The organism is Sorangium sp. So ce321 (assembly GCF_051530195.1).
Taxonomy (GTDB): Bacteria; Myxococcota_A; Polyangia; order Polyangiales; family Polyangiaceae; genus Sorangium.
This window is the reverse complement of the sequence record NZ_CP150329.1, coordinates 11,008,201-11,065,871: the sequence shown is the minus strand read 5'-3', so window position 1 is coordinate 11,065,871 and position 57,671 is coordinate 11,008,201. Positions and strand designations below refer to the sequence as shown.

Below are 57,671 nucleotides of genomic sequence, written 5' to 3'. Positions count from 1 at the left end.
CGCGCAGAGCGGCTTCCAGGCCGTGCTGGAGGAGGTGATCTGCGGCAGCAGGCCGGGCGCGACCACCACGCCCTAGCCGCCCGAGGCGAAGCCCTGAGCGGGCCGCAGGTATGCCTGAAAGGAGAGACAATGGCTACAGTGAGCTTCTCGTCGGACTGGTCTCATCAGCAGAGCGGCGACATTCAATCCGGGGAGCCTTTGCGGCTCGAATACGCCATCGAGAGGTTGCCTGATGGCAGGGCGGAGCGCTACGGGAAGCGGGCGTGGAGCATCCTCGCCCACCTCCGATTTCATCCGAGCGGGAAGGAGGGAGTCGGCGATGTCTCCTCGGGAGCGTGCGAGCTGGACGTGCCCGCGAACACCGGCCGGATCGAGCTGTGGTTCAACAATACCGATCACACGGGCTTCTCGAGCTGGGATAGCCGCTACGGCCAGAACTACTGGCTCGACGTGAAGGCTGCTGGATAAGGCGCGTCATGGGACCTTGGTCCCATGACGGCTCGCGCCGCCCGCGTGTCAGGATCAGAGCCCCTGGAGCCGGTCCAGGGGCCGCGCGAGCTCCACGACCGACGCGACGCCGAGCTTCTCCGTCACCTGGCCCCGATGCCCCCTGATCGTCCTCTCCTCCGCGCCGATCTCCTCGGCCACCTTCTCGCCGAGCTCGCGCACCTGAACCAGGTTTCGGCGCTGAGCGAGCTCGCTTCCTCGATCGGGCACGAGCTGAACCAGCCGCTGGCCGCCATCCTGAGCAACGCCCAGGCGGCGCTGCGCCTCCTCACGCACATCCCGCCGGACATCGCCGAAGCGCGCGCCGCGCTCGAGGACATCGTGGCGGACGACCGCCGCGCGGGGAAGGTCATCCAGCGGATGCGCGCGGCGCTTCGCGAGGGCGCGGTCAGCGTGGCTGCGCAGGACGTCGACGAGCTCGTCCGCGAGGTGGTCCGGCTCGTGTCGGGCGCAGCGCGGCTCGCGGGCGCGACCGTGCGGGCGGAGCTCGCGCCGGGCCTGCCGCGCGTTCGGGGCGACGGCATCCGGCTCCAGCAGGTGATCCTCAACCTGCTCGTCAACGCGCTCGATGCCGTCTCCCGCTGTCCCCCGGACGCCCGCCTCGTGGTGGTGCGGACCCGCCTGGCCGACGGAGGCCGCGTCGAGCTATCCGTGGCGGACTCCGGCGAGGGCTTCCCGCCGGAGGACTTCGAGCGGATCTTCGAGCCCTTCTTCACGACAAAGGCCCAGGCGCTCGGCGTGGGCCTGGCGATCAGCCGCGCGATCGTCGAGGCGCACGGAGGCCGGCTGTGGGCGGAGTGCAGCCCGGGCGAGGGGGCGACGCTCCGCTGCGCGCTGCCGGTCTGGGACGAGGGCGCGCGCCCCGCGGAGTGACGCTGGCGTGCCGCGCCCGTGCGAGGCGCGGAGCACGTCGATCCAACCCGGGGCCGCCGTACTGGATGGCCGGGGGTCAGCGGCGCCGCCCCCGAGCGGGCGCGGCGCCGCGAGCCTCGGATCCTCAGTCGGCCGGCAGGTAGCCGAAGGTGCAGTCGTAGCTGCGGCTCGTCACATCCTCGGCGGGCGTGCCGGCCGACACCTTGACGAGCAGCCTGTTCTCCGCCGGGCTCGCCGGGAGGTCGACCCCCGTGATGGCCAGGTCCGTCGTCTCGTTCTCGGTGGCCGTGTAGCCCTCGCCGAGCTCCGTGCCATCGCCGTTCAACAGCGTGACCGTGAGCTCGCGCAGCCCGGAGCCGTGGCGCTGCGCCCCGCAGAAGGCGGACACCTTCCAGGTCTCGTCCGCGTCCTCGGGCACCGGGAGCGCGTAGTAATCGGTATCCGGGGTGACCCCGTCAGCGAGCTGGCCGTCGACGGCGTAGGCGATGCCGCCCCCGCTGATATCGAACGAATACAGGTCGCCCTCCGGCGTCGTGGCCAGGTTGTTGGTCAGATCCTGGGCCTCGAGGCCGTTGATCTCCACCCGGTTGTGGAGGAGGATATAAAAGTCGTTCGCCCCCACGTCGCCCTGCGAGCGATTGACGAAGACCAGGTACTCGGCCGCTTCGCCTACCTTGACCGGAACCTCGATGCTGCCGCCCTTCGACGGGTCGACCTTCGCGTAGGGGGTGGTCAGATCCGCCGCGTCGAAGACGGTGACCTCGCTGACGTCCACCGTCGAGCCGCTGCCCTCGGGGCCGGGCGGGGCCGAGGTGACCAGCGTCGCCTTGAGCCCGCGCTCGGCGGCGGGGGTCTCCGGCAGGGTGAACGAGTAGACGTCGACGTCCGTCGCGCTCGCGAAGCCGCCGATCACGAACGTGGTGTAGTATCCCGGCTCGTCCGCGAGCGCCTCGTAGTGGAGCGGCAGGGCCTGAGCGGCGTCGTCGTTCGGCTCGGTCTCTCCGATCAAGCTGTCGTCGTCGGCAGCGTTCGGATCGAGCAAAGTGATCCCCAGCGCATAGTCGAAGTTGGCGATGTCCTCGGCGGGCGCGCAGCTGTCCTGGCCCAGCGCGGACGTGCACTCCTCGACGAGGAGGTAGTAATCGCCGTCTGCGGGCAGGACGGTGATCAGCCGGCTGTCGTTGCCGCCCTGAGGCGGGTCGTCGTTCCGGGCGATCTGCGTGCCTTGCGCGTCGAGCAGCGAGACGACGAGATCGGGATAGGTCGGATCGGTCTCGTCTTTTTCCGGCTTCGCGTCGGTGAGGATGTACAGGACCTGTCCTTTGGTCCCTGTGAAGCTGTAGAAGTCCTGATCGGCGTCGACTGGCTCGAGCGTCGCCTGCACCGCGTCGCCGTCGATCTCGATCGCCTCCGCCGTCTCGATGCTCTCGTTCGGATCCGTCTCGTCGCCCCCGGAGGAGGTGGACGTGGTGACGCTGCTGCTCGTCGAGCTGGACGTCGAGGAGCTCGTGGCCCCTCCTGCTCCTCCGGCGCCCCCCTGTCCGCCGACGCCCTCGTCATCTCCGCCGCAGCCCGCAGCTGTCGCCGCGACCGTGCCAAGCACGAAGAAACCCAGGAAATGAATCGATCTCATGGCACCTCCAACATCTGCTGCGCCACAGCAGAGTCTGCTGTAGCCGCATGGGAATAGTGCACCTACACTGCTGCTGGTCCTGCGCGCCACCAATGCGCACGTTTTCGTCGGGCCGAATTCTGGAGCATGCACAACAGCGGGGTGCTGATCCACAACGGGGCACCGATGAGCCTGGAGAAGCGTCCCGTAGAGTTCGGTGAGCGCCATCCGGGTGGTCGCGGATTTCACGCCGCGACCAGGGGCGCCGAGCTCACCTGAGCAGGATGGACTCCACCGAGGTGGTGCGAGTGACCGCGTGGCGCGGGCGGCGATGCTCCCCCGAGCGTCGGCGCGGTGTCCAGCGGCGCGATCGCGCCCCCGCGTCGCCGCAGCTCACGCGGTCCTCACGCCTTCCACGCGGACGCCATGCTTTGCCCCCCGGGGAGGTGAGTTGCGCTGTTCACGACGCAGCGTTCCACGTAGGCTGAGGTCTCATGGACCTCGTGCACCCGCGCCGCCTCGCCCCCCGGAGCACGCCCTGAGCGGCTACGAGGACTACGCGCGCCGCCTCACCGGGACCGGCATCCTCACCGACCTCTGGGTGGACGGCGCCCCGCGCTTTCGCCAGGCCCCGGTGCTGCTCTCGGCGGCCCAGCGCGATGCGCTGTACGCTGCGGCGGAGGCCGTCACCGAGGCCCACCACCAGCTCGCCATGCGCTGCGCCGTGGAGCCAGCCCTCCTCGACCGCCTCGCCCTCAGCCCTTTCCAGCGGCTCATGTGGACCAGCGCCGCGCCCCGCTGGCACGGTATCGCCCGCGCCGACGTCTTCCTCACCGCCGAGGGCCCCCGGGTCTGTGAGCTCAACAGCGACACCCCGAGCGGCCAGGCCGAGGCGGTCCTCGGCGGCGCGCTCGCCTGCGCGGACCACCCCGGCCACGGGGACCTCAACGAGGACCTCGGCCCCCGCTTCTGCCAGCTCGTCGCGCGGCTCACGGAGCACGAGACCGGACACGCGCCGCGCCGCGTGGGGATCCTGTACCCGACCGAGATGACCGAGGATCTCTCCCTCGTCTTGCTCTATCAGCGCTGGTTCGCGGCCCAGGGCTGGGAGGTGCGCACCGGCTCGCCCTACAACCTCCAGGCCTTGCCCGGGGGGCGCGCCGGGCTCTTCGGGGAGCCCTGCGATGTCTTTGTCCGTCATTACAAGACCGACTGGTGGGGCGAGCGCCTGCCGGTCTGGAGCTCCGACCCGGGCTACCCCGACGAGGCCCCGCTGGCCCGCGCGCTCGACGTGCTCCTCAGCGCCAGCCTGCGCGGCCGGGCCGCGGTCGTGAACCCCTTCGGTGCCGTGCTCACCCAGAACAAGCGCGCCCTCGCCCTCCTCTGGGAGGAGAGAGACCGACTCCCCGCTCACACCCAGGCCAACCTCGCCCGTTACCTCCCGTACACGGCGCGCCTGGAGGCGGCCCCGCTGGAAGAGCTGCGGCGCGAGAAGGATCGCTGGGTGTTGAAGTCCGACTATGGCTGCGAGGGCGATGAGGTGGTGATCGGCAAGGACACCTCCCCAGGCGACTGGGAGGCGGCGCTGCGCCTGGCCATCCCGACGCGCTGGGTGGCCCAGCGTTACTTCGAGGCCCAGGGCGAGCTCCCCGGCGAGTCCACGAACTACGGCGTCTACCTCATCGCGGGCCAGGCCAGCGGCCTCTTCATCCGGCAGCAGGCGGGCCGCACCGACACCCATGCGCAGAGCGCTCCCGCCCTGCTCCTCCCGAGGGACCATGAGCCAGGATAAGCCCTTCTCGCGCAAGGCCTTCATCGACGAGCCGGGCCTGACCGGGGCTCGCTGGTGGCAGGACGAGCTGCAAGCCGACCCCGACCCCTTCGGCCGGCGCAGCGCCCTCAAGTCCATGCTCTGGATCGGCGGCGGCGTGCTGAGCGCCGGGCTCCTGGCCAGCCTCGTCCTCGACGTCGGCGGCGGCGACGCCCTCGATATGCAGAGCGCCGTCGACGCCCTCGAGCTCCAGCGCGAGGAGGGCTGGGACGTGGGCGCCATGAACAAGGTGCTCGATTTCCCGGGCGCGGTGAGCCAGGACGCGCGCGGCCAGACCCCTGACATGACGACGCTGCAGTCGCTCGCGTCCGGGCTCGCCCCGACCCAGGCCGAGCTGAAGCCATATTACGTGTCGACCTTGTTCCAGGCGATCACCGACCACAACAACGCCGCCCTGCTCACCCAGGTGCGCCCCGTCGACACGCCCGAGATGGAGACGGCCTTTGACAAGGCCCGCGCGCTGCTCTCGCTCTTCCAGGAGGCCTCTTCGCCGCGCGACATCGCCCTGGTGGTCGACCTGCCCGGCCCTCAGGCGGTCGCCTTCGCGGCCGGGCTCGCCGAGCTCTTCGAGCCGGTGTTCCTGTTCGACAACTGGCCCCACCCGGCCGGCGTGGTCCCCTCGCACCTCGTCCTGGGCGCGGCCCTCTTCCATGCCCCGCTGCTGGCGGAGTCGGCCCCCGTGCGCCAGCTCCCCGCGCCCCCGGTCTTCGTCGTGGACAGCCAGCGTCTCAACCCCTACACCGACGATCCGGACACCTTCGACAACCGCTACGTCGCCAGGCTGCCGAGCGCCGAGCGCCTGAAGGCCCTGGGCGTCAAGCATGTCCTCTACATCAACGACCAGGCGGGGCCCGAGCTTCAGGAGGCTGACGACCTCAACGAGGACTTCGTCGCGTACCAGGCGGCGGGCGTGGACACCAAGCTCTTGTCCTTGCGTGACTTCAGCCCTCCCGTCTCCGAGGACATGGCGGCCCTGGCGAGCGGGGTCAGCGCTGCGCCGAGCCAGAGCTCCGCGGTCGCGCCCCCGTTGCGCACGGGCGTGCCGCTGATCTTCTTCTACGGCGGCTCGTACCTCTCGCACCCGGCCTTCTGGGGGAATTACGGCTGGTACAGCACCCCGCGCAGCGCGCACGCGATGCCCCCGGTGCGCCCGGTGTCACGGGGCGCGGACTTCGCCCCCACGCCCCGGCCCACGGTCTTCTCCAGCCGCGCGGTAGGCGGCGCCGTGAGCGGGGTCGGCAAGCAGAAGCCCAGCGGCTTCGGGCGCGTTTCCTTGAGCTCCAGCTACCACCCGAGCGCCGCCTCGTACGCGGGGGGGCGGAGCGGCTCCTTCGGGCGCGGCGTGTCGTTTGGCGGCTAGGGGAGGGCGCGCGCCCCGCGCTCTCGAAGACCCCAGGCCTCACAGGAGTCATCATGGGATACACCTTCTTTGCCGTCCAGGTGGTGCTCAAGACCTATCCGGGGGACAACCTGCGGGCCCGGCTACACCAGATCATCACGGCGTCGCCCTCCGAGGTCTCGCTCGTCGAGAAGCGGGCCTTTTACAAGAACCTGACCAGCGTCTTGAACGAGGGCATGGCCTCCTTCGAGCGGGGCTTCTGGGACCTCATCCGCGGCCGGGACGCCGAGCGCCAGTTCGAGACCTGGTGCAGCGAGATCGAGGGCAGCATGGCCACGGAGCCAGAGGAGATCGACGCCGTGGCGGACGAGCTGCACCGCATCTCCAACGAGAAACAGTTCGTGATCGCCTCGCTGATCTTCCTCCTCCAGGAGGGGAGTACCAGCGACGATATCCTGGCCGAGCGCTGCGACATGCCCGAACGCGCGTACTTCACGCGCCAGACCTTCGGGAACCTGCTCGGCGCCATCCCGGCGCTGAGCTTCGCCAGTGTCAAGGCCGACGCGGTCTACCTCATGCCGGGCACCGACCAGGACGGGCTCTCCTCGCTGGACCTCGCCGACGAGGGCTACGCCTACTTGAAGCTGCTCTAGGTTGCATGTACCGGACGGCCTGTCCCGGGGAGGGAAGCGCCAGGGCACCGCCGGCCTGCCACGCCGCCTCCTTCATGCTTCTGCGGGGATCAGCCTTGATGGCGCCCGCCGGCGCCGTACGTTTCGACGCCATGAGCAAGCCGCCCATCCTGCTGGTGCACGGTATCTGGGATTCTGCGGCGCGCATCGACTGCCTGCGCGCCGGGCTTGCGGCCCGCGGCGTCGACCGCGCCAGCGCCTTCGATCTGGTCCCCAATGACGGCCGTGCGTCCATCGAGCGACTTGCCGCCCAGCTGGACGCCGCCGTGGAGGCCGCGCTCGCCGGGGCGGCGCCCGGCGGCGCGGTGGACGTGGTCGGCTTCAGCATGGGCGCCCTGGTGACGCGCTATTACATCCAGCGCGGCCGCGGCCGCGCGCGCGTCCGGCGCTTCGTCTCCATCTCGGGCCCGCACCGCGGCACGCTCAACGCCATGTGGCTCCCCCACGAGGGCGTGCGGCAGATGCGCCCGGATAGCCCCCTCCTGCGCGACCTCGCCGCGGATCCGGACCCCTGGGGCCCGGTCGAGGTGCACGTGCTCTACACGCCTTTCGACGTGATGATCCTCCCGGCCCGCTCCAGCGAGCTCCCCGGCGCCCGCACCACGCGCGCCGTGCCGGTCGCGCTGCACCGCTGGATGCTCTCGGACCGGCGCGTGCTCGACTCGGTGGCGGAGCTCCTGGAGCGCTGAGCGCCCGCCTCGCCGCGACGTCGCGAGCCGCGTCACGGCGCCCGCCGTGCGGTGGGGTCCAGCGGACGTCGTCTCTTCGGTGCTGGCTCCCCGTGTCTTGCTTACCTGGTGCGCTGCGCCTGCTTTACCATGCAGCGCATGTCGCACACGCTCGCCTCCTCGGTCCGCTCCTCTCTCTGCGCCCGCGTCCTGGGGACGGCTGCTCTACAGATCGGCCTCGTCGCGGTGCTTGCGGGCTGCTCGCCGAGGACGCGCGACTTCCAGGGCGCAGGCACAGGCGGTCCGGGAGGCGGCGCGGGTGGCGACGGCGGGCAGGGGGGCGGCGCTGCTGTCGGAGGCAGCGGCGACCCAGCGCCGGGCGGCGGGGGCGGCGCAGGTGGTCACGCCGCCGGCGGGTGCGCGACGGACGAACGGCGGTGCTCGGACAACAAACCACAGCGTTGTGATGACCGTGGCGAGTGGGAGGACGAGGCGCCATGCCCTGCGAGGGCGCCGGTATGCAGCGGCGGTGCGTGCACGACGCCTCCGAGCTGCGCCGGGCTCGTGCCGACGTGCGGGCCGGCGGGCGACGAGAGCTGCTGCGCGGCGACGGCGTTGCCGGGCGGAAGGTTCAGGCGGAGCAATGACGAGGCGTATCCAGCGATGGTGAGCGCTCTCCTGCTGGATCGGTTCGAGGTGACGGTGGGGCGCTTCCGTGCGTTCGTGGAGGCGTACCCCGGGAGTTTCCCCGAGCGGGGAGCGGGAGCGCACCCGCGCATCGATGCAAGCGGCTGGGATCCGAGCTGGAACATGGAGATGCCCCCGAGCGCGGCAGCGCTGAAGGAAGCTGTGCGGTGCGATGCGACGTACCAGACATGGACGGAAGAGGCTGGCGAGCGCGAGCATCTGCCGATGAACTGCCTGAGCTGGTACGTCGCGTTCGCGTTTTGCGCCTGGGATGGTGGGCGGTTGCCCACGGAGGCGGAGTGGAACTATGCGGCAGCGGGTGGAGATGAGCAGCGGGCGTACCCGTGGTCGAACCCTGCCGTGGATACGACGATCGACGGGAGCTACGCGGCGTACGACTGTGCCGGGGACGGGACTGCGAGCGAGCTGTGTGCGTTCGATGATGTACAGCACGTCGGATCCAGGTCCATGAAGGGAGATGGAAGGTGGAGGCAGGCGGACCTCGCCGGGGGCCTGTGGGAGTGGGCCCTGGACAGGTACGCCGACTATACTGCGGCTCTGTCATGCGACGATTGCGCCAACCTGACCGCTGGCTCGAGCCGGGTGTTCCGGGGTGGGGGCTTCGGCAGCAGCGCGTCGTACCTGCTCTCCGCGTTCCGCAGTGACCACGACCCGTCGGACCGCAGCGGTTACGTCGGGGTCCGGTGCGCGAGGAACCCGTAGGCCACGAGGTTACTCCCGGCGATCACGATGCGCTGATCCGGGCGAACACGCAGCGGTGATCTCGGTGTTCACGATGGCCTGAGAGCCGCAAAGCTCCGCCGATCGTCCGCCTGGATCCCGGGCGCCGCCAGGCTGCGCACCTTGCGATCGTGGAGCGGGGCGCCGCTGGATCACCCGGGGAGGGCGGCGGTCAGGTCCAGCTCGACCAGCTGACCGGCGAAGCCGAGCGAAGCGACCCCGAGCAGGGTGCTGGCCGAGCCGAAGGCAGGGCCGAGCGCCGAGTCGTTCAGCCGTCGCCACACCGCGTCCAGCACCTGGTTGTCGTCGCTGACCACGTAGATCACCGAGCGCACCACATCGGCGGGCTGCGCCCCGGCCGCGGCCAGGACGATCAGGGCGTTCGCTGTCACCTGGTCGGCCTGCGCGAGGTGGTCGCCCGCGCCGACCAGGTTGCCGTCGAGGTCGAGTGGGCACTGGCCGGCGAGGAAGGCGAGCCGGCCGGCCTCGACGATCGTGACGTGGTGATAGCCGGGAGTCTTGTGGACGTCGGACGGATTGAACTTCCCAACGCGCATCGAGGGGTAAGGGAAAACCAAAACGAGCCGAGGATGTCAAGGGGCGGCTCGCCACGCTCACCTCAGGGGCCGCAGGTTCCTTGCGCGCTCCGCCTCCCTCCTGGAGAAGTGACGAGAAGCGCGCGGAAGCGGCCGGGGCCGAGCCGAGGACCCTGCAGGCGATCGAGGTTGGGCGGCAGAGCATGAGCCTCGACACGCTCGTCAGGCTCGCGAACGCGCTGGATGTGAGGGCCCGTCACGTGTTCCTCCGGCGTGGACGCCCGCACGCTCCTGCGTTGGTCTCCTTGACAAGGCGGGGTAGCCGTCAGGTACGCTACCGTTCCACGATGGGTGGGGGCGGCACGACGGGGTGGGCTCCGGAGCTCAAGGCGCTCCACGGTGAGGTGGCGGTCAGCGGTCATGGGGCTGGTGACGCCGGGAGGGCCGCGGTCGATGATGCCGAGACCTGGCAACGGGAATACGTGTTCACGCAGCGGCGGCCTATCTCCGGAGAGGCGCAGATAGGCCGTGAAAGGTCGCGGCCTGTCCACGGGATCACGGCGATATGCCATGGCGAGCCGCGGCTTGTCCTCGGGAATGTGGAGGTGATATACCATGGTTCGCGGCCCGCACGCGAAGCTGCTTAGGCAGGTCGTGTGTCGCAGTTCATCGCGACGTTGGGCCGTCAGGTCGGCACCTCCGGGCTTGAGCCATCTTGTGAGGCAGGGGATTGATGACAACGATCAACTACGTGGTTGGCGACGCTACCAGGCCAGCCGGCGAGGGCTCACGAATCATCGCCCACGTGTGCAATGACATCGGTGGCTGGGGCCGGGGCTTCGTGACCGCGTTGTCGGCTCGCTGGGCTACGCCAGAGGTAGAATACCGACGCTGGCACCGGGGCGAACTCCCTGGTCCCCCGTTCGGACTGGGCCAGGTGCAGTTCGTGGAGGTTGAAGCTAGGTTGTGGGTCGCGAACATGATCGGCCAGCACGGCGTGAGAGCGCGCGGCGGGGTCCCACCGGTGCGCTACGAGGCGATCGATGCTGCGCTCTTGGCGGTCGCTGCTTTTGCGCGTCAGCACGACGCGTCCGTGCACATGCCGCGCATCGGCGCAGGGCTGGCCGGAGGCAGCTGGAGCGAGATAGTGCCCCTCATCGAGCAGAACCTGTGCTCGGCGGGACTTCGCGTCAATGTCTATGATCTCCCGGGTCAGCGGTGAGCTGCAGCCCCGCCCAGCCAGCCGCTGGTGCCGACGCCGCGAAGCGGCGCGGCCCACCGGCAAATCGTTGGACAGACGATACGCTTCCCATGCTCATCGTAGCGTCTGGCTGTCCCGACACCTCGAGTCCCTCACCCACCCGACAGGCTCTGTGCGTGGCGTCGAATGAACGGCCCTCGGTGGACACCGACGCGACTTGCAGCGCAGTCCAGCCCACGGCATCCGGCTGCTGTGATTGCGCACCTGCAAGACACCAGGATTGACCAATGACGACACCCCACGGCCCGTCGCGATCAGCAGGCGGAATGAGCAAGACCACCGTCGCTTTCCTGTTCCTGTTCATCGGGCTCGTGGTGGGGTTCTTCGCCGGAATCGGAGCGACGAAGGCCGGCTCTGCGTTCCTCGAAGAGCTCGCGTCCAGCGAGGCGCCTGCCGACCTGGTGCACGCCCAGAGCTATGTGCGGCCCGGCTTCTCCTTCAAGTACCCAGGAAACTGGAGGGTCGAGGCGGACGCCCCGGAGAATGATCCCGATCACCACTTGAGCGTCGAGAGCCCCGGCTCGTGCATGACGATGCTCTTCGTCTTCGACGCGCCGACCGAACCCGCAGACAACGTCCAAGCGCACATTGACGCGTTCGTTCCCAGGTTGATCTCGGCACCGGCGCGCGCGCCGTTCACCACATGGGGTAAATACGCCGGACGGGGCGTGCTCCTGAAAGGCAAGCTGCTGGGCGTGAACGAGGGCTCGGTCCGGGTGTTCTCTCACGCGAATGACAAGCGCTCGTTCGTCGCGGTGGAGCAATGCTACGACGATGACATGAAGCACGTGAAGCCTGGCCTCGAGCTGGTGGAGTCTTCCTTCGAACTCTCACCTTGATGCCGTGCCATGCTCCACGTGTGGAGGGCCGCCTCGCGGCCGATCTCGACTGGCCGCTCGAGCGCTCCGCCCCCATCCCGCGGCGGCGCCGGGCGCCCGCTCACGACCCGAGCTCGCGAGGCGATCGAGGAGCTCCGCGAGGAGGTGCCGCTCGCCCACGTCCCCATCCCGCCGCGACGTTGTTATCGACGATATCAAATTCTTGTTAGCGACAAAAATACGTGCTAACGTTGATCCGGTATCATCGATAACAGGGCCGCGCTGCGTGCGGTCCGCGACCAAGGAAGAGGTCCCATGATCATCGTCACCGGAGCGACGGGCCAGCTCGGCCATGCCATCGTGGAGCGCCTGCTCGAGCGCGTCGACGCGGGCCAGATCGGGGTCAGCGTGCGCGATCCGAAGAAGGCCGAGGATCTCGCCGCGCGCGGGGTGCGCGTCCGGCGCGGCGACTTCGACGACGCCGCGAGCCTCCGCGACGCCTTCGAGGGGGCGTCGCAGGTGCTGATCGTGTCGTCGAACGCCCGCGCGTCCGGCGGCGACCCGATCGCCCAGCACCGCACCGCTCTCGCGGCCGCGCGCGAGGTCGGCGCCCGGCGGGTCCTCTACACGAGCCACATGGGCGCGAGCGCGACGTCGGCGTTCCCGCCGATGCACGACCACGCGGCGACAGCGCCCCTGCTCGAGGCCGCGGGGATGCCGTTCACGTCGCTTCGCCACGGCTTCTACGCCGCGACCGCGGTCGAGCAGGTGCGCCGCGCGCTCGCGAGCGGAGAGCTCGTCGCGCCGGAGGACGGCAAGGTCTCGTGGACGGCGCGCGAGGACCTCGCCGAGGCCGACGCGATCGTCCTCGCCTCGGAGGCGGCCCGCTTCGAGGGGCCGACCCCGGCCCTCACCGGCTCGGAGGCGCTCGATCTCGCCGATCTGGCCGCGATCGCATCCGACCTCACGGGCCGCACGATCAAGCGCGTCACCGTGCCCGACGACGCGTACCGCGCGAGCCTCGCCGCGAGGGGCGTGCCGGAGCGCATCCAGGACATGACCCTCGGCCTGTTCATCGCCAGCCGCCAGGGGGAATTCGCGCGCGTCGATCCCACGCTGGAGCAGCTCCTCGGGCGTCCTCCGCGCCGGGTGCGCGAGCTCCTGGCCCGCGCGCTTCAGCGCTGACCCGAAGGGGTCGCGTCCGCTCCACGGCCCGCGGGCGCCGGCCGAGGCATGCATCGCCCGCACGACCGCGCGACCGCGCCGTGGTTGCCGCCGAATGCGCTGCTGAAGCGATACGCCAGCGCGAGCTATCGGTCGTATCCGTGCGAGGTGTCGTCAGCGCCTGTCGGGGCGGCTCACGACGAGCGCACCGGTCTGGACGTAGCGCTCGTAGACGACACGCAGCTCCGCGTCGTTGAGCCCCCGCCCGTCGCTGCCGATGATGTAGAGCCCGCGCTCCGGGTCGCGGTAGACGTTCGCCTGGAACTCCTCCCAGCTCAAATCGGTGTCTTCGCTCGGCGCGGATTCGTCAGCCTCGGATGAAGAGGAGGGATCCACGCTGCCGCAACCGGCGAGCACGAGCGCCATCAAGGGCGCACAGAGAAGGACGGACAGGGAGCGCCCGATGCGGCTCCTGGACAGACGCCCCGAAGACGAACCTTGATTCATTGGAACACCTTTCGCAGACAGGTCACACGTCGCTTGCAACCAAGAGAATCTCGCCGGCGGCGATTCGACAGCCAGCCCCGCCAGCATCTCGCATGATGGCACAGGAATCGAGGAACATGGAAGTCCCGTGCGGGAGCTTCAGCGCACCTTGGTCGAGCTATGCTTACAGACGGCGCCTGGATCTCGTCTCCTGCTCGCGGCTTCTTCGCTCTGGTTCCTTCACAGGGCAGCGCGGAGGCAAGAGAGGCGTCGTTGCTCGCCGAGCGCGTCTCTGGTCCTCGGAGGCGGGGTCGCCCCCTCTGACGGAGCCGCCTTCGACCGTCGGCTCGCGGCGCGCTGCCCGGCGAGCTCCCAGGTCCGAGATGAACCTCCCGAGCGCGCGATGAGGGCCTAGCGGGGCGCCCCTCGCGCCTGCGCCGCCCGGCGCCAGCGCTCGGGGAGGCGGACGAGCAGCATCGCGAGCCCGGGGAGCAGCACGACGCCCGCGACCAGCAGCAGCACCGACGTGAGCCGCGCCGCGGAGGCGCCCACGGCCGCGTAGGTCGCCGAGATGCCCAGGTTGGCCAGGGCGGTGACCGTGAAGAACGCGCCGCGGGGCATGCGGCCCGCGCCGGCGAAGATGACCGAGGCCTCCGAGAGCACCGGCACGCCGCGGAAGAGCAGCAAGAACCAGACGCCATGCCGCGCCGCGGCCCCGTTCAGGCGCGCCAGCTCGGCGTCGCCCACCATCCGCTTCAGCGCCGGCGCGCCGGCCCGCGCGCCGAGCCAGTACCCGAGCGCAGCGCCCGCCGTCATGCCCGCCCAGGAGACCGCCGTCCCGCGCCAGAAGCCGAGGAGCCCGCCCGCGGCCGTGCTCACGAAGCTGGACGGCACCGGCAGCACCACGTCGCCCGCGAGCAGCCCTCCCAGCACGAGCGCCGTCGCGGCGCCCGATGGGGGCGACGCGAGCAGCCCCCGGGCCGCCGCCTCGAGGCGGTCGGCGAACAGGAAGAACGGCACGAGGATGGCCGCGAGGAGCAGGCCAGAGAAGACGGCCCACCCCGGCCAGGAGCGCCGCGCGCGCGCCGGCGCGCCGGGGACGGGCGTGTGCCCGGGGGGGCGGGTCGATCCAGGACCAGAAGAAGATACCGGCATCAGCGCTCCGGGGCCGTGGGAGGCCGGCCCGCCGCGGGGTGGAGCCGCCGGCCAGCGCCCGAGTATAGGTCGCCTGGGACGCTCCGCCCCGGCCGTGAGCCCGGGAGGGCGGGGGAGCGCCCCGCGGACCAGGCGCCCCTCGGACCCCCTCGGACCACAGCTCCTCGCGCGGGCGGAGCCGCTTTCCGCCTCGACAGCCCGGCGCGCGCGGCCCCGAGCTCTGGTATGCACGCCCTCAGGCTTTACCCACGCGACCCTGCCGATGAAGCTTGCTCCCCGTCTCACTCGCGCGCGGGCCGCGCTCCCGGCGCGGAGCGCGCCGTCCTGGTGCTCCCGGCGCGCCCCTCTCCTCGTGCTGGCGCTCGCGTCCGCGTGCGGCGGCCCCCCGGGCGCCGCGCCCGGCGCCGGCGGCGGTGGTGACGCCGGCGGCGGTGGTGACGCCGGCGGCGGCGGTGACCCCGGCGGCGGCGGTGACGGCGGTCGCGGCGGGCAGGGCGGCGCCGGCGGGCAGGGCGGAAGCGCGGCGAGCGCCGGGCAGGGCGGCGCGACATGTCACGATTACGCGACGTTCGACAGGGGGCGCCCCGTCGACTTCAGGGCGGAGGTGCTGCCGCTGCTCCAGCGCTCGTGCGCGACCGGACCCGCGTGCCACTCCAGCAAGGTGGGCTCGCCGGTGCAGCCCTACCTGGGACCGACCGCGGAGACGCCGGCGGGGGAGGTCGGCGCCGCGGAGCTCGCCGCGATCCGCGCGCAGATCGTCGACGTCGACTCGGGAGAGGCCGCCGGGATGAAGCGCGTGGCGCCGGGGGACCCGGAGCACAGCTTCCTCATGCACAAGATCGACGGCACGCTGGCGTGCGAGCTCCTCTCGTGCCCCGAGAGCTGCGGTCTCGCCATGCCGCCGACGTTGAGGCCGCTCTCGTCCGTCGAGAAGGACACGGTTCGCCGCTGGATCGCCCACGGGGCCGCAATCGAGTGAGCGGCGCCGCCGGCGCCCGACGTCATCACCGAAAGGAGAACAGGCACGATGTCGCACAGGAGCCGATCCCCGCGCTTCACGTTCGGTATGCTCGCCGCGGCGAGCGCTCTGCTGGCCCTCGGCTGCGGCGACGACGGGGCGCAGCCGGCCGCGCCCGGCACCGGCGGAGGGCCCGGGACGCCGCCTGTCGAGCCGGAGGTCCAGACAGCGCGCGACTACCCCGACCTCGTCGAGGCGGTCAGCTCGTTCGGCGCCGTCCTCCTCGACAACGCGCTGTACACGTACGGCGGGAACCTGGGCGGCGAGTTCGCGGCCGACAACCAGTCGAGCGCCTTCCGGCGCCTCTCGCTCGCGCCGGGCGGCGCGTGGGAAGACCTCGGGGCCGTGGAGCACCTCGAGAGCACGGCGCTCGTGGCGCACGGCGGCCTCGTGGTCCGCGTCGGCGGCCTGCGCGCGGACAACGCCGCCGGCGACCCCGAGGAGCTCGTCTCGGTGAGCACCGTGGAGCGCTACGATCCGAGCACGGGGAAGTGGCAGGCGCTGCCGGACATGCCCGAGGGCCGCTCCGGGCACGGGGCCGTGATCGTGGGCGATCGCCTCTACGCGGTGGCCGGCTGGGAGCTCATCGGAGCAGGGGAGTTCCGGACGGGTGGGTTCATGCTCGATCTGTCGGCGCCCGACGCGGCGTGGGTGCCCCTGCCGGACCCGCCGTTCCAGCTCCGCTCGCTGGGCATCGCGAAGCGCGGTGACGTGATCTACGCGATGGGGGGTGTGGGCGACGCCCAGGAGTTCTCCGGCGAGGTCTACACGTTCGACACGAAGACCGAGACCTGGGCGCCGGGCCCCGAGCTCCCCTCGGAGATCCCGATCAAGGGCTTCGGCGCGACGGCGTGCAGCGATGACGAGGACCTCTACGTCAACTACGCCGACGGCCTCTTCCGGCTCAACGAGGCCGGCGACGGCTGGGAGCCCGCCGGACAGCTCGAGTTCACGCGCTACTTCAGCCCCCTGACCTGCCCGGGCAACGGCGAGGTGATCGTGGTCGGCGGGCGCTCCGCGGCGAGCAACGAGCTGACGGCCTCGGTCGAGTCGGTCGACGTGGCGAAGTGATCGCGCCCGGCTGACGCCCCGCCACGGTGCGAGCGCGAGACGCGCGGTGCGAGCGCGAGACGCGCGGCGCGGGGACCGTGCTGGGCTCACGCGAGCCTCTCTCGGGCGACCCATTCTGGACTGATCATTCCAGAATGATCGGTCCAGAATGGGCCGCAGCGAGAGGGCACTGGGCTCGAGCATGGCGCCAGCCTGCGCGGTGCGAAACCGCGGATTCTGGTGGAGGTTTCCGCTCTGGCCGTCGGTTTCGTCCCGGACGACAGCAACAAGCAGGCGTCCCGACACACAGCCGTCGCAAAGACTCTCCAGGCTATGCAGCGCGTCTTTGTGCCTGCTGCTGTCCATCACCCCCAAGGCTCACCATGTCCGACATGTTCGTCGTCCACTCGGGCGCCCTCCCCTCTTCCACCAAGCTCGTGGCGTTTCATGGCACCGAGGGCATCTCGAAGCTCTATCGCTTCGAGCTCTACCTGATAACGACGCTCGACGTCGGCCATGAGATCGACATGGCCGCGGCCGTGGGCCAGCCGGTCACCGTCTCCCTGGAGCGGAGCGACGGCGGCGAGCGCTTCGTTCGGAGCGGCGTGATCGGCAGCATCGAGCTCATCAACGACTTCGCCGGTCGGTGCGTCTTCCGGGCCACCATGGTCCCGCGCCTCCAGCTGCTCACCCTGTCGGTCCACAGCCGTATCTTCAGCGAGAAGGCCATCCCGGAGATCCTCCAGAGCGTCCTTCAACAGGGCGGCGTGACGGACTGCTCGCTCCAGCTCCGGGGCGCCTACCGCCCCGAAGAGCATGTCTGCCAGTACCGCGAGAGCGACTATGCCTTCATCGCCCGGTGGATGGAGCGCGAAGGCATCTACTATTATTTCGAGCACGGGGAGGGCGGCGAGACGCTGGTGCTGACCGACGATCGGTCGTCCCATCAGCCCGGTGCCAGCAAGCCCGTTCGTTATTACCCGCAGCCCAGCGCCAACACGGCGAGGGACACCATCCGCGCGTTCACCTGCCGGCACGGCACCGTGCCCGGCGCGGTCCGCCTCAAGGACTATGACTACGCCAACCCGGCCGTGCCGGTCTCCGGGCAGGCGTCGGTCTCCGCCAACGGCTTCGGTGAGGTCAGCCTGTACGGCGCGCGGTTCTTCTCGCCGAGCGAGGGGGAGCGGCTGGCGCGGATCAAGGCCGAGAGCCTCTCCGCGGCCGGCGTCGTCTACCAGGCGACGGGCGCGGCGGTGACGATGAACCCCGGGTTTACCTTCGAGATCGAGGAGCATCCGTGGGCCGCGTTCAACACGAAGTACCTGACCACCGAGGTCGAGCACTGGGCCAACCAGGCCCCGGAGGTGCCCGAGCTCGAGGGGCTCACGCCGTGGAAGGATAACTATCGTATCGAGGCCAGGGCCATCGCCGCGACGGCGCAGTTCCGCGCGCCGCAGGTCACCGAGTGGCCGCGCATCTACGGCACCGAGCCCGCGGTCGTCGATGGTGCGGCGGTCAGCGAGTACGCCCAGATCGACAGCCATGGTCGCTACCGGGTCAAGTTTCACTTCGACGAGAGCGACCTGACCGGGGGGAAGGCGTCGACCTGGGTCCGGATGCTCCAGCCTCATGGCGGCGGCATCGAGGGCTTCCACTTCCCGCTCCGAGCGGGCACGGAGGTCATGTGCGCCTTTGCGGGGGGCGACCCCGACAGGCCGGCCATCGTCGGGGTCGCGCCCAACGCGCTGACGCCGAGCCCGGTCACCTCGGGGAACAACACGCGGAACGTGCTCCAGACGGGCGGACGGAACCGGCTCGAGCTGGAGGACCAGGCCGGGCAAGAGCGGATCACCCTGTCGACGCCCTACGATAACACCTACATCCGGATGGGGGCGCCCAACGCCGGCGCGTCGTATGAAGTCAAGTCGCAGGGCCACGCCTACACGTGGATCGGAGGCTCCTCCGAGAACATCGTGACCGGCAACCGGACGGCGATCACCGTGGGTATCTCCGAGAGCATCGTGGGAGGCTTCGCCTTGAGCATCATCGGGGGATACTCCGGGAGCTTCGTCGCTGGATACTCGCAGAACGTGGTCCTGGGCTATCGCGACACACGCATCGTCGGCAACGAGAAAACGAGGGTCTACGGAAAGCGAGATACCTTCATCGCGAAGAGCCGGAACACGAAAATCGTCGGCGACGACACGTCCTTGCTCATGGCCAATCGCAGTGTCACCATCAGAGGCAACAGTGGTCTGGTCGTCTCGGGGAACCGCACCACCCGGATCGTGGGGAACGACAGGGGCACGGTCCAAGGTTCGCGAACGAGCCATGTGATCGGAGATAGCGACTCGAAAGTCTGGCGCAACAGCACGAAAGAGATCCTGGGCACGAAGAAGAACCGAATCGTCGGTCGCGTCACCTCCGACCTGCTCGCAGGGCATAAAACTACCGTTCACGCGGGGGGAACCGAGGCGACGATCAGGGGTGGCACCACCACCGAGATCTTCGGCACGAGGAAAACCACGGTCACTGGGCGGAGCGAAAGCACCATCAATGGCCCCGCCGAAAGCACAGTGACCGGTCTTTACAAGACCAAGATCGGGTCGCGCGTCGAGGTCATCAACGGAACGAAATACGAGAATATCAAGGGGCTGGCATTCAAGAAAGCTCCTAACGAGATCAAGGAATTGAAACTTTCGACCATCAGGGCAAAGGGTTACAACGCCGCACACGAGATCATGAAGATCAAGACCCACCTCGGGCTCACGAACGCGGATTTGCACATCCTGAAGTGATCCACCTGGCGCGTGTGGAACAGGCTCCCGCTCGGCGCTGAGCCATGCGACCCATCGAGCCCTCTACCCTGGATTTCGTCGGATGAAAATCGTCAAGCCCATGCGTCTCGGGGTGGTGCCCAGGGTCTTCATGAACCAGCGCACCCCGCACCTCCTGATCACCGCCTTCGTCGGCTTCTCCTATGAAAAGCCGGCCCGGCTGCTCTACGAGCCGACGGTCTGGACGATGGCCACGGAGGAGCTCGGCAAGGATGGCCTCTTCGACGAGTTCAACCCCAAGACCCGGGGCGAGCTCCTCGTCACGGGCCGCTGCTATCCGCCGGGGCGCGTCGCTCGCCCCGCGAGCTCGGTCCGCGTGAAGCTCGGATCCATCGACAAGAACCTCTACGTCATCGGCGACCGGACGTGGGGGCTGCTCGGCATGTCGGACCCGACGCCTTTCACCGAGATGCCGGTCACCTGGCGCAACGCCTTTGGCGGAGAGGGGTTCGCCAAGAACCCGCTGGGCAAGGGCCACGGCGACAGGAGCGCAGCGCTGCCCAACATCGAGTCGCCCAGGCACCTGATCCGCGCGCGCGGCGACCGCCCGGCGCCCGCCGGTCTCGACGGGTACGACGTCACCTGGCCCCAGAGGTTCTCCAAGATCGGCACCTGCGATACAGCGTGGCGCGAGGAGTGCTTCCCTGGTTTTGCGCGGGATATGGACCCGACGCTGTTCAACATGGCCCCGGACGATCAGCAGATCGACGGGTTCTTCCGGGGCGACGAGAGCTTCGTGGTCGAGAACATGCACCCCGACAAGCCCCGGATCGAGGGCGCCCTCCCCGGGGTCGCGAGCCGGTGCTTCATCTGTCTCAAGACGAGCGACGGGGTGGAGATCCGCGAGCCCGCCATGAAGCTCGACACGGTGCGCCTGTTCCCGCACCGCGAGCGGGGAGTCGTCCTCTTCCGCGGCGGCATCGAGGTCGCCGAGGACGACGCGAAGGACGTGGTGGCCGTGCTGGTCGCCTGCGAGGCCATGGGCGCTCCCAGGCCCGCCGCGTATTACCACGAGTACCTGGCCCCCCGGCTTGGCCTCCGGAGCCCCGATCTCCCGGACGACGAGGATGACGTGCTCATGCCCGAGCCCGAGGATCCGGAGGCGCCGCCGCTGCCCGATGACAGGCTCTCGGGGCTCGCGTCAAGGCTCAGACGGCAGGGGTTTCTGGGAGGTACTCCGGATCGGGCCGTCAGAGGCGCGGCCGCGGCCAGCGCGGCCGCGGCCGGAGTCGCCGCCACCGGTGTCCGCGGAGCCGGAGCAGAGAGGGACCCCGACATCGAAGAGATGGAGGCCGACCTCGCCGGGGTGGGGATCGACCCCGAGCACCTCGGCGCCGCGGCCAACGAGGACCAGCCGGATCCGGCCATGGACCTCCCAGAGGGCAGGGAGGAAGAGGAGAGCCTCGCGTGGTCCGAGCCCGAGTCTGAGGCGCACCACGACGCCGACCCGGAGCCGATCGAGCCTGCGGCCGCGACGACGGCCCCCGATCTGGCAGACGACGCCGATGACGCCGAGATGCTTCGCCAGCAGGATGCGATCCTGGAGCTGGCCAAGAAGCGGATGCGGGACCAGGGCATCGATGCCGAGGCCTATCTCTCCCAGCAAGGCCCCACCGAGGACCCCGAGCCCCTCGATGAATCCGAGGAGGCCGCGGTCAGCCTGGTCGAGAGCCAGATCGCCGGCCGAGCGTTGAAGACTGAAGGAGTGGACGTCGGTGCGCTGCTCGCGGAAGCGCGCCGGCGCGCCGCCGACCAGCCGGGCGAGATCTCGGTGCTGGAGACGCGCGAGCGCTTGCGGCAAGCGATGCAGCGCGAGGGCGTCGCACCGGACAAAACCGAAGAGATCCTGTCGACGGTGGACTGGCAAGGGCTCGAGGACGAGCCCCAGGCCGACCTCGACGACGACATCTCCGACGAGGCGCCCGAGGCCGCCCGCGCCCAGCCCGAGGAGCCAGCCGGAGACACCTTTCCAGAGGACGAGTCCGCTGAGTTTGCCGAGGGCGAGTCCGCTGAGTTTGCCGAGGGCGACGCGCCTGAATCTGCCGAGGACGAGGCCGCTGAGTTTGCCGAGGACGACGCCCCTGAATTTGCGGAGGGACTGGACGAGAAGGCCTCGTTGCGCGCCGAATGGGGCCAAGAGGGGCGGCTGCTCGCGCATCTCTTGCCGGCCTCGGCGCGCCTCGAGAGCGAAGAGGTGCTGCGAGTTCGCCACGAGGTCGAGGCCGGGCACAACGAAGGGCGGAGCTTTGCGGGGTGCGACCTCACGGGCGCCGACCTCTCTCATCTCGACCTGGCGGGAATCGACCTCTCCGGCGCCATCCTCGAGTCGGCCTTTCTCAACGGGAGCAACCTGCGAAAGGCGAACCTCACAGGAGCCATCCTGGCGCACGCGAACCTGGAGGGCGCGGATCTCTCGGAGGCCAAGCTCGATGGGGCCAATCTCGGCTCGGCGTGTCTGCGGGACGTGAAGGCTCGCGGAGGCGTCGATTTCGGCGAGGCCGTGCTCGTCAAGGCCGACCTCTGGGGAGCGGACCTGTCCGGGGCCAAGCTCTCGGGCGCCGACCTCTCCGAGGCCAATCTCCGCGACACCAACCTGGAGGGCGTCGTCGCAGAGAAGGCGACCTTCCAGAGCGTGGACCTCACGGGAGCGCGCCTCGTGGGCGCGCGGCTCTCGGGGGCCACGTTCAACGAGGTGAACGTGACCGAGGTCGACTTCACCGGCGTCGACCTGAGCTCCGCCACCTTCATCGCCGCCGAGGGCGACGGCGCCATCTTCCGGGACGTCGTGGCCAGGGACCTCGCGAGCGTGAAGGGCTCGTCCTTCGCGGGCGCGGACTTCAGCGGTGCGACGCTCACCGGCGCGAACCTGATGGGGACGTGCCTTCGCGGCAGCGACTTCTCCGACGCCGACCTGCGCGGCGCGTTGCTCGACGAGGCGGACCTGACCGAGGCGACCCTGGATCGCGCGAACCTCGTCGAGGCCATGCTGACCCGGACCAACCTGACCGGGGCGTCGCTCTACGCCGCTGACCTGAGGCAGGGCGTCATGAACAGCGCGTGCGTCCGTGGGGCCATCTTCGAGAAGGCCAACCTGTTCGGCGTGTGCGCCGACAGGATGATCGGAGACAACGATACGAGCTTCGAGGGCGCCAACCTCAAGCGACTTCGGGTGATCCCGGCCCAGAGGCAGCATGGATAGAGATGCGCTGCGCAAGCTGATCGAAGAGGGAGAGGTCGTCTCGGAGCTGGACCTGTCGGGCCTCGACCTGTCGGGCCTCGACCTCTCCGGCGGGATCTTCGAGGATGTCCGCTTCGCCGGCGCCAACCTGGCGGGCGTCAAGGTGCGCGAGGCGATCTTCCACCGCTGCGACCTCGCGGGAGCGAACCTGAAGGGGCTGGATTTTCACCTTGGCACCTCCATGGACTGCACGTTCGCGGGGGCTGCGCTCGCCGACGCCTCGCTGGTTGGAGCGAGCTTCTCGCACGTGAACCTCGAAGCGGCCGATCTGACCGGAGCGGACCTCTCGTCGGTCGGCATCGAGCACGCCAGCCTCAAGAACACCCGATGGGTCCGTGCCAACCTGACGGACGCCTCCCTGTTTCAGACCGAGAACGCAGGCGCGGACTTCTCCCACGCCAACCTGACCAAGTCGGTCCTGTTCCGTCAGGACCTGTCCCAGGCCGTTCTCACGGGCGCTGCCCTCGCGGAAGCGATCCTGGTCGAGGTGCGGATGGGGCCCAAGGACTTCCGGCGGATGGACCTCAGCGGGGCGCAATTCACGAACGCCGACCTGCACGGCTGCGACTTCTCCGGGGCCACGCTGACGCAATGCAGCTTCAAGGGCGCCGACCTCACCGGGGCCAGGCTGGATGGGGCCATCGCCCAGCTGGCCGTCTTCGTCGAGGCGATCATGACGAACGCGAGCCTCACCCAGGCCGACCTGACCCAGGCGCTCTTCGTCGACGCGCGTGTGGGCGCCGCGAACTTCTCGGGCGCGCGGCTCGAGACGAGCGTCTGGCACCGAGCGAGCTGCACGGGTGCCCGCTTCTGCCGGGCGGACCTGAGCTATGCAGACCTCTCCCACGCCGACGTGTCCTTCGCCGATTTCTCCGACGCGACGCTGGCGCGCGCGCGGCTGCACCGCGTGACGGACAAGGGCACGATCTGGCCGCTGAGCAAGGCGCTGGCGCACGGCGACGACGAGGAGCTCAAGGAAGCAGAAGACTGGCAGGCCAGCGTCCTCGGGCAGCCGGCCGGCGGCCAACGTACCCCGCACGCATGAGGAAAACGATGCAGAGCGTAGCAAGGACGAGGCGATACGAGCGGGGAGCTTACGGTGACCATGGCGCCGTGCTCCGTGTCGATGGCTCCACGTACATTGTCGAGACCGAGGACGGCGAGGTCCGCGCGAAGCGCGCCACGAGCTGCCTGCTGGAGCCCGCCGCCGGAGACCTGGCGCTCCTCGCCGCGGTGAATGGCACGCAGTACATCCTCGCCGTCCTCGAGCGGGAGGAAGGCGCGCCCTCGCACCTCGTCTCCGAAGGGGATCTCCAGATTCGTTTGCAGCGCGGCTCGCTGGGCCTCTCGGCGCCCGACGGCGTGCACGTGGCGTCCGGCAAGGACCTCTCGATGGCCGCGTCGACCTTCCGTGTCCAGGCCAGGGAGGGGCACGTCGCGCTGGGGGTGCTCTCGTTCGTCAGCGAGGTGGTCCGCGCGGAGGTCGACCGGGCCAAGCTGATCGGCCGGAGCCTCGACGCTCAGCTCGAACGGCTGATGCAGCGGGTGAAGCGCTCCTACCGCATCGTGGAAGAGGCCGACCACGTGCGCGCCGAGCGCATCGACTATGCGGCCAAGGGCGGCCTCGCCATGCACGGCGAGAACGCCAAGATCACCGCGTCGCACGTCGTGAAGATCGACGCCGACCAGATCCAGGTAGGGTGACCGGACATGTGCTTTGCCATCACCTCGGGCGGTGGGATCGACTTCGGCGTCCCGGACGTCTGCTTGCCGGGGCCCATCCCGTACCCGAACACCGCAAACCGATGCATGGGGACGTCCGTCGCCTACAAGGTGATCCTGGGGAGGGGCGCCGCCCATACCATCGCGACCATCATCCCCATCTCCATGGGAGATAACCCTGGGATCCTCGGCGGCGTGGTCTCCCGTCGCAACATGGGCCCCTCGCGGCGCCTCGTCCCCTATCCCAAGCTGCTGCTCCAGAACAAGCCGGCGGTGCGGCTCGGCGCCACGGGCCTCCAGAACCAGATCAACATCAACGGGACGAACATCGTCCCGAGCCAGCCGAAGGTCCTGCTCCTCTGAGGTCCGCGCGCCCGTCCACGAGAGCCGTCCGCGAGCGCCGTCCGCGAGAGCGACCACGACCCCTGTGCTGCTCTGCCCGTCGAGAGACACAAGCATGGCCATCCATGAGCACGCCCGCATCCGCCTGGCGATCATCCAGAGAAAATACGGCCCGCGCCTCGCCCGGGACACGAGCGGCGCTGACGTGCCCGACCGGCGCGAGCGCTTCAACGCCGAGTTCCGGCGGATCCTGGCCGACATCATCGTGCCCACGCTCGCGGCCATCGGCGACGAGCTCGCCGCGTCGGGCCATGGCTACCGGATCGAGCAGGACGTGGGCGAACAGACCCCCAGCCTCGAGTTTCACATCCTGCTCCGGGGCGTGCCGGCGGACGCCAACAACCTGATCCGCCTCTTCTCCAGGGCGGATGCCGAGGGCGATGGAGAGGTGATCGCCGAGGTCAACGTGGCCCAGACGTTGACCGAGCTCACGCGATTCCGGGTGCTGTCCCGGATCACGCAGGATGTCGCGGAGCAGATGTGCGTGGACGCCATCGAGCACGTCTTCGCCTGCAACGCTCGCTGAGCGCCTGGCCGGGCGCTGTGGCGCACCGGGGACCCCGACGCCCGCCTCGATTGAGAGCAGGTCCGTGAAGACCGCGGAGGGGGAGGCGGTGCCGTACGAGATCGGCACTCTCTATGTCCTGGAGAACCGCGCGGCGGCGAAGAGCCGCGTGATCAGCATCGGGTTCGCGCGAATCAAGGCTGCGCGAAAGACCGAGGCCGTGGTGCTCGGGCTGGAAGACCTTCAGGCCGCGTTGATTCAAGAGGAGGCCGAGGTTTGGCCGGCCTTCATCCTGTCGCTCTACCATGGGCACTACGAAGACTGGGCGCGCGCAGAGACGGCGAGTCGAAGGGGGTCTCCGTTCTCCAGCGTCATCACCCCACTTATCGATTCGGGGCTCGGCGTCAGCACGGCGCGCAATCACCTGCTGCAGACCGACCCCGCGACGCACTACCTCGGCACCTGGAGCTTCGCCCCGCACCAGGGCTCTCGGGCCTCGTGGCCGACGCCTGATCTCGGCGACGCGATGCGCGCTCCCTCGACGAGCCAGATACGGGTCTTGTTCTTGAATGGCGACTGGGATGTCTCCACGCCCGTCGAGAATATGCTGCAGATCGCGCCCTACTTCCCCAACAGCCACACGACCATCGTCCACCGCGGCGAGCACGCGATGCCGAGCCGGCTGACCAGGAATCATCCTGCCGTGTTCGACGCGATCCTCGAGTTCTTCCGATCGGGCGGGGCCGCCAAGCTGCCGGCCGAGATCACGCTCCCGGCGCCCACTTTTACGGTCCCGGCCTTTCCACCGCCACCCGGGCGAAGCACCCGGTAAGCGCTCGCCGGGACCCGCCCGTCATTCGGGTGGCATGGCGTGGTCAGTCGGACAGGGACGCCGGGGCGCCGCCCTCGGACGCCGTTCTTGTCGCGGCCCTTGCGCTGAGGGCATCACCCCGCGCATGGCGCCGCATCATCGCCGAGGACACCCCGGCGCGAAGGCGACCTTTTCCCGTTCGCTGCGCGCCCGCGCGCGAGATACTCGGGCTGTAGGGTGCGCTGGCTGGTCGCTAGCCGCATCTGCTAGCATTCGCCCATGACGGAGCTCATCGTGGGGGCCGCGCTTCTCGGCCTGTTTGTTGTTGGTGGATTGGTGGTTTGGCTGCGGTTCACCATCGGGGTCGACATGCGCCGCGCGAAGGTGCTCTCGCAAGGCGAACCGGGGACGGGGCGCATCCTCCGCTGGGATCCCACCGCCGTCAGCCACGGGGGCAACTCCATCCTCCGCTTCACCCTCGACATTCGTCCCCGCGCCGGTGGCCCCGAGTTCCAGGGCACCGCCGACTACTGCGTGCGGCCCATGGAGGCGCCACAGTTCCAGGCCGGAATGGAGCGACCGGTGCGCTTCCTCCGAGAAGGCGAGCGCCTGCTGGTGGAGTTCGAGTAGCGCTGCGGACTCACGACGACGAGGAGCGGCGACCCTGTAGCGACCGAGGATCCGGCGATCGAGCCAGCGTGGTGTAGACAAAGTTACACAGCCGAATGAGCGCGTAGGTAAAAGAAGCCGGATCGCTGCGCGAAGAAGTGTGGCGCGGCGAACCGAAGTGGCGGGACCGCGAGCGTCGCGACGCCTCGCTGGCGGCGGTTCAGAGGTCGCGGTACATGACGTGCAGCCCCACGCGTCCCAGAGCCGGATGCGCGAAGGCGCGGGGTACCGTGCCGATCACGCTGAAGCCATGCCGCTTATAGAGTTCTACAGCTGAGCGATTCGACTCGACCACGGCGTTGAACTGCATTCCGGCGTATCCGCGTCTCCGGGCCCAGTCCAGCGCGAACCGGCACAACGCGGTACCCACACCCCGACCCCGGGCGTCGGCAGCGACCATGAAGCTCGCTGTCGACACATGTGATCCCGGTCCGGGACGATTCGTTCCCATCTTGGCAGTTCCGAGGACGCAGCTGTCCTCGACGGCAACCACCGTCAACCCGGGCGGTACCTCGACCCAGATGTCGTGTGCCTGCTCGACGGTCATCTCCGGGTCGTACGCGAAGGTCTCCTGCGCCTGCACCACCTCCCGCACGATCGTCCACACCTGAGACCAGTCACCCTCGGTGAACTCCCGGATCTGCACGGCGCCCAGAGTAGCGGTTGATCCTCCGAGCGGACCAGCTACTTACGCCACCGGCGAGGCCGCTGGCAGGAGCAGTGGCTGCCCGGCGCGGCCGCGCTATCAGCGCCTGACCACCGTGAAGTGGAGGTCGCGCGCCCCCGGCGGCGCGATAGGTCCTCACCCGCACCCCGTTGGTCACCGGCACGACGGTCCCGCCGACCATCTCCCCGATGTCCTGGTTGATGGCCCCCTTTTACCGCCCAGTCGCCGGTCGCCGGGGCGCCCCGGCTCGGTCGGCGCTGTGCGACCGAGCACGTTTGCCCCGAACCTGTGGCGCGGGCAGCGCCGCGGGCGCACGTCGGCGTGGACGCCGGCGTTGCGGGCGCCAGGGGGCTTGGCCCGCGGCGCTCATGCCGCTTCGCAGCTCGGGCTCCGCGCACGCGGGATGGCAGGCGCCTGGCTCGGGAGCCCGAGATGCTTGAGGATGGCGACGATGACCTCGCGCTCGGAGATGTCGGCCACGAGCCTCCGCCGGCCGCCACACGGGCAGGCCAACACGTCCTCGAGGTACACCCGACGGAGCAGGCTCGCGCGTTGGGCCCACGCCGGCAGACGACTCGGCCAAGCATCAGCCGGAATCCGTTGAAATAATTGAGATTTCTGCCGCCGACGCCTCGGCGCCGGAGAGGTCCTCACGGAACATCTCGACGAGGGCGTTGTGCTCGAGCGTCGGCATGACGCTCGACCTTGAGCACGCTCCATGCCGACACAAAAGGACGGGAGAACGCGAGGAGAGATCCAGCCCCGGGGTGGCGGCTCCATGGCGGAGGGTGACCGCCACCGCTCCCCGCTACATGCCACGCCACGGGCGGAGGGCATGGCCTGTCCGGTCGACCTGCGCCGGTAGGTGGTCTCGACGCCGGCTTCGCTCGCCTCGACGAGGCTGAGGCTGAGCTTCCCGAGGCTCGCGCCCTTGGCCGCGGCGGCGCCGTCCGCGATGCAGGAGAACTGCGCCCAGGCGTGAGCGTTTCAGGGGGCAGAGGCGTCATGCGGGGGTTAGAGCTCGAGACGAGCAGAAGTCGAAGCAGACACAGGGACGAAAGCGCAGCGAGCAAGCATGAACCCCAAAAACGGACAAGAGGTTTCGTCGTTCCCCCCGGAGGCCTTCAAGGTCGATGATGGCCTCGCTACCATGGAATGATGGGCCGGCTATCATCCCATCCTGGAACGGCCATCATCGACAGCTTTACCCAGCGAGGTCCACGTCCTCGACACCCGGGCGCTCCGCGAGGCGCTCGGCGGGACCGCGCTGGTCACGGCCAAGCTGTCGGTGTGACGTTCGCCGCATTGCGTCATTCGCTCTCGAACTCGAGGGAAGCGGAGTTGATGCAAAAGCGCTCGCCCGTCGGCTCCGGCCCGTCGTCGAAGACGTGCCCCAGATGTCCATTGCAGCGGGCGCACACGACCTCCACCCGATCGAGTCCATGCTTCTGGTCGGCCCGGCGCTCGATCCGCTTCTCGTCGAGGACGGCGGTGAAGCTGGGCCAGCCCGTCCCGGAGTCGAATTTCGCCCGCGACGAAAAGAGTCGGGCGCCGCAGCCGGCGCATCGATAGACGCCCGTGCCGTGATGGTTCCAGTATTCTCCCGTGAACGGGCGTTCGGTGTTGCCGTAGCGGAGCATCCGGTAGCGGTGAGGCCCGAGCAGCAAGAGCCACTCGGGCTCGGTCTTGGGGATTTTTTCATCCGCCATCGTTCGGTCCCGTCGTCAATCCCTGACGTCGTGCGCGATCGGCTTGGCGCCGGCGGCCCACATGGCGCTCAGGCTAGCGTTCGCGCATTGCGAGTGCAACGCCATCGCTCCGATCAGGCGCAGCGGAGGCCATCGCGACCGCCATTATCGAGCGGGCGCACACCAGCAGGTCCGCTTGCTCACGTGGATGTCTTCCACTGCTTCGAAAGCGATCTCCGATGTCATCCTGGCGCCAAACAGCTCATGAGAAGGGGACGGCCATCTTGCGAAGGCGACCTAGAGAACGAGAGCACAGGAGGGCCATGGTGCCGAACCCGACGAAACAGACACCAACGTCAGACCAGCTCCTGAGGTCGAATGCAGCGAATCGCACGAGCAAGAGATACGCGATGGCGAGGTTGGCCAGCGCCCAGGCAACGTTCACCGTCGGCGACGACAACCCCTTGAAGGGCGGTGATGCGAATGGGCTCTGCAACGGTAGGCCGGACACGCCCGCGATCAGGTGAGGGAGCGCATTGGCGAAGAACGCCCCACCGAAGAAGTGCGCGGGATGGACATACCACGGCATGATGATCTCCTTGAGCTGTTCGAGCGGGGACTGCTATCGCGCCAGGAAAGTACCTTGTGGCGGCTTTCACATGCAAGGAGGAAGAGAAGGCCACCCCGGACAGCCGCGTGGCGAAGCCGTCCTCGCCAGCGGCTGGTTCGGCGGAGCATCGCGCCCACAGACCAGCGCGCTCCCGGTCAGGACGAGAGCCCCAGCACATGCGCGGCCCGCTCGGGATCCAGCCGGAAAGGGCTCTCTTCGCCTTCGAAGAAGCGATGATCGCGGAACAGGTGCACCAGCAGACCGGAGCCTCGCAGGAGGTGTTCGGATGGCAGCTGGCCCGATGGCCGGATGGCCGGATGAGGTGGTCAGGCGGCCCCCCCAACGCTTGACTCCCGTATCGCCTTCAGGCTTCCTGGCCCCCTTGTTCAATCTGCTGGCGAGGCCAAGGTGGCCTGGCGGACGCAGGTTGTTCGGTGGAGCGGTGAATGACGATCGAACGGCAGCGGCGCAGCGGGAACCTCGGCCTGGTGTCGGCGGCCATCTCGATGCTGGCCTGGGCGCTCTTGACGGGCTGCTCGGACGGGAGCTCCGCCGGCGCGGCGACGAGCACGAGCGGCGCGCACGCCGGCGGGGGCGGCAGCACGGGAAGCGGCTCCGGGGAGGGTGGGGCAGGCGCCGATCACCCGTTCGACGACCCCGGGACCTGCTCCGACGGCGAGCGCAACCAGCGTGAAGACGACGTGGACTGCGGCGGCCCGTGCGAGCCCTGCGTGTTCTGGCAGCGCGTCGCGCCCTCCGGCGCGGTCTCTCTGTTCCTCACCCGGCAGGGGACCCTGCTGGGGAGCAACGAGTATGACTGGCTCACCCGGCTCGAGCGGCTGGACGGCGCGTGGCAGCGGGTGCTGGCGGACGGTGAAAACGCCACAGTGAAGCCGCTGGCCAACGGGAGCAGCGGCGAGATCTATGGCGCGGGCGAGGGCCTCGTGCGCTCCGACGACGACGGGCTGACATGGCAGGTCATCAACCCCGAGTTCAGCCCCGGGTTCTTGAAGGTGATCGATGACGCGCTCTACGCCGGGCTCGGCAACGACCTCTACCGGTCGACGGACGCCGGGTTGAGCTGGGAGCTCGTCGCCGGCGGCTTCGGAGGTGGCGATCTGGTCCGCCTGGAGGTCAACGCCGACGGGATCTGGTTCCTGATGTCCTACAAGCTGGTGATGCGGTCGCTCGATCGCGGCGCCACCTGGTTCGAGGTGGCCTATACGGAGGGCGATACAGCCGCCGGGCTCGTCGAGCTCTCCGATGGGGTCGTGCTCGTCGGGCGAGGTGCGACTCCTCCCCTGTCGTCCGCCGATCGCGGCGACTCCTGGCAGCATGGCGAAGCGGTCGACGTCTCGGCCCGGGTGCTCGCGGCCAACTCGACGGATCTGCTCTTCTCGGGCGGGACCGGCGTGGACATGTCCGAGGACGGCGGGCTCACCTGGACCGAGCGGGGGGACGGCGAGCTGTTCGGCTTCCGGTCGATGGTGATGCTCCCCGACGATCGCCTCGTGGTCCTCGACAACAACGACCAGGTGTTCGTGAGCCGGCCGACCACGTTCTGGGGCAAGCACGAGCGCCGTGGCGAGCCGCTCCCGGCGTCATGCACCGACGGAGCCCAGGGCCCGGGTGAGCAGGGCGCCGACTGCGGCGGAAGCTGCCCGGCGTGTCCGACGTGGCGGCGCCTCGCCGAGGCGAACCTCACGAACGTCCAATGGGTGGCTGCGACGCCGGACGGCACGCTGTTCTTCGACGATCAGGAGAGGAGGTACCGGTCGACGGACGCCGGCGCCTCGTGGGCTCCCCTCGAGCTCGACGGCCAGCCGCTGCCGTTCATCAGTACCGTGATCCAGATGGGAGATGGAACGATGCTCGCCACCTCGGGCGTCGGGCTCTATCGCTCGTCGGACCGCGGCGGCTCGTGGAGCGTGGTCGACGCGACCCTGAATGTGGGCGCGATCGCCCTCCATCCAGACGGCCGCCTCTACAGCTCCAGGCAAGGGTTCTCGAGCGACGGCGGCGTGTCCTGGGAACCGGTATCGGATGAATCGCGAGACATCACGGGGGTCGTCTTCACCGACGACGGCGATCTCTACGCTCATGGCTCGCGGTCTCTGGTTCGCTCGCTCGACGGCGGCAGGACGTTCGAGCCCCTCGACGGCTTGCCCCTCGACAACGACGAGAACTACGTCAAGCTCGCGGCCGCCCCGAACGGCCACCTGTTCCTCGGCTCCTACAAGGGAATCTTCCGCTCGATCGACAGGGGCGTCTCCTTCACCGAGGTCACCGACGCCGCCTGGAATGTGCTGGTCGACTCGAAGGGCAATGTCTTCGCCTTCGGAGAAGGCATCTCCATGTCGCGCGACGACGGCGATACCTGGGAGAGCCGCCTGCTCGGGGTCAACGCGGCGCCTCGGGCCGTGGCCCTGGCCGACGACCGCATCTACCTGAACACCGCGCTCGGCCACTACCTGAGCACGACGACCACGGCGTGGTGAACGCCGCGGAGCGAGCACGCCACGCGCGCCCGACTTCGCCGGGCAGCTTCGAGCACGGTGGCCAGGGCAGGCGAGGCGCTCGAGGGAGCCTGGCGTCATCTGGCCGGGGTTCGGCCGTCTGCGCTGGAGGACACGGGCGCGGCGCGGCTATCATGAGAGCGTGAACCCGACGAAGTCGCCGCGCCCCCTCTGCGCCCCGCTCGCGCTCGCGCTCGCCTGTGCCGCCTGCACCGATGGCAAGGGGGCCTTGAGAGACTTCCACGGCGTCCAGTATCGCGCCGACGGGGCGCACGCGCTCGAGAGCGACGGGGTGCTGCCCGGGCCCGGTGGGCTCGGCGGCCTTCCGAGCGGCGTGCGCCCGAGCGTCGTGTTGACCCGCCCCGACGGCTACTACGTCGAGATCGCCAAGCCCGCGCAGCGTGCCTCGCTCGAAGCCGAGAAGGCGAGCCTCGAGCAGAGCCACGCGGGCTCGAACTTTCGCGAGGTCGTGACGCCCGACGGGTGGGAGCTCACGTACGACATGCCGACATCGCCGGGCGCCGAGCCGGGCCGGTCAGGCGGTAAGGCGCACATCATCTACCGGGAGATCGCCGCCGGCAACTACCGCTGCTCGTGGGCAGACGTCAACGGCAGCGACCCCAAGGCGGCCGAGGCGGTGTGCCGGTCGATTCGCCCGCGTAAGTAGCGCGCCGGAGCACCCGTCCCGGCGGAGCGCCGGGAAGGTGCCACTGGCGTCGGGTCACGGGCCTCGTCACGGCGCCGTCCGGGTGTGACGGTAGATGGCGCCGCCGTCGCCGACGACGAAGGATGTCCTCCCGGCGCCCCACAGCGCGTGAAGATCGCGGTCTGTCGTGGAGTTGAGCTTGAGCCAGGAGATCCCGTCGTAGCGCAGGAGCGTGCCGAACGCACCCACGGCAAAGACATCCTGCGACCCGCTGCCCCACACGCCGGCCAACCATTCCGACGTGGGCAAGGTCATGTCCTGCCACTCCCGGCCGTCGTAGCGCAGGATCGTGCCGTTATCGCCCACGACAAAGACGTCCTGCGGCCCGCTGCCCCACACGCCAGACAAAACTTGCTCTTCCGATGGGTTCGAGCGCATGACCTGCCATTCCTGGCCGTCGTAGTGCAGGATCGTGCCTTTGTCGCCCACGGCAAAGACATCTCGCCCATCGTTCCCCCACACGCCATACAGGAACTCCGCTGTGGGCGAGCGCATGACCTGCCATTCCTGGCCGTCGTAGTGCAGGATCGTGCCTTTATCGCCCACGGCGAAGACGTCCTGTTGTCCGCTCCCCCACACGTCATTCAGCCGTCTCCCTGGTATGGGCGAGAGCATGGTCTGCCACCATTCGCCGTCGTAGTGCAGGATCGTGCCCACATCGCTCACGGCAAACACATCCTGCGGCCCGCTCCCCCACACGCCAGACAACCCTTCCGAGGTGGGCGAGGTCATGTCCTGCCAGTCCTGACCGCCGTGGTGCAGGATCGTGCCGCTACCGCCGACCGCGAAGACGTCCTGCGGCCCGCTCCCCCACACGTCAGACAACCGTATCAAGCTGGGCCAGGTCATGTCCTGCCACATCTGGCCGTCGTAGTGCAGGATCGTGCCCCTGTCGCTCACGGCAAAGACGTCCTGCGGCCCGCTCCCCCACACGCCGAACAAACGCTCCGACGACGTGGGCGTGGGCGCGTTCATCCTCTGCCATTCCTGGCCGTCGTAGTGCAGGATCGCGCCGTTGATATCCACGGCGAAGACGTCATCTCCCCGGCTCCCCCACACGCCAGACAGCACCTCCGAGGTGGGCAAGGTCATGCGCTGCCATTCCTGTCCGTTGTAGTGCAGGAGCCTGTCGTAGCCACCCACCGCGAAGACATCATCTTTCTTGCTGCCCCACACGCTCCTCAACTGCTGCGATGGCGGCGAGCTCATGGCCTGCCAGCGCTGGCCGTCGTAGTGCAGGATCGTGCCCCCTTCGCCCACGGCAAAGACATCCTTTCCCCCGATTCCCCAGACGCCAGACAGCGATCTCGATGTAGTCGAGCTCATGGCCTGCCAGCTCTGGCCGTCGTAGTGCAGGATCGTGCCTTCATTGCCCACAGCGAAGACGTCCTGTGAGCTGCTTCCCCACACGCCGGACAGTAACGTCGATGTGGGCGAGGGCACGCTTTGCCAGCTCCGACCGTTGTAGTGCAGGATCGTGCCTTCTTCACCCACGGCAAAGACATCATTCCCCCCGCTTCCCCACACGCCATACAAGAATGTCGATGTGGGCGAGGTCATGGTCTGCCAGCTCTGGCCGTTGTAGTGCAAGATCGTGCCGTTCGAGCCCACGGCAAAGACATCCTGCGGACCGCTTCCCCACACGCCGCGCAACCATTCCGATGTGACGGCCTCCTGACGACGCCAGTTCCAGCTGCCGCACGGAGCGGCGGACAGGTCATCGCAGGAGCTGACGCACCCCGGGCGGCCGAAATCGTAGCGCAGGTAGAAGCAGGACGTCATGACGGACAGCGCGGTGTCGCAGGCTTCGTCCTCTGCCAGCTCTCCGTCGCCGCAATGTGCCTTGCAGTCGTCTCTGCAATACCCGCGGAGCGCCGAGTTCTGCTCCCCGCGGCACGCCGGGTCGGTCGCATCGATCCCGTCAGCGCCGCAGTCGCATGTCTCCTCGCCTATCGCATCGACGACGCCGTTGCCGCAGCGCTCGTCGGACGTGCAGTCGGCGCTGCATCCGTCGCCGTCCATCTCGTTGCGGTCGTCGCAGACCTCGTGCGGCGCGGCGTCGACGACGCCGTTGCCGCAGCGCTCGTCGGACGTGCAGTCGGCGCTGCATCCGTCGCCGTCCATCTCGTTGCGGTCGTCGCAGACCTCGTGCCGCACGGCATCGACGACGCCGTTGCCGCAGCGCTCATCGGACGTGCAGTCGGCGCTGCATCCGTCGTCGTCGCTCGTATTCCCGTCTTCGCAGACCTCGCCCTCCTCGAGAACCCCGTTGCCACACGTATCGAGGTGGTCGGGGGCAACACACAGGCTGCCCTCGGGGACCGAGACGCATCGATGGTCGATCGGGCAAAAGCTCTCGCCGCAACGGAGCCCGCCCTGGAGGCATGCGCCCGTGACCGCGATCAGCGCCGTCAGGAACACGATCGCCACGACGTGACGAGGCGCCCAGCCTCCCCGCGGAGGGCCCGTGACGCTCCCGCTCCTGTCCATGCCCCGTCTTCGTAGCCATGCCCGCATGTTCCCTCGCTGTTTCCTCTCCCGGCTTCCCGGCAGCTCGCTCCGGGTACCACAAGGCCGGCGAGGCGTCGGCGGCTCTCCGGGCCGGAGCCCTACCGTGTGGCTCCGGCCCGGGTGTGGCGGAAGATCGTGCCACGACCGCCGACGACGAACGAGGTGCCTGCGTGGCCCCAGATATCATATAAATTCTGGTTCGTCGTGGAATTGATTCGCAGCCAGGAGACGCCGTCGTAGTGCACGAACGTGCCAGAAAGGCCTACAGCGAAGACGTCTTCAGGGCCGGTCCCCCAGACGGCATGCAAATGTTCCGACGTGCCCGACGAGGGCACGAGCTCCCAGCGATGGCCGTCGTAATGCACGATCGTGCCAGAATCGCCGACGACAAAGACATCTTCAGGGCTGCTCCCCCAGACCCCATGAAAATCTCCCTCTATGCCCAGTGGGGGCACGGGCTCCCAGCGATGGCCGTCATGACGCACGATCGTGCCAGATTTACCGACGGCAAAGACATGGTCAGGGTCGCTTCCCCAGACGCCATACAGGTCGTTCGATGTGCCCGAGGAGGACACGAGCGTCCAGATGTGGCCGTCGCGCTGCACGATCGTGCCAAGATCGCCGACGGCAAAGACATGGTCAGGGCCGCTTCCCCAGACGCCATGCAAACTTCGTGATGTGCCCGAGGTCTCAGCCTCCCAGCTGTGGCCGTCGTAATGCACGATCGCGCCGAGATGACCGACGGCAAAGACATCTTCTGGGCCGCTTCCCCATACGTCAAATAGAGCCTCCGATGTGCCCGAGGAGGGCGCGGGCTCCCAGCTCTCGCCGTCGAAATGGGTGATTGTACGGCTGACGGCAAATACATCGTCCGGACCGCTTCCCCAGACTCCCTCCAAGGCTCCCGACACGCCCGAGGATGGCGCGCTCTCCCAGCTCTGGCCGTCGTGATGCAAGATCGTGCCATACGCACCGACGGCAAAGACATCTTCAGGGCTGCTCCCCCAGATACCATGCAAATGTCCCGATGCGCCCGAATAATGCACGGACCTCCAACGGTGGCCGTCGTGATGCACGATCGTGCCAAAATCACCGACGGCGAATACATTGTCTTTATCGCTGCCCCAGACAGCTTTCAGGGCATCCATGGTGCCCGAGTCGGGCACGCTCTGCCAGCTCTGGCCGTCGTAATGCACGATCGTGCCAGAGTCGCCGACGGCAAAGACATCGTCAGGGCTGCTTCCCCGGACGCCATACAAACTCTTCGAGGTGCCCGAGTCGGGCACGAGCTCCCAGCTGTGGCCGTCGTGATGCACGATCGTGCCAGACCAACCGACGGCAAAGACATCGCCAGGGCTGCTTCCCCAGACGCCAAACAGTTCTTCCGAGGTGCCCGAGTCGGGCACGCGCTCCCAGCTGTGGCCGTCGTAATGCACGATCGTGCCAGATTCACCGACAGCGAAGACGTCGTCGTGGCCGCTCCCCCAGACACCGTTCAAGTTCTCCGCTGTGTCCGAGTCGTGCACGAGCTCCCAGCTGTGGCCGTCGTAATGCACGATCGTGCCAGATTGACCGACAGCGAAGATGTCGTCGGGGCGGCTCCCCCAGACGCCCTTCAGGCGGACCGATATGCCCGGGGAGGTCACGCGCTTCCAGCGGTTGCCGTCGTGATGCATGAGCGTGCCAGACTCATCGACGGCGAACACATCTCCGGGGCCGCTTCCCCAGACGCCGATCAAGTATTCCGATGTGCCGGACTCTTGCTCACGCCAGTTCCAGTCCCCGCAGCGATCCGTCAACAAGCTATCGCACGAGGCGGAGCAGCCAGGGTGACCGAAGTCGTAGCGCAGGCTGGCGCACGACGGCAGATCGGTGGGCTTCCCCGGGTCACACGCCTCCTCCGGGGCTACCTCCCCGTCGCCGCAGTGCGCCTTGCAGTCCTCGCGGCAATAGCCGCCGTCCGCCGAGTTTTGCCGCGCGGCGCACTGCCGCTCGGTGGGCTGCACATCGACGGCGCCGCAGTCGCAGGTCTCCCCGCTGGCCGCGTCGACGATGCCGTTGCCACAGGTCTCGTTCGACCGGCAATCGGAGCTGCACCCGTCGCGGTCGTCCGTGTTCCCGTCGTCGCACACCTCATCCCTCACCGCGTCGACGACGCCGTTGCCACAGGCCTCGTTGGACCGGCAGTCGGAGCTGCACCCGTCGCCGTCGTCCCGGTTGTCGTCGTCGCACGCCTCCCCGCCGACTTCGTCGGTGATGCCGTTGCCGCAGGTCTCGTTCGACCGGCAATCGGAGCTGCACCCGTCGCCGGCGACCCGGTTCCCATCGTCGCACACCTCGTCCCTCGCCGTATCGACGATGCGGTTGCCACAGGTCTCGTTGGACCGGCAGTCGGAGCTGCACCCGTCACCGTCTTCCCGGTTGCCGTCGTCGCACGCCTCCCCGGCGGCTTCGTCGGGGATGCCGTCGCCGCAGGGGACGACGCACCGCTCGGCCTCGTTGCACACGTAGCCCCTGGGGCAGTAGCCCTCTCCGCAGGGGAGCCCCCCAGGCTTCAGGCACGCTCCGGCGGCGACCACCACGGCGATCGACGACAGCATCGCCGCGAGATGACGAACCACGCCGCCCGCCGAGCAGCGCCCCGCGCCGCTCCGCCTCGCATGCACACATGAACTCCGCTCCGCCATCATCTCCTCACCCTCGTTTCGCCCCGATGCCAGGGCGCGCCTCGTCCCCTGTCCCGCTCGCGCGCCGCCCACGTCGACCGCCCGCCTCAGAACGAGATCCGCGTCGACAGGCCCGCTGCGCTGCCCGACACGGCGGGCGCAAGCTCGATCTTGACGTCGCCTCGATCGTCGGTCCGGTACGACCGCGGCCAGTTCATGTACACAAGGACGCCGCCCGTGATCAGGGCCGCTCCCGCCGCGACGAACGAGCCTACGGCGAGCTCGTTCTCCAGGCGGCCCCGGTCGTACGCGCTGCCGCCGCTCGGCGCGCACTCGAGCCCACAGGCCTGGCGGAAGGGGCCCTGGAGCTCCTGCTCCGCCTCGTCGTGGTGCTCGTTGGCCTGCCACGTGAGCGCTGCGCCGAGCAGCCCGAGCGCCCCGCCCGCGCCGACCACCGCCCAGGGCGCCCACGCCGCCTGCCACCGGCGCTGGGTGATCGCGGCGTCTGCGCTCAGCCGGAGCGTCCCCGAGGCCCGCTTGCCCGCGAGCACGGCGACGGGCCTGACGACGGTGTAGTACCCCTGCTTCCTCGCCGTGACGACGTGCTCTCCGGGGAGGACCAGCCGCCGCTCGGCGCCGGGGCCGACGAACCACGGCTTGCCGTCGAGGAGCACCGTGGCGCCCGGCTCGTCGCAGCGGAGCTCGATCATGGCGAGATCCCGCCGCACGAGCTCGCTCATCGACGCGCGCGCCTCCGCCTCGAGGTGCGGTTCGAGCGCGCCTGGGCCCCACCGCAGCGCCTGCTGCAGGTTCTCGTGGGCCAGGAGCGGCAGCCCGCTGCGCATCAGCACCCTCCCGAGGTAGACCCGCAGCTCGGGGTGGTCCCAGTAGCGCAGCGCCTCTTCGTACTTCGCCCTCGCTTCCGTGAGGATCGCGCTCCGGTGCAGCGCCCGACCCTCCTCGAACAGCTGCTCTGCCTTCTGCTTGCGCTCCTCCGGGACGCCCTGGTGCCACGGAGGCCTGGGCGGCTGCCCGTCGGCGTGCGCGGGCGCCGCGTGGACCCCGAGCAGCACGGCGCACAGCGACAGCTCCAGGCCGAGCCCGGCGCGCCCACCGCGTCGTGTTCTGGTCAAGCTCATCACCTCCGCTCCAACATCGCTCCAACCGGCCCGCCACGTCGAGCCCGAGCCCGACGAGCGTCCGCGCGACCGCCGGCCGGATGCGGCGCTCCGGAGCGGAAGGCGCGCGGCGACACCCCGGAGCCAAGCTGCATGTCCCGAGCCGGCACGCTGCGACGCACGACGCGGGCGAGAGCACCGTGGCACCGTAGCCGCCGCCGTCGCCGTCGCCGTCGCCGTCGCCGTCACCGTCGCCGTCGCCGTCGCCGTCGCCGTCGCCGTCAACGACCATGCGAGCCACCTGGAGCCGGCGCCAGGCCTCGAGCCGCGCCCCGCGGGAGCGAGCTCTCGAGACCCAGTGTCGCCGGCGTGGCGGAGAGGTTGCGTTGATGCGTCCGGGCGCGGGCGCGTGGCGGCGCGGGCGCGCGGCGCGATGGCAAGCCTTGCCATCCCCTGCCGTTCAGGGCTGGCAATTTTTGCCATGACGGCAAGGTTTGCCATCGCACGCTGGACCCGTGGGCGAGCTCGATCGCGCGGCAGCCGCTCCTGCGCCGCGCTCGGTCGGCTCCGCCGCTCGGTTCCGCTGGAAGGGCGGGGCGGCACGCCGGTTGCGATGGCGCCCCGCCAGCCGGGCTGCGGCGGCCGGGCCTCGTCGACGAGGCTGGCCGAGCGGATACGGCGCGAGGCGGAGCCGCCTCCGGAGCGCGAGCCGCTCCGGAGCGACCCCGGTCCGCCTCACTCCACAGGAGCGATCATGCATCTTCGTTTCGTCTTCAAGTTCCCCTTCATCGCAGCGGTCATGTGCGCCGCGGCGTCGGTCTCCCTGGGCGCCTGCGGCGGCGCCGATCCGGTGGACGACGACGTCGTCGCCGCCGGCGAGGCCCAGGAGCTCACGGCCGAGAGCGCGGAGGCGCTGACGTGCCCCGCGTCCGTGCCGACCATCGACTTCCGGAAGTCCCTCTTCGTCACGAAGGAGACGGACCCGAACGTCATGCTCGAGTTCACGCTCAGCTCCGTCCTCCAGCAGCTCATCACCAGCGTCGGCTCCGACCAGACGCCTCTGGAGCTCTATCAGCGCTGGTGGGACACGCAGAACAGAAACATAGCTTCGGAACGCGTCTTCAACGACCCTGACGCCATCCACTGCGACGACGAGACCGACAGCAACGGCGCCGCCCAGCTCAACGGGTTCCCGTACACGTGCCCCAGGAACGAGGGCGTGCTCGCCGGCACCGATCCGTTCAACCCCGCGGGGGCTCACTTCATGGAGCCGGTCGCGCTCGTGAACCGGTTCGACCTCGCGCCGGTGGACGGCTCGAACTGCGGCGAGTACCGGATCGTCTTCGCCAAGAAGTCGTCCAGCAACACCGACCGCAACTTCATCATCTTCGAGGCCAAGCTCCCGAACCCGAACCCCGAGTGCGGCGTCGCCGCCTGCCTCCCGGTCGCCGAGTTCTGGGCGAGCCTCTCGACCAAGACCGAGGCCCAGCGCTCCGTCGCGCTCGAGGGCTTCTATTACAACGGCCTGCCCGGCTTCGCGCCGGTCATCCAGGCGTCCAATTTCGTGGACGGGGCCGGCCAGATCCGCACGAACCAGTTCATGCGCAATGCCCGCGACGCGGGTCAGGCGTGGTCGCTCCGCGAGTTCAAGCTCGACGTGGGCACCGACTTCCTCGACAGCTCGGTCAGGCTCTTCGTCAAGCCGGTCACGGTGAAGGAGAACCCGTTCCGCGGCCTGTTCAGCGCCAGCTTCGACCCGAGCGACCCCCGCGGGGCAGCGTTCCAGAGCGACTTCCTCGGTGCCCTCGACGGGCTCGTGCCGCTCGGCGACGACGAGAACGACATCTCGCTCAGCACGCTGCCCAACGCGGACGACTACAACTCGGGCGAGAGCATCGCGGGCCCCGGTTCCGAGAACGACTATCGGCCGCAGCTGCAGGGGAACACCGCGTTCATCGCGGACATCGACACGGCGCTCGCTCCGATCCTCGTGAATCGTAGCCTCTGGCCCAACGCAGTCACGGCGGACGACGCCGCCGATCGCGCCACCACCCAGTCGTGCGCCGGGTGCCACCAGCTGAGCAACGGCGACGACCTCGGCGGCTTGCACCTGTGGCCGACGCACTCGACCACCGCGCCCAACGGGTTCGTCCATGTGGACGAGCTGGGCCGGATCTCGCAGCCCCTCCAGTTCACGTTCCTCCCCCACCGCGCGCAGGTCCTCACGAGCTTCATCGAGGAGAAGTCGTGCGAGGAGGCCTGCTCCCCGGCGGCCGCCAGGGCCGCCTTCTCGTCGGCCAGCGCCGATGCGCCCCTGGAAGGCGCGGAGCTCGTCCCCACGCTCGGCGGCTCGACGACCCACTGAGCGCGCGCCCTTCAGCCTGATCCCCCCCGCCATCTTCCGCGCGGAGCCGCCGAGACGCGGCTCCGCGCCGGGCCGCGCGACGCGCGCGGCGTGAAGCGCTCCTCCCAGTCACGACCATCGTAGCGGTATCGTTCCGCCGCCTTCGTTGCCCACGACCTGGACGACAACGAAGACGTCGTGCGGCCCGCTTCCCCACAACGGCGTGCAGCCAGCTCCCTGTCTGCCAGTCCGCGGACCAGGCGTCTCCATCGTGGCGGGGCGCGGGCAACGACGCGCGATGGCAAGCTTTGCTGGCAAGCTTTGCTGGCAAGCTTTGCCACGATGGCAAAGCTTGCCGCGCGCACGCCGGCCCAGGGCGCGCGAGCTGGCCGCGGGGCGACCGCTCTTTGCCGTGAGATCGCCGCGCGCAATACCGATTTTCATCGGCAGGCCCCTCGCGCCGAGGGCGGTACGCCGGTTGCTCTTACGCTCGACCAGCCCGGCTCGCCGGAGCTGACAACGAAAGTAGAGAACAAGCCATGAAAACGATCAAGAATATCCTCCTCTGCGCCCCCTTCTTCGGCCTCTTCGCGGTGACCTTGCCGGGTTGCCCAAACGAGCCTGAAGAGCAGCCGCCGGTCGAAACGGCGCCGCTGGAGGTCATTTGCGGCAAGGCGGCCGAGTGCGGAGAGCTGGGCGAGGGCAAGACGGTGGAGCAGTGCGCGGCCGAGCTCGCCCCGGCCTTCGATGCGCTGAAGCAAGACGATGTCTGCGGACCGGTGATCGAGAGGTACGAGTCTTTCACGGTCTGCGTGGTGCAGCATTCTACCTGTGAAGAGCTCGGCAGCGACGAAAGGCCGAAGGATCTCCCGTGCTCTGAAGAGGCCGAGCGCTTGCAGCAGGCCATCGACGAGGCTGAGAAGAAGAAACCCGATGCATCGTCCGGTTGCTCCCTGGCTGCTGGGTTCGCCATGGCGGAGGCGGCGTCGTCCCCGCCCCGCCCGGAGTGCACGACGGCCGAGGAATGCTCGCAGATCGAGTGCACGACGTCCCGCGAATGCCCGAGGGTCCAGTGCCCGGGCGACACAAGCACGGTCTCTGGTTGCTTGAACGGATATTGCATGACGAAAGAGGATATGTGCGAGTGAGCGCAGAGCTCGAGCCCGCCCTGGCGGGCCGCGCTCCCGCGTGATGGAGATGCGGGCGAGGGGCGTGTCCGCAACCAGGGCCTCGAGCACATCCTCGATGGGCGCGTGGGACCCAGGCCTGCGCTCCGATGGAAGGGGCGTGCGAGCGCACCGCGGTTTGTGATAGGTTTCGTTGGCCCACGCGCACCGGCGTGACCTGCGATGCCCGAGCTCCCCCCTCGCCCCCGGATGGTGTCGTCCCAGCGTCCGCGCTGCTGCGGCGCCGTCCCCTCGCTGCGCGGGCCTGTGTCGGGCCGGCTCGCCTCGACCCCCTGTTCAGCTCCTCCGTGACGCGCCACGCCCTCGGCCTCTCCGCGCTGATCTCCGCCCTCCTCCTCGCCGGGTGCACCGCGATCTCCGGGCTCGACGGCCTCACGTTCGACGACCGAGGCGCAGGGGGGCGCGGCGGCGCCGCACCCGACGCCGGGAGCGATGCGCCCGGTGCTGGTGGCGCGGCGTGCGAGGGCGGCGCGTGCTCGGCGCCGAGCGGCCTCGCCCTCACGGACCAGATCTTCACCCCGCTGCGCGGCGATGCGAACACGGGCACCCCGGTCGTGCACGAATGCCCGGAGGGAGAGGTCATCGTTGGCTACGAAGGGAGCCTCACGGAGCCGGATCCCTCGATCCTCCACGGCGAGATCCAGGCGCGGTGCGGCAAGCTGAGCCTCACCGGAGCTGGCCCGTATACAATCACCACGACCCCCGGCGACCTCACCCCCAGCGAGGGCACCCTCGGCTCCGCTCCGTGGGAGATGATGTGCCCTGAGCATCACGTGGTCGTGGGCTTCAGCGGCCGGGCTGGCAGCTTCCTGGACCGCCTCGTCATCGATTGCGCGCCGCTCCTGGTGGAGGGGGATCCCGGCGCCCAGCGCGTCCGTGTCGGGCCGGTCACGTCACCCGAGGGCGCCGGCGGCGACGGCGGGACCGCCTTCGAGGACACCCGCTGCGGGGTGCACGAGGTCGCCAACCTGGTGCATCTCATCGCCGAGCGCGGGCCGATCAGCGCCTTTGGCCTCGGCTGCAAGACCGTCTCGCTGACCTACTGATCGCACCGCCTGGCGCGGCGCGGGCAGGGCGCCACGAGGCTCCCCGCCGCGGCCGAACGGGGCCCGCGAGCTCCGCGAGGCGCACGCTGCCCGGGCGCGCATGGTAGCGTGGGCCGCATGCTGACCGCTTCTCGGATCGTCGTCGCGTTGATCGGGGTCCTTCACATCTACATCCTCGTCATGGAGATGTTCCTGTGGCGCTCGGAACGCGCGTACAGAGCGTTCGGCACGACCCCCGAGATCGCCGCGATCACCGCGCCGCTGGCGGCCAATCAGGGGCTCTACAACGGGTTCCTCGCCGCGGGCCTGCTCTGGGGCGTCCTCCACCCGAACGACGCCTTTGCATGGCAGATCCAGACATTCTTCCTCCTCTGCGTGGCCGTCGCCGGTGTCTACGGCGCCGCGACGGCAAAGCGATCCATCCTGTTCGTGCAGACCGTCCCATCGGTCATCGGCCTCGCCCTGGTGCTGCTCGCACATCAGGCGAGCGGCTAGAGCGAAGCGGCTCGGCCGCCGGCATCCGCCGTCGCCTCGCCCCGCCGACGCATGAGCCGGCGACTCGCGGTGCGACTGCACACATGGGCCAACCCTGATGGGTGAAGGCTGTAACCTACCTGGGACAACCCTGACGGGTGAAGACTGTATGTTCTCGCGTGCTCTGGCTCACTCGCCACGAGCCGAACGGGCGCTACGCTGTTGCCTGGATCAATGGTGATGCCGCAGCCGCGCCTCTGGCGAGCTCGGCAGGACCATGGCCTTCCATGACATGGCGGCGACGACCGCCCGCGGAGGAGCGAGACGATGAAAAGGACCTTGTTGGTGGTGCTGGCGTGCACGGCTGCTGCGCTGAGCGGCGCGGCGTGCGGAGGGACGGAGAAGGGCAACGGGGGCACCGGCGGCGGCGATGCGGGCGGCGGCGATGCGGGCGGCGGCGCCACGTCGGGGACCGGCGCGCAGCCGGAGTCCGGCGAGCAGTTCTCCGTCGACGCGCAGGGCGGGACCTTCACCGCGGAGGACGGCTTCACGATCGAGGTGCCGCCGGGCGCGGTGAGCGAGGAGACGGTGATCACCATCGAGCGCGTCGAGGACGCCCCCGAGGGCGCGGTGGGGCCCATGTACGTCCTCGGCCCGGAGGGCCACACCTTCGACGAGCCGATCACGCTCACGCTGCCGATCACCATCGAGCTCAAGGCGGCGCTGGGCGAAAACACGGTCCTCGACGCCTACGGCTTCACCGCTCAGGAGGGCTCGGACGACCACGCGCCGCTCGCGCGGCACGACGTCTCCAGGGAGAGCGTCGTCACGGAGGCCGACCGCCTCTCCAGCTTCTACCCCGGGATGATCCTGCCGACCTCGATGGCGAGCCAGCACCGCTACCCGAGCGCTCTGGCCGCCGACGAAACCTTCCTCTACTTCGCGAGCGGCGGCACAGAGGACGTCGCGACCGGGGACAACAACGACGGCTACATCTACCGCGCGAAGCCGGGCACCGCCGAGGCGGAGGCGATGATCCCCGCCGATCCCGATCCCAAGGCGCTGTGGGTCAACGACTCCCACGTGTACTGGGCGAGCGGCGGCGACGATGATCCGGTGATCCCCTCGGCGCTCCGGCGCGTCGACAAGGCGAGCCTGGAGGTGGAGACGCTGGTCGAGGTAGGCTATGTCGTGAGCGTCGTCGGCGACGCGTCGGCCCTCTACTTCGGCGACGGCAGCGGAGAGAACCTCTACACGATACCGCTCGACGGCGGCGAGCCCGTCCTCCTCGCGTCCGACGCCGGGAAGCCCGCGCACCTCGCGCAGGACGCAGAGAACATCTACTGGACCGGCGGCGCCGTGACCAACAAGGTCTACAAGGTGGCGAAATCAGGCGGGGAGGTGACCGTCATCGCCGAGAACGAGGCCGAGCCGGCCGGGATCGCGGTGGACGCGGAGTTCGTCTACTGGGCCAACGTCGGCGACGGCGGCGTGTTCAAGGCGCCCATCGCCGGCGGGCAGAAGACCCTGGTCCATCAGGGAGGCTCGATGACGGGGCTGGCCATCCGGGGCACGACGCTCTTCTCGACGGACACGAGCGGTAACCGCAGCATCAACGCGCACGATCTCGAGGGCAACAGGACCGTCGTGCTCGCGCTCGGGCAGCCCGTCGCCTGGCGCATCATCGCCCCGGAAGGTCAGGGCGTGTTCTGGTCCAACGCCGGCGACAACCGCTACCAGGGTCAAGTCGTGTCCTACAACGCGCCTTGATCGTCCGCGTCCCGGCGGCGACGGCGAGCGCGCGGCAGCAGGGCGAGCCCGACGAGCCGCCCTGAAGCGGCTCACGCCGCGCGGATGTCGCTCTGGAACGGGGAGAGGTTCTCCGGAAACAGGAGCCACGCGAAGACGCAGCGCATCTCGAAGTACTCGTCGGCCGCGATCGCCGCGAGCGAGGGGTCGAGCTCGCCGATGGCGTGCCCTTCCCAGACGAACTCTGGCACGCCGCGCGACCGGCTGACGAGCCCGCCGGTCTGCAGCTGGTCGCGCGCGCGGAAGGCGCGTGTGAGCGACATGTTGACCGCCGCCGTGAAGTCGGGCCGGTGCGCGATGCGCTCCGGCAAGGCGACGCGATCGAGGCCGGCCGACCAGCAAAGCCAGCAGAGGGCGGCCCACTCGGCGCGGGCCCTGCGCATCAGGAGAGAGACAGGCAGGGCTCCCGTGTCGAGCGTCTCGTCCACGGTGAGCTCGACGGTCTCCACGCCGTTCTCGGTCTCCTCGGTCAATGTCGCCGCCCTCCGCGCGAGCTCCACCGGCCCGTCCGGCAGCACGTGCGACAGGTCGGGCGGGAGCCACGGGCAGGGCTCCGCGCCCGGCAGGCTGCGCTGCACGGCCTCGCGCAGGCGCAGCAAGCGGGTGGCGTAGAGCTGGATCTTCTGCCGGACCTGCTCGATCGGCTGGTCGAGCTCGACCGTCTCCGATGCCTCGCCGGGCACTGGATCGATGGCCTGGCGCGCCGGCCAGAAAGAAAACTCCGGGAACAGCAGCCGCACGAAGGTCCTGAGGTGCTCGGCCACGCCGGCGGCCTCCGGCTCGATGCGGTCGGCGTCCTCGAGCACCCCGCGCGTGTCGCCGAGCTCGATGCGCAGGAGCGCGCGCGTGACGCAGGCCGAGCGGCGCTCGGGCTCGAGCAGCAGCGCCGCCTCGACGAGCGAGAGCGCGACGCGGCGCGAGCCCGGCAAGAGGGCGGCGAGCATGCGGTAGGCCGCGCTGGGCTCGGCGCCGAGCAACAGCTCGTCCAGGACGCCGAGCGCTGTCGCGCTGGACGTCTCGAGCAGCGCTCGCCCGCGCCGGTCCGCGACCTCGGGCCTCGGCCGCAGCGTCGCGTCCCGCAGGAACTCGACGAGCCTCTCGCGCTCGCCCCCAGGGACCGCCGCGCGGGCCGCGGCGCAGCAGGCCTCGCGCGCGCGGCCGCCCTGCAAGAGCTCTCGCGCGAGCGCCCAGGCGCGCTCGGCGTCCCACGCCGCGAGGTCCTCGGCGAGCGCGGGCGACGCGCCGAGGCTGGCCTCGTCGAGGGCCTCGCCGAGCTCGCGCCGGACGACCGGCGCCCCGGCCGCGTCGAGCCACGTGAACGCCCCGACGGGGTGACCGTGCCAGTACTGACCGCGCTCCTCGCAGAGGCGCGGATCGAGGTAAGGGCTCGCGTCCGGATCGGGGAACCAGCGGACGGAGGGGCCGTGGAAGCGCCCCTGGGGGTCGAAGTGCCGCTCCTCCGAAGGGCGGCCCAGCGCGTCGTACTGGAGCTCGCGCCAGCGCGCGCCAGCGCGGATCTCGATTTCCTGAGAGGGCTTGCCCTCGCGCGTGACGTAGCGGTAGACGACCGCGCCCGAGGCTTCGTCCTCCTCGCTGCTCAGCCAGCGTTGCGAGCCCTGGTCGTACTCCGCGTCCTCGGCGGCGCCGGCGGGCCTGTCGGGCCAGCGCGAGCCGTCCGAGGAGATCGGGTATCCGGCGCGGTCGTGAAACACCTGGCGCGCGACGCGCCCCTGCCGATACTGCGCTCGCAGCTCCCAGGCGCCGGGCGGCACACAGCACGATCGCAGCTTGAGCTCGGTCGGGGCGTCGCTGCCGTAGAGCACCAGCTCGCCGTCGAGCTGGCCGCCCCGGTAGCGCCCGCGCTGCGCGGGCTGACCGTTCGGGTGGAACACGGTGAACGGCCCGTCCTTCACCCCGTCCGCGTAGCGGCAGCGCGAGAGCAGCGAGCCGTCGCTCGCGCGGTACACGCAGCGCTCACCGGAGGGACGGCCGTCGGCGTCGGTCTCTACGAGCTCGAACGTGCCGTGCTCGGGGTTGTACGTGGCCGAAGGCGGAATCGACGCGGGCCGCTCCGCGACGTTGTGTTTCGTGGCGTCCACGCATCGCAGTCTATCGGGTTTCGCGCCGACAGGGCGGCTGTTCATGCCGGTTGCAAAGATCCCGAGCCGGCGGCCCCTCTCGCAGTCGCTCGTGGAAGCGGCCCCGCGCCGCGCAGCGCCGGTCTGCGTGCGCGGCGGCGCCGGCGCTCAGCCGCCGAGCGCCTTGTCGATCGCCTGTGTGAGCTTCGGGTCGTCCGGCGTCACGGACGACTCGAACCGCGCGATCACCGACCCGTCCTTGCCGATCAGGAACTTGGTGAAGTTCCACTTCACCTCTCCGGCGGGCGCGGACTGCGTGAGGAAGGCATAGAGCGGGTGCTTGCTGCCGCCCTTGACCGGGATCTTCGAGAACATGGGGAAGCTGACGCCGTACTTCGTGGAGCAGAAAGAGGCGATCTCGGCGTCGGTCCCTGGCTCCTGCGCGCCGAAATCGTTCGAGGGGAAGCCGAGGACGGAGAACCCACGGTCCTCGAGCCGATCGTGGAGCGCCTCGAGCCCCGCGTACTGCGGCGTGTAGCCGCACTCCGATGCGGTGTTCACCACGAGCAGCACCTTGCCCCGGTAGTCGCCGAGGGAGCGGTCCTGTCCGTCGATGGTCTTCACGGTGAAGTCGTGGAGCGACATGGCCTTTCCTTCCTGAGCGGCGCCGGGCGTGAGCTCCGGCGACGGCTGCTGGACGTCCTTTCCACAGCCCACCACGCAGGCGAGGGCGATCGAGGTGGCCAGGGCGAGTCCGCACCGGAGCGCGCGCGGCGAGCTTTCCATGACGGAGTGGATAGCCGCGCCTCCGGGCGGCGTCGAGCAGGAACGCGCGCGCCGGCGCGGCGCGTCGGAGCTGCCGCGTCCACCCGAGCGCTCTCGATTTCTTGATGGCGTCGGCAGGCAGCGTCCACTCACCGCCATGCTCGCTCGTCTCTGTCGTCTCGGGGCTCTCGCGACGGTCCTCGCGCTCACCGTCTCGGGCTGCGGTGGATCCAGCGACAGCCCAGGAGGCGACGGCGGCTCAGGGGGTGCCGGCGGCTCAGGGGGTGCCGGCGGCTCAGGTGGAACCGGCGGCTCAGGTGGAGCCGGCGGCCCAGGGGGCGCCGGCGGCTCAGGTGGAACCGGCGGCGCCGAAGATCCGACCGGCAGCGATCTCCCCGAAGCCGGCTTCATCGAGGTTCCGGGCTCGCCGACGCTCGGCCCGAGCTGGACGTCGCGGATGTTCTACTCGTTCGTGCCAGCCGCCGAGCATCCGGAGCGAGCGCCCCTCCTCGTGTTCTTCAACGGCGGCCCCGGTGGCGCGACCACCAGCGTCCTCCTGCCTTACGGCACCGGCCCGTTCACGCTGGATCCCGCAGCCCCTACCGACGCCGCGCCGGTCGCGAACGACGCGTCGTACGCGCGCTTCGCCAACCTGCTCTATGTCGACGCTCGCAGCACCGGCTTCTCCTACGACCTCGCGCTGCCCGATCCGTTGGCGTGCCAGGGCAGCAGCGGCAAGTTCCACGTCGCAGACGCCGCCGACTTCATTTACCTGCTGCTCGAGTTCCTCGACACGCACAAGGCATTGCGCAACAACCCGGTCGTCATCGCCGGCGAGAGCTACGGCGGCACGCGCGCTGCGCTGATGCTCTATATGCTGCATAACTACACCCTCACCTCGGACAGCACGGGTGTGATGTCGGTCGCGCCTTCGTGGCTCCAGGAGAAGGTGCAAGCTCACCTCGACCTGGCCTTCCCGACGCATGCCGGAGTCCCGCGAGCGCCGCATGAAGTGGCCGAGCAGTTCGGCTGGCAGCTCTTGATTCAGCCCAGCATCTTCGGGACGCGGCAGCGCGACTACCAGAGTCCGCTCGCGGCGAGGGACCCGGACCTCGTCCCGATCTTCATCGCCCCGAGTGTGAGGGACGTCTACGACGTACGGCTCACCCAGCAGCAGGCAGCTTCCATCGGGGAGCACGCCGCGCGCTCGATGCGCAACCCCGGGCACCTGGAGACCCTGCTCGGCGTGGACCTCTCCAGCATCACCGGGCTCGCGCCGCCGGCACGGGGGCCGTCCTTCCGCTCCTTCTCGCGCGCCGACCCCGCGGAGGTGGCGGCGAGCGAGACCGACCTTCGCGCCGAGCTCGGCGAGCTCGACGCCGCGGACGCGTACTGGCTGCCCTTTGCGCCACCATGCACAGGGGATGGGGTCGAGATCAGGATGTTCGCCGTGTTCGACGGCATCATCGGGCGCACCGCGACGTTCATCACCAATGCCCGTTACGACGCGGTGGTCTACACGGAGGCGTTGCCGGCCATCCTCGAGGAGCACTTGACCTTCGACGTCGAGCTCGACACGTCGCTGCCCGAGGGGGCCGCGCGCCCTGGCGTCCTTCACCTCCGGAACGGCGCCGGGGGTGTGTCGCTCCGCTTTCCGACCTACGAGGCGGGACACGAGGTCTCCGTGGGCGCCCCGCGCGAGCTCGCCGAGGATGTCGAGGCGTGGCTCGCCGCGACCGGCGCGTCGGCCCCGTAGCGCACGACGGCAGTGGGCGATCACGCGGCGAGCGCGCGTCGCTTTCCAGGAGGGCTGGATCGCATGGCAAAGAATGTCCTGCCAGCCCGGGGCAGGTCCCGCCGTTGGGGCTTGACGTTTCCGAGGCGTTTGGATTCTCTCTCCCTCCCATGACGGTTAGCGACCGCTTCTCCCCGATCGTCGACGCTCGCCCGGAGGACACAGCATGGCCGGTCATGCAGTGGCCGCCGGCGCCCGGCATCCGGCTCCCCGGGCATGTCGTCGAGCTCTCGCCCTGTGACCCTGACCGTGACGCCGAGCCGCTGTTCCGGGCGCTGGACCATGACGCTGTCTGGCGCCATCTCGCCGGCCGTCCGCAGGATCCCGGCGCGGCCGTCGCGGGCCTCAGGGCCAGGCAGGCGCAGGGCTTCTTCGTGTGGATCGTGCGCCTTCTGCGCCCCTACGCTGGTCTCCCGGAAGGCGCCGTCGTGGGCACCACGTCGTATCTCGAGGTGTCCCCCCGAGATGCTCGGCTGGAGATCGGCGGCACCGCGTATACGCCCGCGGTCTGGTCGACGCAGGTCAACCCCGACGCGAAGCTGCAGCTGCTCGCGTATGCCTTCGATGTCCTCCGCGCCGGTCGCGTGCAGCTGAAGACCGACGTGCGGAACGTGCGCTCCCAGCAGGCCATTGCGCGCCTGGGCGCCCGCTACGAAGGGACCCTGCGCCGCTACCAGCGGCGGGACGACGGCACGGTCCGCGACACGGTGGCGTTCTCCATCCTCGCCGAGGAGTGGCCGGCCGTTCGCGAAGGTCTCCTCGAGCGGGCGAGGGGCGTGAACGCCGATCGTTGAAGCAAGGGAGCGCCGGCAGCACGAGGGGGCAATCAAACGATTCTTCCTCCCCGCCTCCCCGCCTCCCTGTGAATCTTCTGAAGAATTCGAGGAGATGCCTCAGCCCGGGGCGATCAATCGATCGTCACCGTCACGGTCTGACTGGCGTTCGCTCCGTTCGACGCCGTCACCTGATAGACGCCGGACGGATAGGGCTCCTCGATCAGGATCCTGCGCTTGTTGATCCTGGAGATGGGAGCCAGCTCGTCGATGCCGTTCCCGACGATGCGCACGGTCGTCAAGCCCTCGACGAAGTTGTCCCCGATCACGTAGAGGGGATACCAAACGACAACGTCGCGGTCCGACGCGAACCGGCTGATGGTCGGCGGCAGGCTCGGGTCGGGCGCGGGCTCGGCGGGGCAGCCGCCCCACGGCGGGCAGTCGCCGAGGACGCGGTACGGGTCGCGCCCGAGGAGCTCCTGGACGCGCCATTCGGTGATCAGCCGCCCGCGTATCCCTTGACTGGGGACCATGCTGGGGAGCGACGGCACCGCAGGCGCCGCGTCGATGCACCCGTCCTCGTCGGCGCGATCTCGGCACACGGCCATGTCGACCTGGCCCGCGACGAAGTGAGAGAGCCACTGCGCGATCGGCAGAGGCCCGCCCGGATCGATGGCGGGGTCGAGGATCATGAGCTGCCCGCCCACCCGGACCACGGGCGCGACATGGTGGCTCCACGACACCGACCCGTCCGGCTCGTTCTCGGTCACCAGGGTCAATCCCCCGTTCGCCCTGGACTGGACTCGAGCATACCAGGGCGTCGGATACCCCGACTCGTGGAGGATGTAGACCGCCGCCGGGGCCCGCTCCTCGCAGCCGTTCTCGGGCTCGAGCCAGGGGATCCGCCGCGGAAAGTCGGGTTGGTCCGGCAAGGCGAGCGCCTGCAAGCGCGTGTCGCGGATCGCTCCGAACCCATCGCTCAGCTGCGCCTCGGTCCAGCTGGGAACGCAGTCGACCGGCAGGTCCTCGAGCGAGCCCTTGAGCTCGTTGAACGAATGGGCACCGTCGGTCAGCGGGCAGCTGCCGTTGCTCTCCTCGAGCGGCGCTCCCACGTCCGAGGGCTCGATGTCGAGATCAGCCCCGGAAGCGGGGCCCTCGTCGCCGCCGCAGGCCGATGAGGCAACGGCCATTGCCGTGACACAGAAAAATTTCATCAGAGCGAGATGCGGCTGTCTCATGATTTCCTCTCTGGGCGTGCGAGACACGAGCCGCCTCGAAAGACTGGCCCGGATCAACACCTGACGGTTTGCTGGTGGATGCCAGCAACCTCGGTCGCCCTTCGCCCGGATCGCCCGGCGACGTCGTTTTTCGGCTGCGCGTGGCCAGGCGTCACGAGGTGCGAAGACGATCGGGCTCGGCGCCTCGAGCACCCATTGTCGAGCTCGGTCCGGCGTTGTCGCCTGAAAGGATGGGGCAGCGGCTATCGCCGACCGGCGGCGTCACGCGCACTGGAGGCCGGGACGACAGGCGAGCGCCTGGCGGTCGCCTCCGGTGCGCGTCGTGGGGAGCGGGGCCGCGATCAGGGGCAGACGCCGAGGTCAGCCCACTCGGCCGGGCACCAGGAGAGCGGGCTGCTGGGCGAGCAGTCCGGGTGCGACCACCAGATCTGCTGCTTCGCCATCCAGATGTGGTTGCCGTTCTTGACCAGGGTCGAAGGCGTGTACACCTGCCCCGACGCCCACGCGGACAAGCTGTCGCAGGTCTTGCAGGCCTCCCAGGTCGACGGCGACGCGCTGAGGTTCTTGTTCTGGTAGACGTACGGAGGCTCGTTGTAGAACGACCAGGTGCTCGCGCCCGACATGTCCTGCCAGACGCCCGAGGTCGTCTTCAGCTGCTGGCGAACCATCTTGATGGGCGACGCGCAGGAGATCGCCGGCTCGGTGTAGTTCAGGCCGACGTCGCGGAAATGCTCGACGTCGTGCGCGTACATCTCGACGGTGCTGCGCGCGTCCTGGGCGAGGAACTGGTAGCCAGCGCCGTCCTTCATGTCGACATAGAGGCAGAGCTGCGTGCCGGTCACGCTCGCGACGCGCTCGGGCGTGCACCACTCGTACTTGAAGATGACCTGCTGCCCGGGCTGCAGGTTGCCGAGCGAGCCGCCGCAGGTGCCACCCGAGCCCCACTGGTTGTTGCAGCTCGAGTGATTCCCCGTGACCCCGTCGTCATCGCCGAAGTAGTAGACGAACCACCCGTCCGGGCTGTGGTAGATGCCGGACTCGAGGTTGTAGTACCACTCGCCCACCGCGCCCCAGGCCGTGGACGCGTTCAGGAGCGCGGGGACCTTCCACTCGATGATCCAGCCGCGGGTATCCCCGACGTTGCCCGTGTAGTGGCTCTGAAGATGGTAGCTCCCGAGCTGGCTCGCCTCCCCGAGGGGCTCCTCCTCCTCGGCGACGCCGGAGGTGCAGGCGGCGGCGCCGACGGCTCCGAGGAGCAGCAGCGCCGCGCCGACGCCCGCCCGGGCAGCGTTCGACGGACGACGAGGATGGGTGTGCATGGACAGGGTGCTCTTCTCGCTCATAAGGCTTCTCCCGACAGCGGTGTTTTCCCCCGCCGCCTGAATAGCGCAGCGTCTGGCCGCTTGCTGTTAAGTCGTGTTAAGCCGCACGACATCATCCCGACATCAGGTGACGAGCGCGCAGGTGGCCGTTCGCGGGGTTCGCGGTTTCGTCGCGCGTGACGGAGGCTGTTCGTCGCGCCTCCCGCGAGGTACACGGCGCGCTCGAGGGGGCTCGTCCGAGGTCGTCCGCGCGGCGCGGGAGCCAGGCTGGCTCGCGTACCCCTGGCCCCAGCGGCCCATTCTGGAACGACCGGTCCAGAATGAGCCTCAGACGCGAGGACAGCTGGGCTCGAGCACGGGGCCAGCCGCCATGGATCTCCTTGTGAACGATCGCCGCGTCTTCTTGACGTCCAGAAGCGACGTGATCACGTCGATCGTGGAAGTTGCGTGCGGGGCCGCGGGTCGCGCTCCCGCGCCGTGAGAAGCTCTCCCCGTCTCCGTCTCACGGCCAGCAAGCCGCGGTGCACGTCCGGATCGGGCGGACGTGCACCTGCTCGACTACCGACGCTGCGGCGTGCCGCTGCGGTTCACGGCCGCTTCGCCGGGCTCACCGTCCGCTTCGGATCCCGCACCACCACCTCGCCGAGGACCTCATCGATCTTCTTCATGATCGCGTCGTCCAGCTTCACCCCGGCCGCCTTCACGTTGTCGCGGACCTGCTCCGGCCTGGAGGCGCCGACGATCGCCGACGACACGTTGCGGTTCTGCAGCACCCAGGCGACCGCGAGCTGGGCCATGGACAGCCCGACGTCCTGCGCGATTGGCTTCAGCTTCTGCACCCGGGTGAGCACGTCATCGGTCATGAAGTTGGTCATGAACCGCGAGCCCAGCTCATCGGTCGCGCGGCTGCCTTCGGGCGGCGGCTGGCCGGGGAGGTACTTCCCGCTGAGCACGCCCTGCGCGATCGGGGACCACACGATCTGCCCCACGCCCACCTTCTCGCTGGCGGGGATGACCTCCGCCTCGATCACCCGCCACAGCATCGAGTATTGCGGCTGGTTGCTGGCGAAGGGCACCTTCAGCTCGCGCGCCAGCGCCGCGCCGCGCTCGATCTGCTCCGCCGTCCACTCCGAGACCCCGATGTAGAGGACCTTCCCTTGCCGGACCAGGTCGGCAAAGGCGCTCATCGTCTCCTCCAGCGGGGTCTCGACGTCGTAGCGGTGCGCCTGGTAGAGGTCCACATAATCGGTCCGCAGGCGGCGCAGGCTGCCGTGGATCGACTCGACGATGTGCTTGCGCGAGAGGCCGCGATCGTTCGGCCCGGGGCCGGTCGGCCAGTAGACCTTGGTGAAGATCTCCAGCCCCTGGCGGCGCTGACCGGCGAGGGCCTCGCCCAGCACCTCCTCCGCCCGGGTGCTGGCGTAGACGTCCGCCGTGTCGAAGGTGGTGATGCCCTCGTCGAGCGCCGCCTTCACGCAGGCGAGCGCCGCTTCCTTCTCCACCTGGGAGCCGTGGGTGATCCAGTTGCCGTAGGAGATCTCGCTGACGAGCAGGCCGCTCTGGCCGAGATGTCGATGCTTCATGGGGCCACTCTAGCACGACGCCCTTGCCCGAGGATCTGGCTGCGCCGTCGCCCGTCGTGTCGGCGGTGCCCGACAAGTCGAGCTCGTCGACCCCCGAGATCGCGTTTCCCGCACACGAGGGCGAGCGCCGCGGCCATCACCGTCGCGAGAAGCTCTGTCGTCCAGGCTGCTGTGTGCTCTCTGATCTCTCATCAGAAGCTCCCATGGCGGGTGATATTCTGGAACGACCAGTCCAGAACGATCCGCAGGCGCGGGGACGGCTGGGCTCAGCATGGGGCAGCCCGCGCCCGGCTTGTGACCCTGGCGGCCCGCAGCTGTCCGACTCTCGGAAGCGGCGTCGAGCTACGTGGCGCCGGTCGCAACGCCAGCGACGTGGGCCTAGTGACAGCCCTGGCTGTCGAGCCACGACACCCCGCGGTTCTTCTCTGTCGTCCCGCTGGAGCCGCCTCCGTCCGTGTTCGCGAACGACATGAGGACGCGGCTCCCCGTGGAGCGGTTGGTGATCTCCATGGTCATGTTGTTCGGGATGAGCGCGCTGCTGTTGGGGTAGTTCGCGCCGATGTAGTAGCGCATCCGTCCGCTGGGCAGCGCGCCGCAGAGCGCCATCCTGTTCTCCAGTGCCACCCAGTTGCCGCGGTTGAAGTTCGCGTCCTGGGGGACAAGGTTGGCTCGTCCACCCCAGCCGCCCAGCTGTGAGCCGATCAGGTGGCCGCCATCGTAATCGTTGGAGGGATTTTCGGCGTCCCCCCAGCTCCCCACGTTTCCCTGGCATGCATCCCGTCGCGGCGCGGTAGCGATGGGTGGCAAGTACGCATACGCCCTGTTAGGCCGGCCAGAACCGTCGATGTAGTAGTGCTCTCCATCGAAGGAATGCCACACATTGCGATCGCTCGAGGGGAAGTACTGTGGGCAATCGCTGATGAGCTCCTGAGCCGCATAACCGATCCCGTACTCCGCGAGCGTGTCGCGGATCTCGTCCTCGCTGCCGTTCTCGAAGAGGTCCATCACCCCATCGGGTCCGCCGAAGTCCCTCTCCAGCGCGTCCAGCGGGTCTCCACCATCTGTAGGCTCGGCGCCGCACGCGACCAGAGCAAGGAAGCTCGCACAAAGGAACGCAGACATGGCCCTCATGGTCATACTCCCCTTCCAGGCCCGCGCACATGCCAGCGCGTCTGCCACTCGACCTGGCGACAGCCAGGCCGCTGGGCGCTCCACACCGCGGGGGAAGATCACGTTAATAGAAGAGCGGAAATTTATATCGATACGATTTGGTTAAGTTCGTGTTTCGGGCATATTAATAGTCACACGTGGCCACATGTGTCAATGCTCCAGAAACGAGCGATAAGTGAGGTTCTGTCGCGAACGTGCGCCGAGCACTGACGGCCGCGATCCAAGGTAGGCCGTCGGCAGACGGTTGGTGCTGCCAAGCCGTGCCGTCCTCCTCCGAACCGCACCGGGCGCGATGGACCCGATCTGGCGGATCTGGCGGCGCGCCTGGCGGCCGCCAGGTCCCGGAGCGCGGAGAGGGCCAAAAGATCGGGGAAAAAGCCGCGGCACGCCGCTCGCAAAGAGTGCCCACCGCAACGCCGCGAGGTCCGACCTCGCGCTGGCCTCGCCGTTGCGGGGCAGCGCGAAGGCACGGAAGCGGCTTGCTAGCTCGAGCCGGCGCCGCGCGTCGCGCTCGAATGGAGGCACGTATGTCGGTTCATCACTCCCTGTCCATGCTTCTCCCTGTCCTCGCGCTCGCCTGCACCACCGCGCAAGGCGCCGCTCCAGAGCGACCGGAGAGCACCGCTCCGCAGCACGACGGCGCAAGCGCTCCGGCCGGCTCGACCGACGCGAAGCGCTTCGTCGACGCCGAGTCGTACTTCACGAACTCGGCCGAGCTCGACGCCTGGTACGGGCTGCTTCGCGAGCTGAACGACGACTTCGACGTCGTCTGCGGCGACACGTTCTGCGAAGGCGATTTCAGCAACTACAGGTCGCTTCGATTCCGTTGCTCCGTCGAGGAGCACGCCGGGACGATAGGTAAATGCGTGTGGGTCCTCGCCGCGAGCAACGAGGAGATCCTGCCCTCCACGGGCGACATGGAGGTAGACGCCAGGATCTTCGTCTGCGAGATGCCCGTCGCCCCGGAGACCGCCGTGGTCGAC

The 57,671-nt window shown here is 69.3% G+C and carries 48 protein-coding genes (2 of these 48 only partly in view); 32 read left to right on the top strand and 16 right to left on the bottom strand.

Features of this window, described 5'->3' with window-relative positions; all coding sequences use genetic code 11:
• From WME89_RS40945 to WME89_RS40935, 3 genes are all read left to right on the top strand, one after another.
• Nucleotides 1-76, top strand: the 3' portion of a protein-coding gene (locus tag WME89_RS40945) for a vWA domain-containing protein (protein ID WP_438005013.1). Its footprint begins 1,433 nt before the window's first position; the window shows 76 of its 1,509 coding nt (coding positions 1,434-1,509); its start codon lies off the left edge, out of view; its stop codon occupies nt 74-76.
• A gap of 53 nt (nt 77-129) precedes the next feature.
• Nucleotides 130-468 (top strand): DUF6209 family protein, encoded by a 339-nt coding sequence (locus tag WME89_RS40940; RefSeq protein ID WP_438005012.1) that lies wholly within the window; start codon nt 130-132, stop codon nt 466-468.
• 135 nt (nt 469-603) lie between these two features.
• Nucleotides 604-1,380, top strand: coding sequence for a sensor histidine kinase (locus WME89_RS40935; protein ID WP_438005011.1), 777 nt, complete (start codon nt 604-606; stop codon nt 1,378-1,380).
• A 124-nt stretch (nt 1,381-1,504) separates the two neighbouring features.
• Here the strand turns inward: WME89_RS40935 and WME89_RS40930 are convergent, their stop codons facing one another.
• Complete coding sequence (locus tag WME89_RS40930) at nt 1,505-3,013, bottom strand: PPC domain-containing protein (RefSeq protein ID WP_438005010.1); 1,509 nt, start codon at nt 3,011-3,013, stop codon at nt 1,505-1,507.
• A gap of 430 nt (nt 3,014-3,443) precedes the next feature.
• On the opposite strand from WME89_RS40930, the gene WME89_RS40925 reads away from it, so the two are divergent.
• From WME89_RS40925 to WME89_RS40905, 5 genes are all read left to right on the top strand, one after another.
• The gene (locus WME89_RS40925) at nt 3,444-4,784 is read left to right on the top strand and encodes a glutathionylspermidine synthase family protein (RefSeq protein ID WP_438005009.1); all 1,341 of its coding nucleotides are present in this window, start codon (nt 3,444-3,446) and stop codon (nt 4,782-4,784) included.
• Nucleotides 4,771-6,183, top strand: a complete 1,413-nt coding sequence (locus tag WME89_RS40920) for a hypothetical protein (protein ID WP_438005008.1) — start codon at nt 4,771-4,773, stop codon at nt 6,181-6,183. Before WME89_RS40925 ends, WME89_RS40920 begins: the two co-directional genes overlap by 14 nt.
• Nucleotides 6,184-6,236: 53 nt before the next feature.
• Nucleotides 6,237-6,815 (top strand): hypothetical protein, encoded by a 579-nt coding sequence (locus WME89_RS40915; RefSeq protein ID WP_438005007.1) that lies wholly within the window; start codon nt 6,237-6,239, stop codon nt 6,813-6,815.
• 131 nt (nt 6,816-6,946) lie between these two features.
• Nucleotides 6,947-7,543 (top strand): lipase family alpha/beta hydrolase, encoded by a 597-nt coding sequence (locus tag WME89_RS40910; RefSeq protein ID WP_438005006.1) that lies wholly within the window; start codon nt 6,947-6,949, stop codon nt 7,541-7,543.
• 543 nt (nt 7,544-8,086) lie between these two features.
• Nucleotides 8,087-8,932, top strand: a complete 846-nt coding sequence (locus WME89_RS40905) for a formylglycine-generating enzyme family protein (protein WP_438012034.1) — start codon at nt 8,087-8,089, stop codon at nt 8,930-8,932.
• Nucleotides 8,933-9,102: 170 nt separating this feature from the next.
• Here the strand turns inward: WME89_RS40905 and WME89_RS40900 are convergent, their stop codons facing one another.
• On the bottom strand, nt 9,103-9,507 hold the full coding sequence (locus WME89_RS40900) for a RidA family protein (protein ID WP_438005005.1): 405 nt from the start codon (nt 9,505-9,507) through the stop codon (nt 9,103-9,105).
• A gap of 712 nt (nt 9,508-10,219) precedes the next feature.
• On the opposite strand from WME89_RS40900, the gene WME89_RS40895 reads away from it, so the two are divergent.
• The 3 genes from WME89_RS40895 to WME89_RS40885 all read left to right on the top strand — a co-directional run bounded on the left by WME89_RS40895 (nt 10,220) and on the right by WME89_RS40885 (nt 12,750).
• Nucleotides 10,220-10,708, top strand: coding sequence for an Appr-1-p processing protein (locus WME89_RS40895; RefSeq protein WP_438005004.1), 489 nt, complete (start codon nt 10,220-10,222; stop codon nt 10,706-10,708).
• A gap of 305 nt (nt 10,709-11,013) precedes the next feature.
• Nucleotides 11,014-11,586 (top strand): hypothetical protein, encoded by a 573-nt coding sequence (locus WME89_RS40890; protein WP_438005003.1) that lies wholly within the window; start codon nt 11,014-11,016, stop codon nt 11,584-11,586.
• A 294-nt stretch (nt 11,587-11,880) separates the two neighbouring features.
• Nucleotides 11,881-12,750 (top strand): SDR family oxidoreductase, encoded by an 870-nt coding sequence (locus WME89_RS40885; RefSeq protein WP_438005002.1) that lies wholly within the window; start codon nt 11,881-11,883, stop codon nt 12,748-12,750.
• Nucleotides 12,751-12,903: 153 nt separating this feature from the next.
• Here the strand turns inward: WME89_RS40885 and WME89_RS40880 are convergent, their stop codons facing one another.
• Both WME89_RS40880 and WME89_RS40875 read right to left on the bottom strand, forming a co-directional pair.
• Nucleotides 12,904-13,155, bottom strand: coding sequence for a hypothetical protein (locus tag WME89_RS40880; protein WP_438005001.1), 252 nt, complete (start codon nt 13,153-13,155; stop codon nt 12,904-12,906).
• Nucleotides 13,156-13,626: 471 nt separating this feature from the next.
• Complete coding sequence (locus WME89_RS40875; protein WP_438005000.1) at nt 13,627-14,370, bottom strand: TVP38/TMEM64 family protein; 744 nt, start codon at nt 14,368-14,370, stop codon at nt 13,627-13,629.
• Between the two features lie 262 nt (nt 14,371-14,632).
• Between WME89_RS40875 and WME89_RS40870 the strand changes: the two genes are divergently transcribed.
• The 10 genes from WME89_RS40870 (at nt 14,633) to WME89_RS40825 (ending at nt 26,583) form a co-directional block, all read left to right on the top strand.
• Nucleotides 14,633-15,349, top strand: a complete 717-nt coding sequence (locus tag WME89_RS40870) for a hypothetical protein (RefSeq protein WP_438004999.1) — start codon at nt 14,633-14,635, stop codon at nt 15,347-15,349.
• A 48-nt stretch (nt 15,350-15,397) separates the two neighbouring features.
• Complete coding sequence (locus tag WME89_RS40865) at nt 15,398-16,459, top strand: Kelch repeat-containing protein (RefSeq protein ID WP_438004998.1); 1,062 nt, start codon at nt 15,398-15,400, stop codon at nt 16,457-16,459.
• 362 nt (nt 16,460-16,821) lie between these two features.
• A complete protein-coding gene (locus tag WME89_RS40860) occupies nt 16,822-19,236 on the top strand; it encodes a type VI secretion system Vgr family protein (RefSeq protein WP_438004997.1) in 2,415 nt (804 codons plus the stop codon).
• An 82-nt stretch (nt 19,237-19,318) separates the two neighbouring features.
• Nucleotides 19,319-22,474: a DUF2169 domain-containing protein gene (locus WME89_RS40855; RefSeq protein ID WP_438004996.1), complete on the top strand. Its 3,156-nt coding sequence runs from the start codon at nt 19,319-19,321 to the stop codon at nt 22,472-22,474.
• The gene (locus tag WME89_RS40850) at nt 22,467-23,558 is read left to right on the top strand and encodes a pentapeptide repeat-containing protein (RefSeq protein WP_438004995.1); all 1,092 of its coding nucleotides are present in this window, start codon (nt 22,467-22,469) and stop codon (nt 23,556-23,558) included. Before WME89_RS40855 ends, WME89_RS40850 begins: the two co-directional genes overlap by 8 nt.
• Nucleotides 23,559-23,626: 68 nt before the next feature.
• Nucleotides 23,627-24,217, top strand: coding sequence for a DUF3540 domain-containing protein (locus WME89_RS40845; protein WP_438004994.1), 591 nt, complete (start codon nt 23,627-23,629; stop codon nt 24,215-24,217).
• Between the two features lie 6 nt (nt 24,218-24,223).
• A complete protein-coding gene (locus WME89_RS40840) occupies nt 24,224-24,598 on the top strand; it encodes a DUF4150 domain-containing protein (RefSeq protein ID WP_437284680.1) in 375 nt (124 codons plus the stop codon).
• A gap of 94 nt (nt 24,599-24,692) precedes the next feature.
• Nucleotides 24,693-25,163 carry a hypothetical protein gene (locus WME89_RS40835; RefSeq protein ID WP_438004993.1) on the top strand — a complete coding sequence of 157 codons (471 nt, stop codon included), beginning with the start codon at nt 24,693-24,695 and terminating at the stop codon, nt 25,161-25,163.
• Nucleotides 25,164-25,251: 88 nt separating this feature from the next.
• Nucleotides 25,252-25,974, top strand: a complete 723-nt coding sequence (locus WME89_RS40830) for an alpha/beta hydrolase (protein WP_438004992.1) — start codon at nt 25,252-25,254, stop codon at nt 25,972-25,974.
• 258 nt (nt 25,975-26,232) lie between these two features.
• A complete protein-coding gene (locus tag WME89_RS40825; RefSeq protein ID WP_438004991.1) occupies nt 26,233-26,583 on the top strand; it encodes a hypothetical protein in 351 nt (116 codons plus the stop codon).
• Between the two features lie 199 nt (nt 26,584-26,782).
• Here WME89_RS40825 and WME89_RS40820 read toward each other — a convergent pair whose 3' ends face one another.
• The 3 genes from WME89_RS40820 to WME89_RS40810 form a co-directional block, all read right to left on the bottom strand.
• Entirely contained in the window at nt 26,783-27,268 is a 486-nt protein-coding gene (locus tag WME89_RS40820) for an N-acetyltransferase family protein (protein WP_438004990.1), read from the bottom strand.
• A gap of 1,331 nt (nt 27,269-28,599) precedes the next feature.
• Nucleotides 28,600-28,998, bottom strand: a complete 399-nt coding sequence (gene msrB / locus WME89_RS40815; RefSeq protein ID WP_438004989.1) for a peptide-methionine (R)-S-oxide reductase MsrB — start codon at nt 28,996-28,998, stop codon at nt 28,600-28,602.
• Nucleotides 28,999-29,239: 241 nt separating this feature from the next.
• A complete protein-coding gene (locus WME89_RS40810) occupies nt 29,240-29,566 on the bottom strand; it encodes a hypothetical protein (protein ID WP_438004988.1) in 327 nt (108 codons plus the stop codon).
• A 467-nt stretch (nt 29,567-30,033) separates the two neighbouring features.
• Between WME89_RS40810 and WME89_RS40805 the strand changes: the two genes are divergently transcribed.
• Together WME89_RS40805 and WME89_RS40800 are read left to right on the top strand one after the other, a co-directional pair.
• On the top strand, nt 30,034-32,085 hold the full coding sequence (locus WME89_RS40805) for a WD40/YVTN/BNR-like repeat-containing protein (RefSeq protein ID WP_438004987.1): 2,052 nt from the start codon (nt 30,034-30,036) through the stop codon (nt 32,083-32,085).
• A gap of 160 nt (nt 32,086-32,245) precedes the next feature.
• Nucleotides 32,246-32,770, top strand: a complete 525-nt coding sequence (locus WME89_RS40800; RefSeq protein WP_438004986.1) for a hypothetical protein — start codon at nt 32,246-32,248, stop codon at nt 32,768-32,770.
• Nucleotides 32,771-32,836: 66 nt separating this feature from the next.
• Here the strand turns inward: WME89_RS40800 and WME89_RS40795 are convergent, their stop codons facing one another.
• The 3 genes from WME89_RS40795 to WME89_RS40785 all read right to left on the bottom strand — a co-directional run bounded on the left by WME89_RS40795 (nt 32,837) and on the right by WME89_RS40785 (nt 39,125).
• Entirely contained in the window at nt 32,837-35,239 is a 2,403-nt protein-coding gene (locus WME89_RS40795) for a glucosyltransferase-I (RefSeq protein ID WP_438004985.1), read from the bottom strand.
• 179 nt (nt 35,240-35,418) lie between these two features.
• Nucleotides 35,419-37,941, bottom strand: a complete 2,523-nt coding sequence (locus tag WME89_RS40790) for a DUF4215 domain-containing protein (RefSeq protein WP_438004984.1) — start codon at nt 37,939-37,941, stop codon at nt 35,419-35,421.
• Nucleotides 37,942-38,093: 152 nt separating this feature from the next.
• Complete coding sequence (locus tag WME89_RS40785) at nt 38,094-39,125, bottom strand: hypothetical protein (protein WP_438004983.1); 1,032 nt, start codon at nt 39,123-39,125, stop codon at nt 38,094-38,096.
• Nucleotides 39,126-39,858: 733 nt separating this feature from the next.
• Here WME89_RS40785 and WME89_RS40780 point away from each other — a divergent pair.
• The 6 genes from WME89_RS40780 to WME89_RS40755 all read left to right on the top strand — a co-directional run bounded on the left by WME89_RS40780 (nt 39,859) and on the right by WME89_RS40755 (nt 45,925).
• Nucleotides 39,859-41,469: a hypothetical protein gene (locus tag WME89_RS40780; RefSeq protein ID WP_438004982.1), complete on the top strand. Its 1,611-nt coding sequence runs from the start codon at nt 39,859-39,861 to the stop codon at nt 41,467-41,469.
• Nucleotides 41,470-41,790: 321 nt separating this feature from the next.
• Entirely contained in the window at nt 41,791-41,991 is a 201-nt protein-coding gene (locus WME89_RS40775) for a hypothetical protein (protein ID WP_438004981.1), read from the top strand.
• Nucleotides 41,988-42,596: a hypothetical protein gene (locus WME89_RS40770; protein WP_438004980.1), complete on the top strand. Its 609-nt coding sequence runs from the start codon at nt 41,988-41,990 to the stop codon at nt 42,594-42,596. Before WME89_RS40775 ends, WME89_RS40770 begins: the two co-directional genes overlap by 4 nt.
• Nucleotides 42,597-42,922: 326 nt before the next feature.
• Nucleotides 42,923-43,681, top strand: coding sequence for a hypothetical protein (locus WME89_RS40765; protein WP_438004979.1), 759 nt, complete (start codon nt 42,923-42,925; stop codon nt 43,679-43,681).
• 117 nt (nt 43,682-43,798) lie between these two features.
• Entirely contained in the window at nt 43,799-44,176 is a 378-nt protein-coding gene (locus WME89_RS40760; RefSeq protein ID WP_438004978.1) for a DUF1304 domain-containing protein, read from the top strand.
• A gap of 306 nt (nt 44,177-44,482) precedes the next feature.
• Nucleotides 44,483-45,925, top strand: coding sequence for a DUF5050 domain-containing protein (locus tag WME89_RS40755; protein WP_438004977.1), 1,443 nt, complete (start codon nt 44,483-44,485; stop codon nt 45,923-45,925).
• 71 nt (nt 45,926-45,996) lie between these two features.
• On the opposite strand, the gene WME89_RS40750 is transcribed toward WME89_RS40755, so the two are convergent.
• Both WME89_RS40750 and WME89_RS40745 read right to left on the bottom strand, forming a co-directional pair.
• Nucleotides 45,997-48,063: a hypothetical protein gene (locus WME89_RS40750; protein ID WP_438004976.1), complete on the bottom strand. Its 2,067-nt coding sequence runs from the start codon at nt 48,061-48,063 to the stop codon at nt 45,997-45,999.
• 147 nt (nt 48,064-48,210) lie between these two features.
• Complete coding sequence (locus WME89_RS40745) at nt 48,211-48,828, bottom strand: glutathione peroxidase (RefSeq protein WP_438004975.1); 618 nt, start codon at nt 48,826-48,828, stop codon at nt 48,211-48,213.
• Between the two features lie 136 nt (nt 48,829-48,964).
• Between WME89_RS40745 and WME89_RS40740 the strand changes: the two genes are divergently transcribed.
• Both WME89_RS40740 and WME89_RS40735 read left to right on the top strand, forming a co-directional pair.
• Entirely contained in the window at nt 48,965-50,563 is a 1,599-nt protein-coding gene (locus tag WME89_RS40740; RefSeq protein ID WP_438004974.1) for a S10 family serine carboxypeptidase-like protein, read from the top strand.
• A gap of 149 nt (nt 50,564-50,712) precedes the next feature.
• Complete coding sequence (locus WME89_RS40735) at nt 50,713-51,396, top strand: GNAT family N-acetyltransferase (protein ID WP_438004973.1); 684 nt, start codon at nt 50,713-50,715, stop codon at nt 51,394-51,396.
• Nucleotides 51,397-51,509: 113 nt separating this feature from the next.
• On the opposite strand, the gene WME89_RS40730 is transcribed toward WME89_RS40735, so the two are convergent.
• The 4 genes from WME89_RS40730 to WME89_RS40715 form a co-directional block, all read right to left on the bottom strand.
• Nucleotides 51,510-52,565 (bottom strand): protein-glutamine glutaminase family protein, encoded by a 1,056-nt coding sequence (locus WME89_RS40730; protein ID WP_438004972.1) that lies wholly within the window; start codon nt 52,563-52,565, stop codon nt 51,510-51,512.
• Between the two features lie 389 nt (nt 52,566-52,954).
• Entirely contained in the window at nt 52,955-53,956 is a 1,002-nt protein-coding gene (locus WME89_RS40725) for a hypothetical protein (RefSeq protein ID WP_438004971.1), read from the bottom strand.
• Nucleotides 53,957-54,522: 566 nt separating this feature from the next.
• A complete protein-coding gene (locus tag WME89_RS40720) occupies nt 54,523-55,518 on the bottom strand; it encodes an aldo/keto reductase family protein (protein ID WP_438004970.1) in 996 nt (331 codons plus the stop codon).
• Between the two features lie 378 nt (nt 55,519-55,896).
• Entirely contained in the window at nt 55,897-56,640 is a 744-nt protein-coding gene (locus tag WME89_RS40715; RefSeq protein WP_438004969.1) for a DNA/RNA non-specific endonuclease, read from the bottom strand.
• Between the two features lie 575 nt (nt 56,641-57,215).
• Here WME89_RS40715 and WME89_RS40710 point away from each other — a divergent pair.
• Nucleotides 57,216-57,671, top strand: the 5' portion of a protein-coding gene (locus WME89_RS40710) for a hypothetical protein (protein WP_438004968.1). The gene runs 99 nt beyond the window's last position; the window shows 456 of its 555 coding nt (coding positions 1-456); its start codon is at nt 57,216-57,218; its stop codon lies off the right edge, out of view.

Coding starts and splice junctions, on each gene's coding strand:
- WME89_RS40770 (WP_438004980.1), top strand. CDS start 41,988: ATGAAAACGATCAAGAATATCCTCCTCTGCGCCCCCTTCTTCGGCCTC.
- WME89_RS40785 (WP_438004983.1), bottom strand. CDS start 39,125: ATGAGCTTGACCAGAACACGACGCGGTGGGCGCGCCGGGCTCGGCCTG.
- WME89_RS40740 (WP_438004974.1), top strand. CDS start 48,965: ATGCTCGCTCGTCTCTGTCGTCTCGGGGCTCTCGCGACGGTCCTCGCG.
- WME89_RS40880 (WP_438005001.1), bottom strand. CDS start 13,155: ATGGCGCTCGTGCTCGCCGGTTGCGGCAGCGTGGATCCCTCCTCTTCA.
- WME89_RS40840 (WP_437284680.1), top strand. CDS start 24,224: ATGTGCTTTGCCATCACCTCGGGCGGTGGGATCGACTTCGGCGTCCCG.
- WME89_RS40885 (WP_438005002.1), top strand. CDS start 11,881: ATGATCATCGTCACCGGAGCGACGGGCCAGCTCGGCCATGCCATCGTG.
- WME89_RS40715 (WP_438004969.1), bottom strand. CDS start 56,640: ATGTCTGCGTTCCTTTGTGCGAGCTTCCTTGCTCTGGTCGCGTGCGGC.
- WME89_RS40850 (WP_438004995.1), top strand. CDS start 22,467: ATGGATAGAGATGCGCTGCGCAAGCTGATCGAAGAGGGAGAGGTCGTC.
- WME89_RS40805 (WP_438004987.1), top strand. CDS start 30,034: ATGACGATCGAACGGCAGCGGCGCAGCGGGAACCTCGGCCTGGTGTCG.
- WME89_RS40810 (WP_438004988.1), bottom strand. CDS start 29,566: ATGCCGTGGTATGTCCATCCCGCGCACTTCTTCGGTGGGGCGTTCTTC.
- WME89_RS40895 (WP_438005004.1), top strand. CDS start 10,220: ATGACAACGATCAACTACGTGGTTGGCGACGCTACCAGGCCAGCCGGC.
- WME89_RS40900 (WP_438005005.1), bottom strand. CDS start 9,507: ATGCGCGTTGGGAAGTTCAATCCGTCCGACGTCCACAAGACTCCCGGC.
- WME89_RS40725 (WP_438004971.1), bottom strand. CDS start 53,956: ATGAGCGAGAAGAGCACCCTGTCCATGCACACCCATCCTCGTCGTCCG.
- WME89_RS40930 (WP_438005010.1), bottom strand. CDS start 3,013: ATGAGATCGATTCATTTCCTGGGTTTCTTCGTGCTTGGCACGGTCGCG.
- WME89_RS40760 (WP_438004978.1), top strand. CDS start 43,799: ATGCTGACCGCTTCTCGGATCGTCGTCGCGTTGATCGGGGTCCTTCAC.
- WME89_RS40875 (WP_438005000.1), bottom strand. CDS start 14,370: ATGCCGGTATCTTCTTCTGGTCCTGGATCGACCCGCCCCCCCGGGCAC.
- WME89_RS40865 (WP_438004998.1), top strand. CDS start 15,398: ATGTCGCACAGGAGCCGATCCCCGCGCTTCACGTTCGGTATGCTCGCC.
- WME89_RS40745 (WP_438004975.1), bottom strand. CDS start 48,828: ATGGAAAGCTCGCCGCGCGCGCTCCGGTGCGGACTCGCCCTGGCCACC.
- WME89_RS40920 (WP_438005008.1), top strand. CDS start 4,771: ATGAGCCAGGATAAGCCCTTCTCGCGCAAGGCCTTCATCGACGAGCCG.
- WME89_RS40890 (WP_438005003.1), top strand. CDS start 11,014: ATGAGCAAGACCACCGTCGCTTTCCTGTTCCTGTTCATCGGGCTCGTG.
- WME89_RS40860 (WP_438004997.1), top strand. CDS start 16,822: ATGTCCGACATGTTCGTCGTCCACTCGGGCGCCCTCCCCTCTTCCACC.
- WME89_RS40780 (WP_438004982.1), top strand. CDS start 39,859: ATGCATCTTCGTTTCGTCTTCAAGTTCCCCTTCATCGCAGCGGTCATG.
- WME89_RS40915 (WP_438005007.1), top strand. CDS start 6,237: ATGGGATACACCTTCTTTGCCGTCCAGGTGGTGCTCAAGACCTATCCG.
- WME89_RS40935 (WP_438005011.1), top strand. CDS start 604: ATGCCCCCTGATCGTCCTCTCCTCCGCGCCGATCTCCTCGGCCACCTT.
- WME89_RS40855 (WP_438004996.1), top strand. CDS start 19,319: ATGAAAATCGTCAAGCCCATGCGTCTCGGGGTGGTGCCCAGGGTCTTC.
- WME89_RS40835 (WP_438004993.1), top strand. CDS start 24,693: ATGGCCATCCATGAGCACGCCCGCATCCGCCTGGCGATCATCCAGAGA.
- WME89_RS40755 (WP_438004977.1), top strand. CDS start 44,483: ATGAAAAGGACCTTGTTGGTGGTGCTGGCGTGCACGGCTGCTGCGCTG.
- WME89_RS40730 (WP_438004972.1), bottom strand. CDS start 52,565: ATGGCCGTTGCCTCATCGGCCTGCGGCGGCGACGAGGGCCCCGCTTCC.
- WME89_RS40825 (WP_438004991.1), top strand. CDS start 26,233: ATGACGGAGCTCATCGTGGGGGCCGCGCTTCTCGGCCTGTTTGTTGTT.
- WME89_RS40775 (WP_438004981.1), top strand. CDS start 41,791: ATGGCAAAGCTTGCCGCGCGCACGCCGGCCCAGGGCGCGCGAGCTGGC.
- WME89_RS40940 (WP_438005012.1), top strand. CDS start 130: ATGGCTACAGTGAGCTTCTCGTCGGACTGGTCTCATCAGCAGAGCGGC.
- msrB (WP_438004989.1), bottom strand. CDS start 28,998: ATGGCGGATGAAAAAATCCCCAAGACCGAGCCCGAGTGGCTCTTGCTG.
- WME89_RS40910 (WP_438005006.1), top strand. CDS start 6,947: ATGAGCAAGCCGCCCATCCTGCTGGTGCACGGTATCTGGGATTCTGCG.
- WME89_RS40720 (WP_438004970.1), bottom strand. CDS start 55,518: ATGAAGCATCGACATCTCGGCCAGAGCGGCCTGCTCGTCAGCGAGATC.
- WME89_RS40870 (WP_438004999.1), top strand. CDS start 14,633: ATGAAGCTTGCTCCCCGTCTCACTCGCGCGCGGGCCGCGCTCCCGGCG.
- WME89_RS40735 (WP_438004973.1), top strand. CDS start 50,713: ATGACGGTTAGCGACCGCTTCTCCCCGATCGTCGACGCTCGCCCGGAG.